Genomic DNA, 57,671 nt, shown 5'->3' with positions numbered 1-57,671 from the left:
GCCAGCTCGGCGGTGTATTCGGTCTGGTGCATCGCGATGCGAAACACGCGCTGCACCTGTTCGCTTTCAGCCATCACGCGCAGCGGGGCCACGGCCATCTCGTGCAACTGCGCCAGCGGGTTGTCGCCAGCGATCCGCAGCGCGTGTTCGGCCGCACCTTCGCAGGGCAGCAGCGCGCGTTCCATCATCGCGTTGAACAGCTCGGCCTTGTCCTGGAAATGCCAGTAGATCGCCCCGCGTGTCACGCCGGCCGCGGCCGCCACGTCTTGCAGGCGGGTGTGGGCCACGCCGCGGGCCAGGAACTCGGCCTCGGCGGCGTCGAGGATCTGGTGGCGGGTGGCCAGCGCGTCGGCCTTGGTGCGGCGAACCATAAATGATGAATTATCGAATAGCCCTAGACAAGCGAGGAAATTGATTGCCTAGGCATATTTCGCCCTGGCAGGGAATGCCGGTGGTCGAAGCGGGGCAGGGTATCAACATACATTCATGATTGTATGTATACTGCGCCGCCTCTGACCCGGGTACTTGCCCGTGCCCCTGTTGGCGGCGCGGGCACCGTGATCACCACCCCTGCGCATGCGGATGGCGAAGGGGCTGTCGAACCCGGCCAGCCCTGTTCGTCGTTCCCCGGCAAACACATCGATCCCGGCCCGTCGCCCCAGGACCCAAGGAATTTCATGGACCTCGCCAAGCAGCTCGTTTCCTCAGCCACCTCTGGACGCTTGCCAGCCTTGCTGGCCCTGGCCTCGGCCGCCACCCTGGCCGCTTGCGGCAACGCAGAGGGGCAGGGCGGGCCCGGGGGCGGCCAGATGCCGCCGACGCAGGTCGGCGTGGTCACCGTGCAACCGGCCGGCGTGACGCTGACCACCGAGCTGCCGGGCCGGCTCGAGGCCTGGCGCACGGCGCAGGTGCGTGCGCGGGTGACCGGCGTGGTCAAGAAGCGCGTGTTCGAGGAGGGCGCCCTCGTCAAGCAGGGCCAAAGCCTGTTCCAGATCGACGACTCGGCCTACCGCGCCGCGCTCGACAGCGCGCTGGCCACCCAGGCCAAGGCCGAAGCCGGCTTGGCGCAGGCCAGCGCCCTGCTGGAGCGCAACCGCCCGCTGGCCGAGGCCCGCGCGATCAGCCAGCAAGACTGGGTCGCCACGCAGGCCGCGCACAAGCAGGCGCTGGCCGACACCGCCGCCGCCAAGGCCGCCGTCACGCAGGCCCGGCTGAACGTCAACTACGCGGCGGTGCAAGCGCCGATCAGCGGCCGCATCGGCCGCGCGCTGGTCACCGAAGGCGCACTGGTCAGCCAGGCCGAGGCGACGCTGTTGGCCACCATCCAGCAGACCGACAAGCTCTACGTCAACATCACCCAGTCGGCGACCGACGCGCTGCGCCTGAAGCGCGCCTTCGAGGCCGGCAAGCTGCAATCGGCGCAAGGCGCCCAGGCCCACCTGGTGATGGACGATGGCACCGAGTATGCGCAGCCGGCCAAGCTGCTGTTCTCGGACCTGAGCGTCGACCCGACCAGTGGCCAGGTGACGCTGCGGGCCGAGGTGCCTAACCCCAAGGGTGAACTGCTGCCCGGCCTGTACGTCAAGGTCAAGCTCGACCAGGCCAAGAGCAGCGGCGCGATGCTGCTGCCGCAGCAGGCGGTGACCCGCGGTGCGGCCGGCGACACGGTGCTGGTGGTCGGTGCCGACCACCAGGTCGCGCCGCGCCCGGTGCAGCTGGGCGGCACGCAAGGCAGCCAATGGGTGGTGCTGGGTGGGCTGAAGGCCGGCGAGCAGGTGGTGGTCGACGGCTTCCAGAAGATCCGGCCGAAGGCGCCGGTGGCACCGGTGCCCTGGGCGCCGTCGGGCGCCGCACCGGCCGCTGCCTCGGCCCCCGCCGCACCGGCCCCCGCGTCGGCGGCCAGCCGCTGATGCCGGAGGCTGACACCCCATGAACTCACGTTTCTTCATCGACCGGCCGATCTTTGCCTGGGTCATCGCGCTGTTCATCGTCGTCATCGGCGCGGCGGCGATCACCCGGCTGCCGATCGCGCAGTACCCGAGCGTCGCGCCGCCGGCGATCGTCATCTCCACGGCCTACCCGGGCGCTTCGGCCAAGGTGCTCGAAGACTCGGTGCTGTCGGTCATCGAGCAAGAGCTCAACGGCGCGCCGAACCTGATCTACATGGAGTCGAGCGCCGACGCCACCGGCACCGGCAACATCACCGCCACCTTCGAGCCCGGCACCGATGTGTCGATCGCGCAGACCGAGGTGCAGAACCGCCTGTCGCGGGCGGCGCCCCGGCTGCCCGCCGCGGTGACGCAGCAGGGCGTGCGCATCGACAAGGCGCGTTCGAACTTCCTGCTGTTCGTGATGGTCACCTCGACCAACCCGGCGTACGACCCGGTGGCGCTGGGTGACTACTCGGCCCGCAACATCGTGCCCGAGCTGCTGCGCGTGCCCGGTGTCGGCCAGGCCATCTTGTTCGGCACCGAAAAGGCGATGCGCGTCTGGGTCGACCCGGCCAAGCTCGTGGGCTACGGCCTGTCGACGGCCGACGTCAACGCCGCCATCCGCGCGCAGAACCTGCAGGTCTCGGCCGGCACCATCGGGGGCCTGCCGGCCGCCGCGGGCCAGACGATGTACGCCACGATCACCGTCAACGGCCAGCTCGGCAGCATCGAGCAGTTCGGCAACATCCTGCTGCGCACCAACACCGATGGCTCCAGCGTGCGGCTGAAAGACGTTGCCCGCATCGAGCTCGGCGGCCAGGCCTACTCGAGCGCAGCGCGGCTGAACGGCGTCACCGCCAACGGCATCGGCGTGCAGCTGTCGCCCACCGGCAATGCGCTGGCCACGGCCACCGCGATCAAGAAGCGCATGGCCGAGCTGCAGGCCTACATGCCCGAGGGCATGAGCTACGACATCCCGTACGACAGCTCGAAGTTCGTCCGCATCTCGATCGAAGAAGTGGTCAAGACGCTGGTCGAGGCGATCGCGCTGGTGTTCGTGGTGATGCTGGTGTTCCTGCAGAACATCCGCTACACGCTGATCCCGACCATCGTCGTGCCGGTCGCGCTGACCGGCACCTTCGCGGTGATGCTGGCGATGGGCTTCTCGATCAACGTGCTGACGTTGTTCGGCATGGTGCTGGCGATCGGCATCCTGGTCGACGATGCGATCGTGGTGGTCGAGAACGTCGAGCGCATCATGGCCGAAGAGGGCCTGAGCCCGCGCGACGCGACGATCAAGGCGATGGGCCAGATCACCGGCGCGATCATCGGCATCACCGTGGTGCTGGTGTCGGTGTTCGTGCCGATGGCCTTCTTCAGCGGCTCGGTCGGCAATATCTACCGCCAGTTCTCGCTGGCGATGGTGTCGTCGATGCTGCTGTCGGCCTTCATGGCGCTGTCGCTGACACCGGCGCTGTGCGCCACGCTGCTCAAGCCCGTGCCGGCCGACCACCACGAGAAGCGCGGCTTCTTCGGTTGGTTCAACCGCAGCTTCAAGCGCACCGCCAAGGGCTACGAGTCGGTGGTGGCGCGCATCCTGCCGCGCGCGGCCTGGTTCCTCGGTCTGTACGGCGTGATCATCGCGGCGGTGGTGCTGATGTACAACCGCCTGCCGACCTCGTTCCTGCCGAACGAAGACCAGGGCTACCTGATCGTCAACGTGCAGCTGCCACCGGGCGCGTCGCAGACCCGCACCGAAGCGGTGATGAGCCAGGTCGAGAAGTTCTTCCTCGCGCAGCCCGAGGTCGACAAGGTCGTCGGCGTGCTCGGCTTCTCGTTCTCGGGCTCGGGCCAGAACGCCGGCCTGGCCTTCGTGCCGCTCAAACCCTGGGAAGAGCGCAAGGGCAAGGAGCACAGCGCGCAGACGCTGGCTGGCAAGGCCTTCGGGGCACTGATGGGCATCCGCGATGCGTTCATCTTCCCGCTGTCGCCGCCGCCGATCCCCGAGCTGGGCACCGCGACCGGCTTCAACTTCCGCCTGCAAGACCGCGGCGGCCTGGGCCACGCCGCGCTGCTGGCCGCGCGCAACCAGATGCTGGGCATGGCCTCGCAGAGCAAGCTGCTGCAAGGGGTGCGGCCCGACGGGCTGGAAGACGCACCGCAGCTGCAGCTGGACATCGACCGTGAACGCGCCGCTGCGCTGGGGGTGGGCTTCGACACGATCGGCTCGGTGTTGTCGACGGCGCTGGGCTCGACCTATGTCAACGACTTCCCGAACGCCGGCCGCCTGCAGCGCGTGATCGTGCAGGCCGAGGCCACGACGCGCATGCAGCCCGAAGACATCCTGAAACTCTATGCGCCGAACAACAAGGGCCAGCAGGTGCCGCTGTCGGCGTTCGCGTCGACGCGCTGGGTCGAAGGCCCGCTGCAGACCGTGCGCTACAACGGCTACCCGGCGATGAAGATCGCGGGCGACGCGGCGCAAGGCGTGTCGACCGGCGAGGCGATGGCCGAGATGGAAAAGCTCGCCGGCCAGCTGCCGCCCGGCTTCGGCTTCGAGTGGACCGGCCAGTCGCGCGAAGAAAAGCTCTCGGGCGCGCAGGCCACGATCCTGCTGGCGTTCTCGATGCTGGCGGTGTTCTTGTGCCTGTCGGCGCTGTACGAGAGCTGGAGCATCCCGGTGGCCGTGCTGCTGGTGGTGCCGCTGGGCGTGGTCGGCTCGCTGGCCGGTGTGTGGCTGCGCGGCATGCCCAACGACGTGTACTTCAAGGTCGGCCTGATCACCATCATCGGCCTGTCGGCGAAGAACGCGATCCTGATCATCGAGTTCGCGAAAGACCTGCAGGCCGAAGGCAAGAGCCTGCTGGTGGCCACGCTCGAGGCCTGCCATCTGCGGTTCAGGCCGATCCTGATGACCTCGTTCGCGTTCATCCTCGGCGTGCTGCCGCTGGCGATCGCGTCGGGCGCCGGCTCGGCCAGCCAGCGTGCGATCGGCACCGGCGTGATGGGCGGGATGATGACCGCCACGCTGCTGGCGGTGCTGCTGGTGCCGGTGTTCTTCGTCGTGATCCGGCGCCTGTTCCCGGGCGGCCATGTGCTGCACCCCGCCACCGCCATCTCGTCGGCCCAGACCGACGCGGCCGCCGAAGCCGCGATGCACCAGAAGAAGGAGGGCCAGTGATGAACCGCCACCTGTTCGCCCGGCGCGCGGCCGTGGCCGGCCCGCTGCTGTTGTCGGCGGCCCTGTTGACCGGTTGCATCAACCTCGCGCCGGACTACGAGCGCCCCGGCCTGCCGGTGCCGGGCGCCCTGCCCGCGGGGGCAGCGGCGGCGAGCGACGCCCCGCTGGCCACCAACGAGCTGCTGCGCGACGAGCGCCTGCGCAAGGTCGTCCAGCAGGCGCTGGCCAACAACCGCGACCTGCGGGTGGCGATGTTGAACATCGAGCGCAGCCGCGCCCAGCTGCGCCTGGCCGACGCCGACCGCTGGCCCACCCTGGCAGCAGCCGTCAACGCCACGCGCGCACCGAGCACGGCGACCGGCGACCAGGTCAACGCGTTCCAGGCCGGCTTGCAGGTCACCAGCTACGAGCTGGACCTGTTCGGCCGCGTGCGCAACGTCAGCAACGCGGCCGCGGCCAGCCTGCTGGCCACCGAGGCCGGCAGCCGCACCGCGCGGCTGGCGCTGGTGACGCAGGTCGTGTCGACCTGGTTCACGCTGGCCGCCGACCAGGAGCAGCTCGCGCTGGCGAAGCAGACGCTGGCCGGCCGCGAGCAGACGCTGAAGCTGACCGAGCTGCGGGCCCGGGTTGGCGCCGCGTCCGATGTCGAGCTGTACGGCACGCGAGGCCTGCTGGCGCAAGCCCAGGCCAGCGTCGCGCAGCTCGAACGCCAGGCCGCGCAGGACGCCAACGCACTGGCCCTGCTGGTGGGCCAGCCGGTGGCCGCCGAGGCCTTGCCGAGCGCCGACGCACCGCTGAACAGCGACGCGCTCGCCGCGGTGCCGGCGGGGGCGCAGTCCGACCTGCTGCTGCGCCGGCCCGATGTGATCCAGGCCGAGCAGACGCTGATCGCCGCCAACGCCAACATCGGTGCGGCGCGCGCCGCGATGTTCCCCCGCATCGCCTTGAGCGGCAGCGCCGGCGTCGTCAGCGACACGTTGTCGGGCTTGGTGAACTCGGGCACCTTCGCGTGGACGCTGGCCGGCAATGCCGCGCTGGCGATCTTCGACGCCGGCCGCAACCAGGCCAACGTCAAGGTGGCCGAGGTCAACCGCGACATCGCGGTGGCGCAGTACGAAAAGGCGATCCAGTCGGCCTTCCGCGAGACGGCCGACGCGCTGGTTGCGCAGGCCACCTGGCGCGACCAGGTCAGCGCGCAGCAGGCGTTGCAGACCGGCGAGCGCGAGCGGCTGCGCCTGACGCGCATGCGCTACGAGGCCGGCGCCGCGAACCTGGTCGAGCTGCTGGACAGCGAGCGTTCGCTGGCCGCTGCCGACCAGGCGCTGGTGCTGGCGAGATTGGGTGAACTGCTGAACCGGCTGGCGCTGTACAAGGCGCTCGGCGGCGAGGAGCGTGCTGCGTCCTGATGGGCATGCGCAGGGAGAAGAAGAAAGGACAAGAAGATGGGGTCACGCTGCGGTACCGCCGGCCGTTGCCCGGGCCGATCCGATGACAAGCCACCCAGTTGGCTGGATGTCTGGGGCCACCAACACACGCTGATCGCCGCGCTGGTGCTGGCGCTGGTCGGCATCACCGTCTTGCGCGCCTGGGTGGTTGTGCATGTGAACGCCGGCCTGCATGTCGACGAGGCCCAGTACTGGGCCTGGTCGAAGGCGCTGGACTGGGGCTACTACTCGAAGCCGCCGATGATCGCCGCGCTGATCGCGCTGTCGACCCAGGTGCTGGGCGACGGCCTGTTGGGCGTCAAGGCGCTGGCGATGCTGTGTTACCCGCTGACAGCCTGGGTGCTGTTCCGCTGGGTCAGCGAGGTGCTGGCCGATGTGTCGACCCACGCCTGCGCCCGGCCCGAGCGCGGCGGGGCCCTGGCAGCCCTGTTGTTCATCGCGTCGCCGGTGGCGGGCCTGCTGGGCATGGCCGCGACCACCGATGCGCCGCTGCTGCTGGCCTGGGCGCTGGCGTCTGCCGCGCTGTGGCGCGCCTGGCGCGACGGCCGCCGGCGCGACTGGCTGATGCTGGGCCTGTGGGTGGGCCTGGGCCTGATGTCCAAATACACGATGGCGGCCTTCGCCGTCTCGGCGCTGGGCCTGTTGTGGACCGTGCCGCGCGCAATGCCGCGTGAAGTGCCGCTGGCGCGTGGCTTGCCGCTCGCGGTGGCCGTGGCCTTGCTGTGCATCGCGCCGAACCTGGCCTGGAACGCGGCGCACGACTGGCCGACGCTGCGCCACACGGCCGAGATCACGGTCGGTGCGCGCGCGACGCCGATGTGGTCGACGCTCGGGCTCTACCTGGGGGGCCTGGCACTGCTGCTGGGGCCAGTCGTGGCGCCCTGGGCGCTGGCGTGGCGCTGGCGCGAGGCCAGGCTGCGTGTTGCCTCGGCGAGCTCGCCGGGGCAGCCTGGCCGTGCCACGCGCCGCGAGGCCTGGCTGGCGGCCGCCTGGTTGAGCGGGCCGCTGCTGTTGATCGGCGCGGTGCAGTCGCTGCATGCTCGCGCGCAGCTCAATTGGACCGCGCCCGTGCTGATCGGTGCGGTGCTTGCGGTTGCGCTGTGGCTGCGGGCCGAGCAGGTGTCGCAGCGGCTGCGTGGCTGGTATGGGGCGCTGGCCGCGCAGGTGCTGCTGATCGGGCTGCTGACGCTGGCCAGCGACGTGGCGCAGGTGCTGCACCGGCCGTTGCCGCGGCAGTTCGACGTCTGGGCCCGCATGCGCGGTTGGGACGACGCCTTCAACCAGCTGCGCCCGGCGGCCGAGAGCTTCTGGCGCCAGCTGCAAGCCGAAGCCGGGGCCGACGCCACGACACCGATGGTGCTGGGCAGCGACCGCGCGGTGCTGGCCAACGGCAGCTACGCCTGGCGCAAGCGGCCCCCGCGCTGGCTGGCCTGGCGCGACGCGGGTGAGCCGGCGCACAACCACTTCGAGCTGACGGCGCCGGTGCAGGCCGCCGACCGCCCGCTGCCGCTGCTGATCGTCAGCGAAGGCCCGCCCGATGTCGCGCTGCGCGCGGCGCTGGACGGCCCGCCGCAGCGGCTGGCGGTGGCCGATGTCAAGCAGTCACCCGGGCGCTCGCTGCACCTGGAGCTGTGGCAGGGCGAGCTGGCGGCGCAGCCGGTGATGGCGCAGGCCGCGGGCCGCGCACCGGCACAGGCGCCGGCACGCTAGCGGGTTAGGCGACGCTGAATAAGTCTCCGCGAGGCTGCGCGCCCTGGTTTGGGATGGGCTGCAAGGCGCAAACCACAGCCATAGCTCGTGCTATGGCGAGGATTTGCAACGCAGCAGACCGCCCAAAGCAGGGATGCGCGGCCCGCGTGGGACTTGTTCAGCGTTGCCTTAGGCTCAGAACAGCTGCTGGGCCAGGAAAGCCAGGCTGCGGCCGTGGGCCAGCGCGGCCGCGGCCGGGTCATAGCTGGCGCGCGCCCAGCAGTTGAAGCCGTGCGGCGCGCCGGCGTAGACGTGGATCTCGGCGTCCTTGTCGAGCACCGCCTGGCGCACCGCCTCGACCGCGCTGGGCGGGATGTGGTCGTCGCGCTCGCCGTAGTGGAACTGGATCGGGCAGTTGATCTGCGCGGCCAGGTGCAACTGGTCTTGTATGCGGCCGCCGTAGTAGGCCACCGCGGCGTCGACCCCGCACAGAGCCGCCGCCGTGTAGGCCAGCCGGCCGCCCATGCAATAACCGATCGCACCGACCTTGGCGCCGCACTCGGGCCGCGCGCGCAACGTGGCCAGCGTGGCCTGCATGTCGCGCACCACCGCTTCGGTCTGGATCGTGCTCATCAGCAGCTCGGCGCGCTGGCGGTCGTCGCCTTCGTAGCCCAGCTCGATGCGCTCGCCCTTGCGCCAGAACAGGTCAGGCGCGATCACCACGAAACCGGCCAGCGCGTACTGCTCGGCCACGCCACGGATGTGCGCATTGACGCCGAAGATCTCTTGCAACAGCAGCAAGCCCGGGCCTCGCCGGGCCGGCGGCAGCGCCAGGTAGGCGCCGAAGCCGCCGTCGCTGCTGGGCACGTCGATCCATTGGGTGGTTACCGGCGACGTTGTCATCTCATCTCCTTGGCTTCAGGTGGCGCTCCGAAGGAGTCGCCGCCCTTCAAGTGGCGTGCGCGGAGCCGGCTCGGCCGGTCCGCTGCGCGAGCCCCCGCGGGGGCCGAGGCTGGACATGAACAGTCCTGAGGACTGTTCTTGCCTGCCGAGGGGCCGAGCCTCTGGCTCGGCGCGGCCTGCAAGGCAGCCCCCGGCAGGGGGCGTGGGGGCTCCATTCAATACGTCCTGCCTTTGCGGAACTGGGCGTGGGTGCGCCGGTTCAGCGCGGTGGCCTGCGCCATCGCGGCGAACGAGCCGCCGGCGTGGGCGTGGGTGATCGCCAGGCCCAGCGCGTCGGCTGCGTCCTTGCCGGGCAGGCCGGGCAGGTTCAGCAGGCGCATCACCATTTCCTGGATCTGCGACTTGGCCGCATGGCCGTGGCCGACGACCGACTTCTTCATCTGCAGCGCGGTGTATTCGGCCACCGGCAGGCCGGCGGTGACCAGCGCGGTCAGCGCCGCACCGCGCGCCTGGCCCAGCAGCAGCGTGCTCTGCGGGTTGACGTTGACGAACACGATCTCGACCGACGCGTTGCTGGGCTGGTAGCGCTCGGCCACCTCGCGCACGCCGTCGAAGATGATCTTCAGCCGCGCCGGCAGGTCGCCCTGCGCGATGCCGGCCCCGGTGGTGCGGATCGTGCCGCTGGCCACGTAGTGCAGCTTGTTGCCTTCTTGCTCGACCACGCCGAAGCCGGTGCATTGCAAGCCGGGGTCGATGCCAAGGACTCTGGTCACGGAGAGAGTTTGAAGTACCAGCGCACCGAGTGGAAGAACACCGGCGCTGCAAACGCCAGCGGCGCGACACGGTCGAGCAGGCCGACCGCGCCGGTGACGGCGGCCTGGTTGCCCCAGTAGGCCACGCCGGCATCCTTTTTCAGCGCCTTCATCACGAACTCGCCCAGCGTGCCGGCGCCGCCGGCGATCAAGGCCATCGCGATCGCCTGCGGCAGCTTGAAGGGCGTGATCCAGAACAGCAGGCCGCCGGCCAGGCCGCCGGTGGCGGTGCCCAGCGCCCAGGCCCGGGCCGAGAACGAGCGGCTGATCTGGCGCGCCAGCGGGCGGTGCCGCAGCCAGCGGCTGAAGGCCTCTTGCGTGATCTGCGCGACCGCGGCCACCATCACCAAAAAGAAGACCAGGAAGGCGCCGCGGCCCGCCTCGACATGCGGAAAGTTCAGCAGCAGCAGCGCCGGCGCATGCGACAGGCCGTAGACGCAGACCATGATGCCCCACTGGATCGTCGCGTTGCGCTCCAGGAAGCGCTCGGGGTCGCCGGCCAGCGCGCTGATCACGGGGATCGCCAGGAACACATAGACCGGGATGAAGACCGAGAACAGGTCGAAGTTCTGGTTGCCCACCAGCACATACTGCACCGGCAGCACGACGAAGAAAGCCAGCAGCAGGCTGCGGTGGTCGCTGCGCCGCGTCGGGCTCAGCGTGATGAACTCGCGCAGCGCCAGGAACGAGAAAATGCCGAACAGCAGCGTGGCGCCGACCGGCCCCGAGATCCACGCCAGCCAGAACACCACCGCGCCGACCCACACCGCGCGCAGGTCGCGCTTGAAGCGTTCGTAGCGCTTGATCCAGACCGACGGGCGGTCCTGCAGCGTGACCAGCAGCGCGCTGACGGTGACCGCCAGCAGCACGCCGAACAAGATGATGAACAGCAGACCGATCTGGTCTTCGCTGCTGAGTTCGCGCAAGGTCTTCAGCATGCTCGGCTCACAGCACCAGCGGGCGCAGCGCGATCACCGCGTCGCGCGCCCGGGCCAGGAATTCGCGCTTGTCCTCGCCGGGCTTCAAGGCCAGCGGCGCACCGAACGTGACGGTGCACAAGATCGGCACCGGCACGACCTCGCCCTTGGGCATCACCCGCTGCACGTTGTCGATCCAGGCCGGCACCAGCTGCACCTGTGGGAACTGCTCGGCCAGGTGGTACAGGCCGCTCTTGAAGGCCTGCGGCTCGCCGCGGTGGCTGCGCGTGCCTTCGGGAAAGATGACCAGCGAATCGCCGGCCTGCAGCGCCTGCACCAGGGGCTCCAGCGGGTCCTGGTCGTCGGTGCGCTGGCGGTTCACGTAGACCGCGTTGAAGACCTCGCGCGTCAGCCAATGCTTGAAGGGGGACGCGGTCCAGTAGTCTTTCGCGGCGATCGGCCGGGTGTGGGCACGCAATTCGCCCGGCAGGGCCGCCCAGATCAGCACCCAGTCGAGGTGGCTCTGGTGGTTGGCAAAGTAGATGCGCTGAAGCGCTTCGGGCGGGCAGCCTTTCCAGTGCCCCTGCGCCCCGGTGATCAGGCGCGCGACGAAGGCCAGCAGCCGGCCCATCAAATCGGCACGGGTCATGGTGGGAATGGTAGCTGCTTTGTAAATGACGCCATCTGGCCGCTATTGCGACATTTGAAGAAAATGGCTCTGTACTTGGATTACGAGGATGCTTCTTCTATATAGGTATGGCGGGGTTCGTTCGCTTGCGGCGACAATGTAGTTTTGCTACCTTGCCATTTTTCAAGATTCTGCGTTGGTGAAAGCCCCGGCTCGGGGTGCTCGCCAAGCTGCCCAACCGGCGGGACCCTCACACGTGCACACAAGCTTTTTCCCCGGCGCCAACGCCTGCGCCCAGATGTCTTCGATCGAACCGGCGCCGGTGACGCGCCAGCCGGCTGCTGGGTGGTGGGCGTGAGCGGCGCGGTCTCGCTGCCGGACGCCGCGTCGTCCTACCCGCGCCTGGTGGCCGACATCGGTGGCACCAACGCCCGCTTCGGCTGGCTGGCGGCGCCCGGCGCCAGTGCCGCCCACGTGAAGAAGCTGGCCGTGCCCGCGTACCCGGCGCCGGCCGATGCGGCGCGCGCCTACCTGGCCGGGCTGGCGGCGGAGCTGGGGGCGGGTTACCAGCCGCCGCGGCAGGCGGCGATCGCGGTGGCCACCGCGGTGAGCGGTGACCGCGTGTCGTTCACCAACAGCCACTGGACCTTTTCGCGCCAGGCGCTGCAAGACGATCTGGGCGTGCAAGGCTTGCAGGTGCTGAACGATTTCGAGGCGCTTGCGCTCTCGTTGCCGCGCCTGGGCGCGGGCCAGCTGCGCCCGCATGGCGCGCTGCCGCAACCACACGGCACGCTGGCCGTGATCGGCCCGGGCACCGGCCTGGGCGTCGGCGGCGTGGTGCAGACGCCGCAGGGTTGGCAGGCGCTGGCCGGCGAGGGTGGGCACAGCACGCTGGCGCCGGGCGACGACTTCGAGTCCGAGATCCTGCGCGTGGTGCGCAAGGACTTCGACCACGTGTCGGCCGAGCGGCTGCTGTCGGGCATCGGGCTGCCGGTGCTGCACCGTGCGGTGGCCGAGGTGCTGGGCCAGCCGGTGGCCGAGCCGTGGGCTGCCGAGCAGATCATGGACCGGGGCCTGGCGCGCAGCGACGAAGCGGCCAGCCGCAGCCTCGATGCGTTTTGCTCGTTTCTCGGTGGTTTTGCCGGCAGCGTGGCCTTGGTGCTCGGCGCGCGTGGCGGTATCTACATCGGCGGCGGTATCGTGCCGCGCATGGAAGAACGTTTCTTTGCCTCGGCATTCCGCGCGCGCTTCGAAGCCAAGGGCCGCTTCCGCGGCTACCTCGAGGCCATCCCCACCGCGCTGATCACCGACACGCTGGTGGCGCTGATCGGCGCTGCCGCGGCGATCGAGCAGCAGACGGGCTGCTGATAATGCGCGGCTGCCGTCGCTGCGTGCTTTCGTCGGCCGCTCGGGGCTGACGGGGGTTCACCGTGCCGCGGCACCTGACGGCTGCGCTGAAGGACCGCTTCGCCGACTGGCGCGAGCGTCTGCTGGGGGTCGACGACCCGTATGCGGCGTGGTCGAGTGCCGCGCCCGATGCGGGCGGGCGCTTCGAGTGCTTCGGGGCCTGGCCCTCGCGGCACGTGGCGCCACGGCGCGTCGATGTCTGGCTGCCGCCGGGCTACAACGAGCCCGACGCGAGCCCGCACGCGGTGCTCTACATGCACGACGGCCAGCACCTGTTCGACCCGGCCACCGCCACGGCCGGGCACCCGTGGGCCGTGGGCCACCATGTGACGCTGCAGATGCTGGCCGGCCGGATGCGGCCGACGATCGTGGTCGGCATCTGGAGCAACGACAAGCGCTACGCCGAGTACGCGCCTTCGGCCGCGCTGCGGCGCCTGCCGGCCCCGCTGTACCAGGCGGCGACGGGTGGGGCGCACGCGCCGCGGGCGCCGTTCGAGGTGCTGTCCGACGACTACCTGCGCTTTTTGGTCGAGGAGCTGAAGCCCGGCATCGACGCGCGCTACCGCACCCGCCGCGGCGCCGCAGACACCGCGGTGATGGGGTCGAGCATGGGTGCGCTGGCGTCGCTGAACGCCCTGGTGACCTACCCCGGGGTCTTCGGCGCCGCGGGTTGCTTGTCGACCCACTGGCCCCTGTCGGTCAACCCGGCGCTGCTGCGGCGCGGCGGCGACGCCCGGCTGCAGGCGATTGCCGAAGCGGGCCGCGACTGGCTGGCCGAAGCGCTGCCGCCAGCGGGCCTGCACCGCTTGTATTTCGACCATGGCGATCGCCATCTCGATCGCCTGTACGCGCCGCACCAGCGGGCCGTCGATGCGCTGGCCGCGGCGCGCGGCTACCGGCGCGGTGTCGACCTGCAAAGCCTGGTCTTTGCGGGCGCCGACCACCACGAGCGCGCCTGGCGGGCCCGCCTGGGCCCGGCGCTGGCCTGGCTGCTGCCGGCCTGACTTCCCCCCGAACTTTCTCCCAGCTCCTGCCGCGTTGACTTGGCAAGCGCTGAAAGCGCTCGTCAGGGAAAGCCCGCGCCTTGTTTGTGGCTAAAACCGCAATATGTAGTCACACTACAAGAGACGTCATCACCAAGTACGCCCCATGTTTGGGCATTTTGATGAGTTGTTCATGCGGCTGGAGAGGCTTTCTCCCCTGTAGGCGTGAACTCTTGCGGGGCGCCGTTGCACCACTAAGGGATTGCCTGAGGTGTTCGGTAATCTAGTTTTAGTACAGAATTCCTTACAAGCTGCAAATCAGGCGCTTCTGTCTGCGAGGGAAGAACCGTCGGGTTGGGCTGTGGTGTGTGTTCCAAGAGCTTGAGGAGTCCCCCCATGACAATGACCAACAAGAAGCGCCAGGCGAGCCATCAGGGCTACGCGCCGCGCAGCGCCTTCCAGATCAACCCCGTTGCCGCGGCATGCTCGGCGTTGATCTTTGCAAGCGGCATGGCCTACGCGCAGGCTGAGCCCGCCAAAGAGGCCGACAAGAAAGACAAGGCGACCGAAGAGGTCCAGACCGTCACGGTGACGGGCATTCGCCGCGGCATCGAGGCGGCGATCGCGATCAAGAAGAACTCCGACTCGATCGTTGAAGCGATCTCGGCCGAAGACATCGGCAAGCTGCCCGACGTCAGCGTCGCCGAGTCGATCTCGCGCCTGCCGGGCGTGACCACGCAGCGCAGCACCGTCACCGGCCGCGCGCAGCAGATCAGCGTGCGCGGCATGGCGCCCGACTTCAACGGCGGCCTGCTGAACGGCCGCGAGCAGGCCTCCACCGGCTCCAGCCGCAGCGTCGAGTTCGACCAGTACCCGGCCGAGCTGCTGGGCAGCATCGTCGTCTACAAGACGCCCGACGCGTCGCTGATGGGCCAGGGCCTGTCATCGACCACCGACATGCAGACCGTGCGCCCGCTGAACTTCGGCGACCGCGCGATCGTTGTCAACTACAAGCACGAGTCGACCAGCAAGGCCGAGAACAAGCCCGGCTTCAGCACCGGCAGCGGCGACCGCGTCTCGCTGTCCTACATCGACCAGTTCGCCGACCGCAAGCTGGGTGTCGCCCTGGGCTACACCCACCACGAGAACAAGGGCGGCGGCCGGCCGAACTTCAACACCTGGGGCGGCTGGGTGGCCGATTCCTGCCCGGCGGCGCCCAACCCCGATGGCTCCTGCCCGGTGGCGACCGTGAAAACCCCGGGCGGCTTCACCACCGACATCGAGACCACCGACTTCAGCCGTGACGCGGCGTTGGCCGTGCTGCAGTTCAAGCCCAGCAAGGAGTTCGAGTCGACGCTCGACGTGCTGTACTCGAAGGGCAAGTTCTCGGTCATGAAGCGCGGCCTCGAAGGCCCGGTCGGTGGCCTGTCTGCCGGCGCCAACGACACCGGCGGCCGGCTGATCGACGCCACCATCGTCGACGGCGTGGCGACCTCGGGCACCTTCACCAACTGGAAGGGCGTGATCCGCAACCACAACGAGGACTACACCGACGAGCTGACGTCCATCGGCTGGGGCAACACCTTCAAGGCCGGCGACTGGAAGCTCAACTTCGACCTGTCGCACTCGAAGGTCACCAAGGTCTCCGAGCGGTTCGAGACGACGGCCGGCATCCCGGGCAACGGCACCCGTGACGACGACACGATCACCTTCAGCGGGTTCGACGGCAGCAACCTGGCCGACGTGCACTACACGAGCGGCCTGAACTACGCCGACCCGAACCTGATCAAGCTGACCGACGTGCAGGGCTGGGCCGGCGCCAATGGCGTGCAGGACGGCTACTACGCCAACCCGACCACGACCGACAAGATCGACGCGCTGAAGTTCGCGGCCGGCCACGACGTGGCCTGGGGCCCGATCATCTCGGTCACCGGCGGCCTGAACGTCTCGACCCGCACCAAGGACCGCGTCACGCGTGAAGGCGCGCTGGTGCTGCCGGGCGCGCTCGACGCCGACGGCAACGTGATCGATCGCCTGGTCTATGCCGACATGCCCGGCGCCACACCCGGCGTCGGCGGCCTGACCGGCATTCCGACGCTGAACTGGAACCCGGCCGGCTCGCTGGGCTCGGTCTACCAGCTCAACCCCTGGTCCGACCACGACATCGTCGGCAAGACTTGGGGCGTGAAGGAGAACGTCAACACCCTGTTTCTGAAGGGCGATATCGACAGCGAAGTGGCAGGCATCGCGCTGCGCGGCAATGTCGGCGTGCAGATGATCGGCACGCGGCAATCGACGACCGGCTTCCGCATCGATCAGTTGAGTTGCGACGGCGGTGCCCACCGTTGCGACTACACCGCGGTCTCGTCTAGCCACAGCTTCACCGACGTGTTGCCCAGCTTGAATCTGGCCGCCGACCTCGGTGGCGAGAACATCGTTCGCCTGGGCTTGGGCCGCGTGCTCGCACGGCCGAACATGGAAGACATGAAGCCGACCATCGACTTCACCATCAAGCGGGATGGGGTGAACCCCGACAAGACACAGCGGGACCCGTACTTCAACGGCACCGCGGGCAACCCAAACCTGGAGCCGTTCCGCGCCAACGCCCTGGATCTGTCGTACGAGAAGTACTTCGGCAAGAAGGGCTACGTCTCGGTCGCCGGTTTCTACAAAGACCTGGACACTTACATCCTCAAAGTGACCGGCCGCGACGCCTACAACTATGCCGATCTGCTAACGCCTGGCAATGAGATCCCACCGTCTGGCACGGTGGGCGACATCACGCTGCCGGTCAACGGCAAGGGTGGCACGATCAGCGGCGTCGAGCTGGCGGTGAACGTTCCGTTCTCGCTCGTCAGCAACTGGCTCGACGGCTTCGGCGTGATGGCCAACTACTCGAACACCGACAGCTCGGTCAAGCTGCCGTCCTCGGGCTTCTCGGGCCAGAACGTCAACACGCCGAACATCCCGCTGCCAGGCCTGTCGAAGGAAGTGACCAACCTGCGCCTGTACTTCGAGAAGTACGGTCTCCAGGTGGCGGTGGCCCGCCGCGATCGCTCGGCCTACCTGGGCTCGATCTCCGACTACCAGGACAAGACCCAGCTGGTCTATGTGAAGGCCGAATCGCAGCTCGACTTGCAGGCCGCCTACGACTTCGACTGGGGCTTCTTGAAGGGCTTCTCGATCCTGGCGCAGGCCAACAACCTGACGAACTCGGAGTATGCGGAATACGATGCCACCAACGGCAACGTCACCAACCGCAAGAAGTTCGGCAAGTCGTACCTCGTGGGCCTGAACTACAAGTTCTGACCCATTGGGCTCGGTGGGTGGTGTGGGCCGCAATGCCAGCCCACCCGCGCGGTGATCGCCGGGGGCCACGAGGCCCCCGTTTCGTTTCTGGTTGACTTTCCATGGCAAGGCGCACGATGCAGACCGACCTGTTGAAAACCATCGTCATCGTGGGCGGCGGCACCGCCGGCTGGATGACCGCCGCGGCCTTCGCCACGGCGCTCAAGGGCCGCTACCGGATCCGCCTGGTCGAGTCGGACGAGATCGGCATCGTCGGCGTCGGCGAGGCGACGATCCCGATGATCCAGATCTTCAACAAGATCGTTGGCATCGACGAGGCCGAGTTCATCCAGGCCACGCAAGGCACGTTCAAGCTCGGCATCGAGTTCGTCAACTGGGGCAAGCTGGGCGACCGCTACATGCACGGCTTCGGCAAGATCGGCCAAGACCTGTGGACCGTGCGCTTCGACCAGTACTGGCAGAAGATGAACGCGCTGGGCCGCGCGAAGCCGCTGGAGCACTACTGCATCACCCGCATGGCCAGCAAGGCCGACAAGTTCCTGCCGCCGCAGCCGAACGTGCCGAACTCGCCGCTGAACGACATCGCCTACGCCTACCACTTCGATGCCAGTCTCTACGCGCGCTTCCTGCGCCGGCTCTCCGAGGCCAGGGGCGTGCAGCGCACCGAGGGGCGCATCGACCATGTCTCGCAGCGCGAAAGCGATGGCCACGTCGACGCGGTGGTGCTGGCCAGCGGCGAGCGCGTCGAAGGGGAGTTTTTCATCGACTGCTCGGGCTTTCGCGGCCTGCTGATCGAGCAGACGCTGAAGACCGGCTACGAAGACTGGACGCACTGGCTGCCCTGCGACCGCGCCCTGGCCGTGCCCTGCGACTCGGCGCCGAAGCTGACGCCCTACACCCGCTCGACTGCGCACCGTGCCGGCTGGCAGTGGCGCATCCCGCTGCAGCACCGCATCGGCAACGGCCACGTCTACTGCAGCCAATTCGTCAGCGACGACGAAGCGGCGGCGACGCTGTTGTCCAACCTCGACGGCAAGCCGCAGGCCGATCCGCGGCCGATCCGCTTCACCACCGGCATGCGCAAGCAGGCCTGGAACAAGAACGTCGTCTCGGTCGGCCTGGCCAGCGGCTTCATGGAGCCGCTGGAGTCGACCAGCATCCACATGATCCAGTCGTCGATCCAGCGCCTGATCGACTACTTCCCCGACCAGGGCTTCAACCCGGTCGACGTCGCCGAATACAACCGCCAGTCGCGCTTCGAGTACGAGCGCATCCGCGACTTCATCGTCCTGCACTACAAGCTGAACCAGCGCGACGACTCGCCGTTCTGGCGCGCCTGCGCCGACATGCCGATCCCCGACTCGCTGGCGCACAAGATCGAGCTGTACAAGGCGCACGGCCGCATGGTGCGCACCGACAACGAGCTGTTCACCGAGTTCAGCTGGCTGCAGGTGTTCGAGGGCCAGAACCTGGTGCCCCAGGCCTACCACCCCCTGGTCGACCTGCAATCCGAGGCGTCGATCGCCGAATACCTCGAGAGCGTGCGCCAGGTCATCGTCAAGTGCGTGGAGGTAATGCCCGACCACCAGGCCTACATTGACCAGCATTGCAGGGCGCCGGCGCCGAAGCCGGCGATGGTATGAGAGCCTGAGCCGCCCGCGCCACGGGGCGGGCAACCGTCAGGCGCTGGCCTGCGCCGCCCGCAACCGCCGCCGCACCGCCCGCGCATGCGGCAGCCAGCCCAGCGTGGCCCAGCGGCGCCACATCAGCAGGCCGCGGATCCACTCGTCGGCGGCGTAGGCGACCCACAGGCCGGGCAGGCCCCAACCGAAGTGGATGCCGAGCAGCCAGCTGCCGCCGGCCAGCACGACCAGCATCGAGAGGGAGCCCACGGCGACCGGGTAGCGGGCGTCGCCGGCGGCGCGCAGTGCGTTGATCACGACCAGGTTGAAGGTGCGGCCGGGCTCGAGCACGATGGTGATCCACAGCAGCAGCTGGCCCGAGGCGATGATCTGCGGGTCGTGCGTGAACAGGCGCAGCAGCCACGGTGAGGTGAGCGCCACGACGCTGGCCACCGCGACGCTGACGATCAGCCCGCGCGCCATCGCGCGGCGCACCAGCTTGTGGGCGTCGTGCCAGTGCCCGGCGCCGATCAGGTGGCCGACCAGGATCTCGACGCCCAGGCCGGTGGCCAGGCCGAACAGCAGCACGCCGTACATCAGCTGCGAGGCATAGGCCTGCGTGGCCAGCGCCTGCGCGCCCAGGTGCGCGGCGACCGAGACGCTGACCATGAAGGCCAGCCGGTAGGCGATGTTCTCGGCCGCGCCGGGCAGGCCGATGTGCAGCATGGCGGCCAGCTCGCGCCGCGGGGCGTGCCACCAGTCGCGCCCGTGCGGAACCAGGCTCAGGCGCAACCGCCAGAGCCAGAGATGCAGGCCGACGCCGAACACGCGGCTGAGGCCGAAGGCCATCGCATAGCCCGGCAGGCCGAGCGCAGGCAGCGGGCCGGCGCCGGTCATCAGCGGGATCGCCAGCGCCAGGTGGCTGGCGTGCATCGCGATGATCACGGCCAGCGTGTCGCGGGTGCGCAGGTGCGCGCGCATCACGCCGGCCATCGCGGCGTTCCAGGCGTCGAGCAGCAAGGCCGGTGCGAGCAGGGTGAGAAAGGGCACCGCCAGCGGCATCACCTCGGCCGGCGCACTCATCAGCCGCAGCATCGGCGCGGCGCTGAAGAACAGCAGCACAGCCGTCGTGCCGCCCATCCAGCTGCTGGCGCCCAGCGCCGCACGGGCCACGTGGTCGGCGCCTTCGCGGTGGCCGCCGCCCAGGTTCTGCGTGATCACCACGCCGATGCCGGCGCCGATGATGCGAAAGACGATGAACAGCGTCGCGAAGATCTGGTTCGACAGCGCGAAGGCGGCGCCGGCCGCGTCCGACGTGCGGGCCGCGAGGGCCGTGCCGGCGATGCTGACCCCGATGCCGAGCAGGAACTCGACGAACAGCGGCCAGGTGAGCGTGAACAGCCGCGGCCGCGGCGGGGCAGGGGTCATTCAGTTGACGATAGCAGCACGGCGCCACCGAGTGCGGGCAGCTGCAGCGTCAGGTGCCGGTTATTCGCAATCGTGGTCGGGTGCTGATCGGCGCTCAAGGCATTGGACCAGCGCGCCGGCGCACCCGCCGGCAGCGTGACCGTGACGGTCTTCGCCGCGTCGGCATTGTTGGTGGCGGTGATCGCCCACCGTGTGCCCAGGCGACGGGCCAGCACGATCACATGCGCATCGGTGAACAAGGGCGCGTCGAGGCTGCCGCGGCGCAGCACCGGCTCGGCGTGGCGCAGGGCGATCAACCGCTTGAACTCGGCCAGCATCGCCTCGTCGGGCTGGCCGCCTTCGTCGGCCCAGGGGTAGGTCGCGCGGTTGTAGGGGTCGTCGCCGCCGGTCACGCCGACCTCGTCGCCGTAGTACACCGCCGGTGCGCCGGGGAAGGTCATCTGGAACAGCAGCGCCATCCGGTAGCGGCGCTTGGCCAGCGCGATCGCCTCGGGCGTTGCGTCGTTCGTCCAACCGAGCACGTGCAGCGAGCGCGCCTGGTCGTGCGTCGACAGCAGGTTCATCAGCGCATAGAAGGCCTGCGGCGGGTAGGCCTCGCGGATCGCCTCGATGTTGCGGTAGAGCAGGCTCGCATCGCCGCCCGCTGCGTATTCGAGCAGCGTGTTGCGGAAGATGTAGTTCATCGTCGAGTCGAAAGCGTCGCCGAGGAAGTACTTCGAGCTGTCGAACCAGGTTTCGGCGATGGTGATCGCATCGGGCCGGTGGGCCTTGATCGCGGCGCGCCATTCGCGCCAGAAGTCGTCGGGCACCCAGGGCGCCACGTCCATGCGCCAGCCGGCTGCGCCGCGGTCGAGCCAGGTCTTCATCACCGAGTTCCGGTCGCCGTAGGCAAAGGCGCGCCAGGCCGGTGAGGCCTTGTCGAGCTCGGGCAGGTCGCGCACGCCGACCCAGCCCTTGAATTGCTTGTCGGGGTCGGCCTGCTTTGCGTCGAGCGTGAACCAGCTGGCGTAGGGCGAGGCCGGGTTGATGCGGCCGTCCTGGAACGCGCCCTGGTCGCCGTGGTTGCCGTAGCGGTTGAAGTAGACCGAGTCGCTGCCGACGTGGTTCAGCGACGCGTCGGGGATGACGCGGATGCCGCGCTTGGCGGCCTCGCGGCACAGGCGCTCGAAGTCGTCGTTCGTGCCGAAGGCGGGGTCGACGCGGTGGTAATCCGCGGTGTCGTACTTGTGGTTGCTGGCCGCCTGGAAGATCGGCGTCATGTAGATCGCGTTGGCGCCGAGCTCGCGGATGTAGTCGAGCTTGTCGATGATGCCGGCCAGGTCGCCACCGAAGAAGTCGTTGTTGTAGACCGCGTCAGAGCCGTCGCCGGTGCCGGGCTTCCACGGCTTGTCGTTCCAGTTCTTGTGCAGCTCGACGGTCTGGTCCTGGTAGCGGTCTTGGCCCGGCTTGGGGTCGTTGCGCTTGTCGCCGTTGCGAAAGCGCTCGGGGAAGATGTAGTAGTAGACGAGGTCGGGTGCGTAGTCGGGCACCTTGAAGCCGGCGTCGTAGACGGTCTGGCGAAAGCGGCGGATGGCGCTGGTGCGCGTGGGCAGCGGCGCGACCGAGCCGGCGCCGTGGCTGCCTTTCTCACGCGTCCAGAAGACAGCCTCGGCGTTGTTCTGCAGCACGAAGGCCTGGCCGTCGATCTCGGCTTCGAACCAGTAGCCGTAGACGGCCTTGGCGCCGAAGCGATGCTGCGCGGTCCAGCGTTCGTCGCCGTTGCTGGTGGCTTCGCGCACCATGGGGACGCGGGCAAGCGGCAGGTAGGCCAGCACCTCTTGGTTGCCTTCGAGCTGGCGCTGCTCGACGACCAGGGTCAGCTTGGTGACACCCGGGCGGGCCTCGACGCTGAACTGCACCGGCGTGTGCTCGACGATGGCGCCGAAGGGCGACTTGTGGGCGAGCGAGCGCGAATCGAAGCGCAGGCTTTGCGCCACCGGGTGCTCGACCGGGCGCGCGTTCGGGTCGGCAAAGGTCTTCGGGCCCAGGCTGATCAGCGGCCGCTCGGCGACGATCACCGCGCGCAGCGTCTGCTCGCCGTCGAATTCGAGCGTCTGCCCTTCCGAGGTCAGCGATGGTGTCCACGCGGCATCGGCCAGCTTGAACTCGTGCCTGCCTTTGAGCCGGGTGTTCAGGTAGTAGGCGTCGCAGCTGTACTGCAGCGCGTATTCATCGAGCGCGGCCCAGTTGTTCATCGAGCCGCGCAGGTACAGCACGGTGTCACCGAACGGCGGTGCCGCGCTGGGGCAGTCTTCGACGCTCAGGGTCGGGGTGGCGAGGGTGTCGGTGCTCATCGTCAGCGTGATGCGGTGGGTGCCGTGGAAACGGCGCGTGAGGTCGGGGCCCTGGCGCTGCAGCTGTGCGCCGCGGCCCTGGCCGAAGTCGGCATCGGGCGACCAGGGTTCGTCGCCGATCTTGAATCGCTGGTCACCGCTGAGGCGGGTGACCAGCACGTAGCGGTCGCAGGCCCAGCGCAGGCGGTGGGGCTCGTCGGCGGCCCAGGCGTTGAAGCTGCCGCGCAGGTACAGCGGGCGGCCGGCCAGCGGGTCGGCCGAGCAGGTGGGCGCGGGCGCGGCACTGGCCTGCGCCGCGAACAGCCCGAGCGCCATGCCGACGACGTGGACCAGGCGGTGCCGCGCGCCACCCGTCATTGCACCCGCTTGTAGTTGGTGTAGCCGCCGGGTGGCGCGACATCGGGCTTGAGCACCAGGAACGAGCCGGCCGGCACGGTGACCTGCAGCAGCGCCGAGTTCACGCGCAGCGGCTCGGCCGGCTTGGCCGTGTCTTGGGGCGCGCCCAGCAGGTCGACCAGGCGCGTGTTGTCCATGATCTTCGAGTCGGGGATCAGCACCGTGTCGGTGACGTCGGCGTTGCCCGGGTTGACCAGCACGAACACGGCGTCGCAGGCCCGGTCGGTGTAGCGTTCGAACGCGAACAGGCGCTGGCTTTCGAGCAGGCGGAAGTTGCCGACCCTCAGCGCGCGCTCGCCGCGGTGCATCCTGACGAGCTGCTGCGTCCAGGCCAGCGCGGCGTTGTCGGGCGCGGCCAGGTCCCAGCGCATCGGCGCGCGCATCTCGGGGTCTTCGCCGCCCAGCATACCGAGCTCGTCGCCGTAGTACAGGTTGGGCGAGCCGGGCAGCGTGAACTGCAGCACCTGCGCGAGGCGTCGCTGGCGCTCGTCGGGCAGCGTGGTGGCCAGGCGCGCGGTGTCGTGGTTGCCCAGGTACACCCAGCTTTTCAGCATCGGCTCGACACCGGTCTCTTCGACCATGCGGTGGACCATGCGCGCCGCGGTGGGGGCATCGAGCTGGCCACTGGCGGTGCGCAGGATCAGCTGGCGCAGCGTGAAGCCCAGCAGGCCATCGACGGCCGGGAACCACTCTTTCGGGTAGTTGGCGATCTCGCCGATGACCAGCGAGCCGGGCTTCTCGCGGTGTGCGGCCTGGGTCAGTTCATTCAGAAAGTCAGGGCCGATGTCGAAGGCCACGTCGAGCCGCCAGCCGTCGATGCCGTCGCGCAGGTAGCCGCGCACCACCGAGTCGGGCTTGGCGTAGAGGTGGTCGCGAACCTCGGGGTTCTCGAGGTTCAGCTCGGGCAGGTTCTGCGCCAGCGCCCAGGTGCGGGCGCCGCCCTCGTACTGCGGGCCGAAGACGAACCACTGGCGGTACGGGTTGTCGACGCTCGCTTCGGCCTGCTTGAACAGCAGCGAGTTGCGGCCCATGTGGTTGAACACGCCGTCCAGCACCAGCTTCATGTGGCGGCCGTGCAGGTTGGCGGCCAGGGCTTTCACGTCGTCGCGCGTGCCGTATTCGGGCGAGACGATCTTGTAGTCGAGCGCGTCGTACTTGTGGTTGGTGTAGGCCAGGTGGATCGGGTTCAGGTACAGCACGTCGGCGCCCAGCTGCTGCACATGGTCCAGCTTGCTGCCCAGGCTGGCCAGGTCGCCGCCCCAGAAGTCGATCTCGTGGCTCCAGACCTTGGCCTCGGGCAGGTACTTGCCGGCGCGCGGCAACTCGTCCCAGCCGCGCAGCACCTTGGGCGCGGGGTAGAGGTAGCGCTTGGCATCGAGGTTCGCGCTCGGCGCGAAGCGGTCGACCAGCACCTGGTAGACCACGGCACCGTTGCGCCAGTCTTTCTCGCGCGCCTCGAAGGTGCCGGCCAGGGCTGCGTCGAAACGGTTGGCCTGGGGGCTGGCCTTTGGCGCCGCGGGGGCGGCCAAGGCCGTCACGGCGACCGTCACGGCGACCAGCGCAAACCCGGCGCGGAGCAGGCGCCGGGTCATCCCTTGACCCCACCCGAGGTCAGGCCCGAGACGATCCAGCGCTGCGCGGCCAGGAAGACCAGCGTGATCGGCAGGCCGCTCAACACCGCGGCGGCGGCGAAGTCGCCCCACAGGAACTTCTGGTCGTAGAGGTAGAACTTGGAGCCGACCGCCAACGTGAGGTTGGGCTCTTCGCGCAGCAGCACCGAGGCGACCGGGTACTCGATGATCGTGCCGATGAAGGCCAGCACGAACACCACCATCAGGATCGGCACCGCCATCGGCAGCAGCACCAGGCGGAAGGCTTGCCAGTGCGTCGCGCCGTCGACCTTGGCGTTCTCTTCGATGTCGACCGGGATGGTGTCGAAGTAGCCCTTGATGGTCCACACGTGGGTGGCCACGCCGCCGAGGTAGGCCACGATCAGCCCGGTGTGCGTTTCGATGCCCAGCCACGGCAGGTGGTTGCCGATGCCTTCGAAGATCGCGTAGATCGCCACCAGCGCCACCGCGACCGGGAACATCTGCAGCAGCAGCATGCTGTTGAGCAGGCTGCGCTTGCCGGCGAACTTGAGCCGCGCGAACGCATAGGCCGCGGTGGTCGAGATAGCGACGATCAGCAGCGCCGAGAGGGTGGCGATCTTGATCGAGTTCCACAGCCACAGCAGCACCGGGAACGGCGGCTCGATGCGCACGCCGTCGGCGCCGACATGGGCGATGCCAAGCGCGAGCTTCCAGTGCTCGAGGCTGATCTGGGTGGGGATCAGCGAGCCGGTGGCGAAGTTGCCGGGCCGCAGCGAGATCGAGACGACCGCGAGCAGCGGGAACAGCGTGATGGCGATCAGCGCCCACAGGCCCGCGTGGGCCGCAAGAAGGCGCCAGCGTTGGCGCTTGCCGGTGACGATGGCCATGTCAGTTCTTTCCCGCTTTCGCGTCGCCGGTCAGTTTCAGGTTCACCAGCGACATCAGCGCGACGACGACGAAGATCAGGGTCGAGATCGCGGCGGCCAAACCGAAGTTCGCGCCGGCGTCGGTGAAGGCGATGCGGTAGGTGTAGCTGACCAGGATGTCGGTGGTGCCGGCCGGCAGCTTGGTGTTCAGGTAGTCGGGCCGGCCGTCGGTCAACAACGCGATCAGCACGAAGTTGTTGAAGTTGAACGCGAAGGCCGAGATCAGCAGCGGCGTCAACGGCCGCGCGATCAGCGGTGCGGTGATCTTGAAGAAGTTGGTCAGTGGACCGGCACCGGCGATTGCTGAAGCCTCGTACAGGTCTGCGGGGATGGCCTTCAACAGCCCGGTGCACAACACCATCACATACGGGTAGCCGAGCCAGGTGTTGACGATCAACAGCATCGCGCGGGCCAGCGTCGGGTCGGCGAACCAGGCCGGGCGCACGCCGAAGAGGGCATCGAGGATCGCGTTGATCTCGCCGAAGTTCTGGTTGAACAGGCCCTTGAAGACCAGGATCGAGATGAAGCCCGGCACCGCATAGGGCAAGAACAGCAGCGTGCGGTACAGCGTGCGGTACTTCAGCGCCTCCCAGTTCAGCAGCACCGCGAGCGTCATGCCGATCATGGTGGCGAACAGCACGGTCAGCGCCGAGAAGACGACCGTCCAGCCGAAGATCGAGACGAACGGGCCGCGGAAGTCCGCGTCGAACATCATCCGCGTGTAGTTGGCCCAGCCGATGCCTACCTTGAAGCCGGGCTGGATGTGCTCGCCGCGCTCGTTCTCGAAGTAGCCGCTGTCGCGGTTGGGCCGGTAGACGGTGCCCGAGGGCTGCTGGATCAGCGCACCGTTGTCGCCGGCTTTCCACAGCGGCTTCAGCGGGCCGTATTCGCGCACGCCGGTGTAGTGCAGCGTGGTGCCGTCGGGGCGTTGCAGCACCAACTCGCGCAGCGTGTCGCGCCGGGCCAGCACCTCGCGCAGTGACAGCGGCGCGCTCAGGTCTTGCGCGGCCGGGCTCAGCATCACCGGGGTCTTGGGCGCGGCGCCCTGCGGCAGCGGCGGCGTCGTGAGCACCTCGCCGCCGTCGGCGCTGGTCAGCTTGATGCGCAGCGCCGAGCCGTCGGCATACAGCGTGCTGGCCATCGCGTGCGCTTCATCGACATCGCTCTGGTCGAGCAGGTAGGCGCGGGCGCGGTCTTCGCTCAGCAAATGGGCCGACGAATAGTTCGTGAAGCCGATCTGCATCGTGTACAGCAGCGGGAACGCCACGAACAACAGCATGCCCGCCACACCGGGAAACAGGTAGCGCCACGCCAGCGTCTTGGCCGACGCGTAGGTGTAGACGCCCGACATGCCGAGCGCGAGCGCGGCGGTGCCGACCAGCAGTTGGCCCGTGGATGCCAGGCGCCAGGTCAGCCACAGCACGGCAACCGTCGCGAAGGCGGCGATGGCGTAGGTGATGTAGCGCTTGTCGCTGGGGCGCGGCTGCACCGGATTCGGAAGGGTGAGGGTGCTCATGGTTCTAGCGCCTGCGCGATGGTGGAGCGGGCCGGGAGCCGGTACCCGCCCGGGCTCATGTGTCCGCGCCCTCGGCTGCGCCGAGGGTCCCCTGCGATGCTCGAGCATGTGGCCGCTGTCGAACTCGCTTCGCTCACTGCGTTCGCTGCGCTCAGACAGTCGCCAGCGAGCTTGTCAACGAAGCTCGCTGCGCTCGCCGCCACATGCCCTGCGCTTCTCGGCGCAGCCAAAATCGCCCGAGCGGGCACCGGCCCCCGGCCTGTCACGGTGATGGGCGCGCCGTGGGGTTCGTTTGGCGCAGCACCCACGGTGGAATCGGCCGAAGGCTGGTGGGTGATGGGGCGAATTGGCAGCGCCGAAGCGCGCAGGCTTGGTGGCCGCGAGCGCAGCGAGCTTCGTGAACTGATTCGCTGGCGCTTGTTTGAACGCAGCGAACGCAGTGAGCGATGTGAGTTCGACAGCGGCCACGAAGGCGAGCACTGCAGGGCACCCGAGCCGCAGGCGAGGGCGCGGACACCTGAGGCCCGCCGCCCACCGGCCTTCGGCCGCCGCGCCAACCCTTTGGTCGTGAATAGCGCCATCTCTAGTTCACCACCATGCGTGCAGCCGCGCCGTCCAAGGCGTCCTTCGGTGACTGGCGGCCGTTGGTGATCGCCTCCAGCGCCGCGTCCATCGCCGGGAAGAAGCGCTGCGTCTCGGGGATGTTCGGGATCGGCTCGCCGGCGCGGGCGTTCTCCATCGTCGTGCGGATCGACGCGTCGCCCGACAGCTCGGCGAAGTAGGCCTTGTTGGCGGGCGTGCCCAGCGAGACATCGGCCGAGATGGTCTTCAGGCTCTCGACCGTCAACAGATGGTTCTCGATGAACTCGCGCGCCACGTCCTTGACTGCGCTGGGCGCCGTGACCATGCAGCCGAGCACGCCGACGAAAGGCTTGGCGGCGTGACCGGCCACACCCGGCACCGGCGCCACGCCGTAGTCGATGCCGGCCTTCTTCGCGTTGTCCCAGGCCCAGGGGCCGGTGATCATCATCGCGACTTCGCCGCGAGCGAAGCTGGCTTCCATTTCTGAATAGCGCGCGCCCTTGGGCATGTGGCCGTCCTTGATCAGGCGGTCCAGCATCTCGGCGCCCTTCAAGGCGCCGGCGGTGTTGACGCCGACGGCCTTGGGGTCGTAGTCGCCGCTGGCCGTGCGGCCGAAGACGAAGCCGCCCGGGCCGGCCAGCATCGGCCAGGTGAAGAAAGACTTGTTGTAGTCCCACAGCACCGCGTGCTTGCCGTTCTTCTGCAGCTGCTTGTCGAGCGTGATCAGCTCTTCAAAGGTCGCCGGCGGCGTCTTCACCAGCGCCTTGTTGTAGACCAGCCCGATCGCCTCGATCGCCAGCGGATAGCCCCAGGTCTTGCCCTGGTAGGTGAAGGCTGCCCAAGCCGAATCTTCGATCTCGTCGCGTACCCGTTTCGGCGGATGCACCGGCACGATCAGGCCGGACTTGGCCCACTCGCCGACACGGTCGTGCGGCCAGCAGAAGATGTCGGGCCCTTTGCCAGCAGCGGCGGCGGCCTGGAACTTGTCCGGCGCGCCCTCGGGGTGCTGCACGGTGACCTGCACGCCGGTGGCCGCGGCAAACGCATCGCCCACCTTCTGCAAGCCGTTGTAGCCCTTGTCGCCGTTGATCCAGACGAGCAGCTTCAGCGGCGCATCGTTGCCGGCGCCATGCGGCGCACAGCCCGCTAGCGTGGCGAGCGCGGCCAGCGCCAGGGCGCGCAGCCGCTTCATGCGCGGCCCGCCGGGGTCACGCGATCGAAGGCCAGGCCCTGCGCGTCGAACAGGTAGGCGCGGTCCTCGGGCACCGTCAGCGTCAGCATCTGGCCGGGCTGCGGGTGCGAATGCCCATCGAGCTCGCAGGTCAGCGTGTCTTCGGCGCCCGGGTAGTCGCCATAGGCGTAGGTGGTGCCGCCGAGCGATTCGACGAAGGTGACCTTCGCATCGATCGTGTTGCTCTGGCCGCCTTCTTTCAGATGCTCGGGGCGGATGCCCAGCTTGACCGGGGCGCCGGGCTGCGCGCGGGTCGCATCGACCGCGCAGCGCAACGCGGTGCCGCTGGCCAGCTTCACCGTCGCGCCCAGCGCATCGGCCGAGACCAGCGTGGCGTCGAGGATGTTCATCTCGGGCGAGCCGATGAACTTGGCGACGAAGAGGTTGCACGGGTGCTCGTACAGCGCCATCGGCGCGCCGACCTGCTCGATCTTGCCGGCCGACAGCACGACGATGCGGTCGGCCAGCGTCATCGCCTCGACCTGGTCGTGTGTCACGTAGACCATCGTCGTCTTCAGCTCTTCGTGCAGCTTGGCGAACTCGTAGCGCATGCGCACGCGCAAGGCGGTGTCCAGGTTCGACAGCGGCTCGTCGAACAAGAAGACCTCGGGCTTGCGCACGATCGCGCGGCCGATCGCCACGCGCTGGCGCTGGCCGCCCGAGAGATCTTTCGGCTTGCGCTCCAGCAGGTGCTCGATGTTCAGGATCTTGGCCGCCTGGCGCACCGAGCGCTCGACCTCGTCCTTCGGCATCTTGGCCAGCTTCAGGCCGAACGCCATGTTGTCGAACAGGTTCATGTGCGGGTACAGCGCGTAGCTTTGAAACACCATCGCGATGCCACGCTCGGCCGGCGGCACATCGTTGACGACCTTGCCGCCGATCGACAGCGTGCCGCCGGTGATGTCTTCGAGCCCCGCGATCACGCGCAGCAGCGTGGACTTGCCGCAGCCCGACGGGCCGACGAAGACCATGAACTCGCCGTTGCGGATCTCCAGGTCGACCCCGTGCAGGATCTTGGTGGCGCCATAGGCCTTGGCCACGCCTTGCAGCTTCACATCCGCCACTTCGTACCTCCGCACCGTGCGGCCGCTTCGGGCCTGCCGGGCTTGTCTCGCATCACGCCGTTGTTGCTTGCGGGCGACCCACCGTTGCGGGCGGGCGCCACCCATCCGCCAGCGGTGTCGACAGCCGGCAAGAATGTAGAGAATATACATTCATGACTACAGCAACACAATCTGACTTTCATTGTTGACGCTCGGTTGTAATCAATGAAATCAAGCACTTATGATTGAGTGCGGGTTTTCCATATGTAGTCAAACTACAATCGACTCGCCGAATCTTGGATACTTCCGTTGCGTTCACGTGCCGCCTTGGCCGCGCGTGGGCGTTCCGGGCCTGGCAACGGGCTCTTGAGGCCGCCGGCCCCGCATGGGCGAGCGGGCCCCCAACACGGAACAACGCTTCACTGTGAACACCACCATGACCGCCCCGAACCGCCCCACCACTGCCGCCGACGACGGCGCGCTGCGCGCTGCGTTCCGGGCTGCCTTCGAGCGTGAGATCGGCCTGGCCACGCAGGGCGCGAGCGCCGAGGCCGCCTTGCGCGCGGCCGCCGCCGCTTGCCGCGAGCTGCTGGCCCAGCGCTGGGCGCGCACCCAGGCCGAAGACGCCGGCCCCGACGGGCAGCGAGTGTCGCGCCGGGTCCATTACCTGTCGATGGAATTCCTGATGGGCCGCGCGCTCGGCAACGCGCTGGCCGCGCTCGGCCTGGAGGGTGAGCTGCGCGACCAGCTCGCCAAGCTGGGCCATTCACTGCCCGACGTGCTCGAGCGCGAGAGCGATGCCGCGCTGGGCAACGGTGGCCTGGGCCGTCTGGCGGCCTGCTTTCTCGACGCTTTCGCCGAGCAGGGCCTGCCCGCGTTCGGCTATGGCCTGCGCTACCGCTACGGCATGTTCGCGCAGGGCATCGAAGGCGGCCGCCAGGTCGAGCGGCCCGATGACTGGATGAAGCTCGGTGAGCCGTGGGAGCTGCCGCGCCCCGAGCTGCGCTACCCGGTCGGCTTTGGTGGCCGTGTGGCCATCGGCGCCGACCTGCGCCACCACTGGGAGCCGGCCGAGCGCCTGGTCGCCTCGGCCTTCGACTTCATCGTGCCGGCGCACCACAGCGAGCGTGTCGCCACGCTGCGCCAGTGGCAGGCCAGCGCGGCCGACCCGATCGACTTCAACGCCTTCTGCCATGGCGACTACGCCGCCGCCTCGCGCCACCAGCTGGCGGCCGACACGCTGAACTGGGTGCTCTACCCCGACGACTCCACCGCCGCCGGCCGCGCGCTGCGCCTGAAGCAAGAGGCCTTCCTCGTCAGCGCCTCGCTGCAAGACCTGATCACCCGCCACCTGCGCGAAGGCCAGCCGCTGGCCACGCTGGGCCGGCGCAACGCGATCCACCTGAACGACACCCACCCCGCGCTGGCGCCGGCCGAGCTGATGCGCCTGCTGCTCGACGAGCACCACCTGCCGTGGCACCAGGCCTGGGCGATCACCTCGCAGGCGGTTTCGTACACCAACCACACGCTGATGCCCGAGGCGTTGGAGACCTGGCCCGTCTCGCTGTTCGAAGAGCTGCTGCCGCGGCACATGGGCATCATCTACGAGATCAACCACCGCTTCCTCGACGAGGTGCGCAAGCGTTTCCCGCACGACCACGCGCGCGTCGCCCGCATGTCGCTGATCGACGAGGGCGGCGACCACAGCGAGCGCCGGGTGCGCATGGCGGCGCTGGCGATCGTCGCGTCGCACAAGGTCAACGGCGTCTCGGCGCTGCACAGCGAGCTGATGGTGCAGACCATCTTCGCCGACTACGCCGCGCTGTGGCCCGAGCGTTTTCATAACGTGACCAATGGGGTGACGCCCAGGCGCTGGCTGGCGCAGGCCAACCCCGGCCTGGCCGGCCTGCTGGACACGCGCATCGGCACCGCCTGGCGCAAAGACCTGGGCCAACTGGCCGCATTGAAGCCACTGGCCGCCGACCCCGCGCTGGGCCGCGAGTTCATGGCCGTCAAGCGCGCGAACAAGCAGCGCCTGGCCGAGCGCATCGGGCGCGAGCTGGGCCTGGTCGTCGACGTCGACAGCCTGTTCGACGTGCAGATCAAGCGCATCCACGAATACAAGCGCCAGCTGCTGAACCTGCTGCACGTGGTGGCGCGCTACCAGGCGATCGTCGACAACCCGCAGGCCCCAGATGGGAGTGATTGGGTGCCGCGCACCGTGGTGATCGCCGGCAAGGCGGCCTCGGCCTACCAGGCGGCCAAGCTGATCATTCGGCTGGCGCACGACATCGCGGGCACGATCAACCACGACCCGCGCGTGGCCGGCCGCCTGAAGCTCGCCTTCTTGCCGAACTACAGCGTCAGCCTGGCCGAGACCATCCTGCCGGCGGCCGATTTGTCCGAGCAGATCTCGACCGCCGGCACCGAAGCCTCGGGCACCGGCAACATGAAGTTCGCGCTCAACGGCGCGGTCACGATCGGCACCTGGGACGGTGCCAACATCGAGATGGCTTCGGGCATGGGTGTCGAGAACATGTTCGTCTTCGGCCTGCGCACCGAAGAGGTCGCGCAGCTGGTGGCCAAGGGTTACCAGCCGGCGCGCTACGAGCGCGAGAACGTGCAGCTGCAGCGGGTGCTGAACGCGATCGACAACGGCCTGTTCTCGCCCACCGAACCCGAGCGCTACCGCCCGCTGATCGACCACCTGCTGGGCATCGACCGCTACCTCCTGCTGGCCGACTTCGCCGACTACGTGGCCACGCAGGCCAAGGTCGACGCGCTGTACCGCGACCCGGCGGCCTGGGCCGAGCGCGCGATCCGCAACGTCGCCGGCATGGGTTGGTTCTCGGCCGACCGCACGATCCGCGACTATGTCGAGCGGGTCTGGGTGGCCCCGGAGGTCGGTGTAAGCTGATCGGCTGTCTCCTAGAAAGCGAAGAAGATGCTCGGTGACTCGCACGTCCAGGCCCTGCTCGCGGCGCGCCACCCCGACCCGTTCTCGGTGCTGGGCCTGCACCCGGAGGAAGACGGCCAGATGTGGCTGCGCGTCGTCTGGCCCAGCGTGGCCGCGATCGACGTGCTCGACGCCAAGACCGAGCGCAAGCTGACGACCTTGGCGCACCGCGACCCGGACGGTTTTTTCGAAGGCCCGATCCCGCGTCGCAAGCTGCGTTTTGCCTACCGCCTGAAGTTGTATGACCCGCAGGGCCTGGTGCTCGGCGAGGTGGCCGATGCCTACGCCTTCGGCCCGCAGCTGCCCGAGAGCGACCTGCTGGCGCTGAAGGCCGGCCGCCACCCGCGGCCCTACACCGTGCTGGGCGCCCACGCGGTGGTGCAGCAGGGTGTGGCCGGCGTGCGCTTCGCGGTCTGGGCGCCGATGGCGCGGCGCGTCAGCGTCGTCGGCGATTTCAACCAGTGGGATGGTCGCCGCCACCCGATGCGCTACCGCCACGAGGCGGGGGTGTGGGAGATCTTCGTCCCGCACGTGATCGAGGGTGATCTCTACAAGTTCGAGCTGCTGGCGCGTGACGGCACGCTGCTGCCGCTGAAGGCCGACCCCTACGCGCGCGCCGCGCAGCTGCGGCCCGACACCGCCAGCAAGGTGGCGCCGCTGCCGCCGGTGCGCGCGCTGCCCGAGGGCCGCGCAGCCGCCAACCGGCGCGACGCGCCGATCTCGATCTACGAAGTGCACGCGCCCTCGTGGCGGCGCCTGGGCAGCGGCCCGTTCCCGAGCTGGGACGACCTGGCCGAGGCGCTGCCCGAGTACGTGGCCGACATGGGCTTCACCCACATCGAGCTGCTGCCGATCACCGAGCACCCGTACGACGGCTCGTGGGGCTACCAGACGCTGGGCCAGTACGCTGCCAGCGCGCGCTTCGGTGCGCCCGAAGGGCTGGCCCGCTTCGTCGCGGCCTGCCACGCGCGTGGCCTGGGCGTGCTGCTCGACTGGGTGCCCGCGCACTTTCCGAGCGACGCGCACGGCCTGGCGCAGTTCGACGGCACGGCGTTGTACGAATACGCCGACCCGCGCGAGGGCGTGCACCGCGACTGGAACACGCTGATCCCGAACTTCGGCCGCTACGAGGTGCGCGAGTTCCTGGCCGGCAGCGCGCTGTACTGGCTCGAGCGCTACGCGGTCGATGGCCTGCGCGTCGACGCGGTGGCCTCGATGCTGTACCGCGACTACTCGCGCCCCGCCGGCGAGTGGGTGCCCAACGTGCACGGCGGGCGCGAGAACCTCGAGGCGATCGCGCTGTTGCAGCAGGTCAACCGCGTGCTGGGCACCGAGGCGCCGGGCGCGGTGACGATCGCCGAAGAGTCGACCGCCTTTCCCAAGGTCTCCGCGCCCACCGATGTCGGCGGCCTGGGCTTCCACTACAAGTGGAACATGGGCTGGATGAACGACACGCTGGCCTACATGCGTGAGGACCCGGTGCACCGCCGCTGGCACCACGAGAAGATGAGCTTCGGCCTGGTCTACGCCTTCAGCGAGAACTACGTGCTGCCGATCTCGCACGACGAGGTGGTGCACGGCAAGGGCTCGATGATCGCCAAGATGCCGGGCGACGACTGGCAGCGCTTTGCCAACCTGCGCGCCTACTACGGCTTCATGTGGGGTCACCCGGGCAAGAAGCTGCTCTTCATGGGCCAGGAGTTTGCGCAGCCCGACGAATGGCACCACGACGCGCACCTGCCCTGGCGCCGGCTCGACGACCCGCGCCACGCCGGCGTGCAGAGCCTGGTGCGTGACCTGAACCGCCTGTACCGCACGCAGCCCGCGATGCACCGGCTCGATTGCGAGCCCGAGGGCTTCGAGTGGATCAGCCACGACGACGCCGAAGCCTCGGTCTTCGCCTGGCTGCGGCGCGACAGCGCGGGCCACGCGGTGATCGTCGTCAGCAACTTCACACCGGTGCCGCGCGAGGGCTACCGCCTGGGCGTGCCGGCGGGGGCTGGCGGCAGTGCCGGTGCATGGCGCGAGGCGCTGAACACCGATTCGGCGCATTACGGCGGCAGCAACATGGGCAACAAGGACGCGAGCCTGCCCGTCGAGCCGCTGCCCGCCCACGGGCGTGACCACTCGATCGTGCTGACCCTGCCGCCGCTGGCCACGATCTTCCTGATCCCGGCTTGACCCTCTACCGTGCCGATGCATCACAGCCTGCCCCTGCAGCTGCTCGAAGGCCGCCATGAGCCGATGGGGGCCCACCCCCGCGACGGCGGCGTCAATTTCGCCGTCTTCTCCGAACACGCGCAGCGCATCGAGCTGTGTGTGTTCGACGGCTCCGGCTCACGCGAACTCAAGCGTTATGCGCTGAGCGGCCCGCACGACGGTGTCTTCCACGGCTTTCTGCCCGGCGTCGGGCCCGGCCTGGTTTACGGCTTGCGCGCGCATGGCCCGTACCGGCCGGAAGACGGCCACCGCTTCAACCCGCACAAGCTGCTGCTCGACCCCTGCGCGCGCGAGATCGTCGGCCGCTTCGCCTGGGCGCCCGAGCACCACGGCTACGAGCTCGGCCACCCGGAAGGCCCCCGTTCGTTCGACACGCGCGACAACGCGGCGCGGGCCCTGAAGGCGCGGGTCGCCGAGCCGCTGGGCGAGGCACCGGGACGCCGCAACGCGCCGCGCCACGCCCCGGCCGAGGTCGTGCTGTACGAGGTCCACGTCAAGGGCTTCTCGAAGATGCACCCCGGCATCCCCGAGGCCTTGCGCGGCAGCTACGCCGCGCTGGCGCACCCGGCGGCGATCGCGCACTTCAAGGCGCTGGGCGTGACCACCTTGTCGCTGCTGCCGGTGCAGTACGCGGTCGACGAGCCGCACTTGGCCGACAAGGGCCTGACCAACTACTGGGGCTACAACACGCTGGGCTTCTTCTGTCCCGACCCGCGGCTGGCGACGCAGCGCGACGACCCGGCCGCGGTGACGGCCGAGTTCCGCGAGATGGTTGCCGCGCTGCATGCGCATGGGCTCGAGGTGGTGCTCGACGTGGTCTACAACCACACGCCCGAAGGCAACGAATTCGGCCCGACGCTGAGCTTTCGAGGGCTCGACAACCGCAGCTGGTACCGCCTGGTGCCCGACGACAGGGGCCGCAACGAGAACCTGACCGGCTGCGGCAACACGTTGCAGGTGGCACACCCGCGGGTCGCGCAGTTCGTGCTCGATTCGCTGCGCTACTGGGTCCACGAGATGGGGGTCGACGGCTTCCGCTTCGACCTGGCGCCGGTGCTGGGTCGCACGAACCACGGCTTCGAGCCGAACGCCGCGTTCTTCGCCGCGCTGCGGCAAGACCCGCTGCTGGCCCAGGTGCATTTGATCGCCGAGCCGTGGGACGCCGGCCACGAGGGCTACCAGGTCGGCCGCTTCCCCGGTCGCTTTCTCGAGTGGAACGACAAGTTCCGCGACGCGGTGCGAGGCTACTGGCTCGGCCGCGAGGCCAACGCCCAGGTCAGCCGCGGCGAGTTCGCGCGCCGCTTCACCGCGTCGAGCGACTTGTTCCACCACGGCCAGCGCTCGCCCAGCGCGTCGGTCAACTTCGTGGCGGTGCACGACGGCTACACGCTGAACGATGTGGTCAGCTTCGGCCACAAGCACAACCACGCGAACGGCGAGCACAACCGCGATGGCCGCGACGGTGAGCTGAGCGCCAACTTCGGGGTCGAAGGCGAGACCCGCGACCCCGCCATCCGCGACACGCGCGAGCGCGTGCGCCGCGCGATGCTGGCCACCTTGGTGCTGGCCCAGGGCACGCCGATGCTGAACGCCGGCGACGAGCTGGGCAACAGCCAGGGCGGCAACAACAACGCCTACTGCCAGGACAACGCGACCGGCTGGCTCGACTGGGCCGGCGCCGATGCCGGCCTGACGCGCTTTGTCAGCGCGTTGACGGCGCTGCGGCGCGAAGAGCCGCTGCTGCACCACGACCGCTGGTTCTGCCAGCCGCCGGGCGGGCCGGGCGATGCGTTCCTGACCTGGCTGACACCGGTCGGCAGCGAGATGCACGTGCACGACTGGCACGAGGCCGGTTGCCTGGCGTTCGCCTGCCGCATCCGCGCGCACGACCCGCGCGTGTCGTCGCTGCTGCTGCTGTTCAACCCCGACGTGGCGCCGCAGCCCTTCACGCTGCCGCCCGGCCATTGGCAACTGAGGCTGGACAGCAGCGGCAGCCTGCCACCCAACCACGCCACCGCCGCCAGCGGCCACCTGACCGCCCCCGCAAGAAGCCTGCTCGTCCTGCGCAGCACCTGAAGATCACAAGAGGAGTCCCATGGACCTGACCCAGCGCAGCGCCGGCGTGCTGCTGCACATCACCTCGTTGCCCGGCCCGCACGGCATCGGCGATTTCGGCCCCGATGCGTTCCGCTTCGTCGACTGGCTGCAGTCGGCCGGCCAGCGCCTGTGGCAATGGCTGCCGAGCACGCCGATCGGCCCGGGCGATTCGCCGTACCAGGGCGTCAGCGCCTTTGCCGGCAGCCAGTGGATGGTGGCGCTGGAGCCGTTGGTCGAGCGCGGCTGGCTGGCCGCGCCGAGCGTGCCCGACGGCGGCTTCGACGCCGCCTGCGTCGACTACGGGCGGGTGCTGCCGTGGCGCGAAACGCAGTTGCGCGCGGCCGCCGCTGGCTTCGCCGCCAAGGCGACCAAGGCCGACCAGGCCGTGCACAACGCCTGGTGCGACGCCCAGGCCGGCTGGCTCGACGACTACGCCTTGTTCATGGCGATCCGCTCGCCCCGCGGCGGCCAGCCCTGGTGGCAATGGCCGGCGCCGCTGGCCCGGCGCGAGAAGGCGGCCCTGGCCGCCGCGCGCAACGAGCACGCCCAGGAGATCGCGTTCTGGAAGTTCGTGCAGTGGTGTTTCGACACCCAGTGCGCAGCACTGAAAAGTTATGCCAACGAGCGCGGCGTGTCGCTGATGGGCGATTTGCCGATCTTCGTCGCCCACGACTCGGCCGACTGCTGGTCGCGGCCCGACCTGTACCTGCTCGACGAGAACTTCCAGACCACGGTGGTCGCCGGCGTGCCACCCGACGACCTGGGGCCGCTCGGCCAGCGCTGGGGCAACCCGCTGTACCGCTGGGACAAGATGGCCGACGAGAACTACGCCTGGTGGACGGCGCGGGTGAAGCGCGCGCTGACCAGCGCCAACGTGTTCCGCATCGACCACTTCCGCGGCTTCGCCGGCTACTACGAGATCCCGGCCGACAGCCCGGATGCCAAGCGCGGCCGCTGGCTCGCCGGCCCGGGCAAGCCGCTGTTCGACGCGATCGAGCAGGCGCTCGGCAAGCTGCCGATCGTCGCCGAAGACCTGGGCTACATCACGCCCGACGTGCACGCGCTGCGCGACGGCTGCGGCTTCCCCGGCATGAAGATCCTGCAGTTCGCGTTCGGCGGCGACGGCACGCACGAGTTTCTGCCGCACATGTGGACGCCCAACAGCGTGGCCTACACCGGCACCCACGACAACGACACCGTGCGCGGCTGGTGGGACCACGCCAGCCCGCGCGAACGCGCCTTTGCCGGCAGCTACCTCGCCTGCGGCGAGCACGACGTGCACTGGGCGATGATCCGCGCCTGCTGCAACTCGGTCGCCAACACCGCGGTGTTCCCGCTGCAAGACGTGCTGGGCCTGCCCAGCAGCCACCGCATGAACATCCCCGGCGTGCTGGGCGGCAACTGGGGCTGGCGTTTCCGCTGGCCGATGATCGACGCCGAGACCACCCGCGTGCTGGGCCTGATCACCGCCGCCAGCGGCCGCGGGCCGTTCGAGCTGTTGAAACTGCCTTGCTGATGAAGGCACCCACCACGGAGTGGCCACCATGCCTTGCCGCCGTTTGTCCCGACCCGCGGTCTTGCTGGCGGCTTGCCTGAGCCTTGCCATGCCTGCTGCCGCCCAAGCCACCGATGCCCTGCCGCCCGACAACGTGACGCATGCGCCCTGGTCACGCCAGGCCGTGATCTACGAGGTCAACCTGCGCCAGTACACGCCCGAGGGCACGATCAAGGCCTTTGCCGCGCACCTGCCACGGCTGAAGGCGATGGGGGTCGACATCCTGTGGCTGATGCCGGTGCACCCGATCGGCCTGATGCAGCGCAAGGGCACGCTTGGCAGCTACTACGCGGTGCGCGACTACCTGGGCGTGAACCCCGAGTTCGGCACGATGGACGATCTGCGAGCGCTGGTGCAGCAGGCGCACGCGATGGGCATGAAGCTGATCCTCGACTGGGTGCCCAACCACACCGCCTGGGACAACCCCTGGGTCGGCCAGCATCCCGACTGGTACAAGAAGAACGCCAAGGGTGAGATCTACCCGGTCACCTTCGGCGAAGGCGAGCACAAGGAAGAGTGGACCGACGTGGTCGCGCTCGACTACACCCAGCCCGGGCTGCGCCAGGCGATGATCGAGGCGATGTCGTTCTGGGTCCGCGAGGTCGACGTCGACGGTTTCCGCTGCGACGTAGCCGGCCTGGTGCCGATGCCGTTCTGGCGCGAGGCCCGGGCGGCGCTGGACAAGATCAAGCCGGTCTTCATGCTGGCCGAGTGGGACGCGCCGACGATGCACGACGGCGCGTTCGACATGACCTACGACCTCGGGCTGTACGACGTGTTCAAGGCGGTGGCCAAGGGCCATGCGGGCAAGTCGGTGCTGGTGCAGTTTCTGATGCAGCCCAAGCAGGCCTTCCCGGCGGACGCCTACCGCATGCGCTACACCGCCAACCACGACAGCAACTCGTGGCAGGCCAGCGATGCCGAGGCCTTCGGCCCGTCGCTGCAGGCCTTTGCGGTGTTGGCCGCCACGCTGCCCGGCATGCCGCTGCTGTATGGCGGCCAGGAGGGTGGGCTGGACAAGCGGCTGCAGTTCTTCGAGAAAGACCCGATCGCCTGGAAGAACTACCCGCTGGGCGACTTCTACACCCGCCTGTTCAAGCTCAAGCACGAGCACCCGGCGCTGGTCAACGGCGCGCTCGGCGGCCCGTTGCAGATCGTCGAACTGGGCCACCCCACGCTGTTCGCCTTCCAGCGCACCCGCGACGAAGACCAGGTCACCGTGGTCGTCAACCTGTCGCCCACCCCGCAGTCCCTGTCCGCCCACCCGGTGCTGGGGGATGTGAAGCTGGACGGCTGGGGCTGGCGCATCACGACGAAGGACGGGGTGAGGCTGCCCTGACCCAGGCGCGGCACGCGGCCTCGTCGGCCGCGCCGGGCCGGGTGGTGACGAAGGGCAGGTGATCGCTCGAGCCATCCACCGGCTTGAAGCGCAGGGTCTGCGGCGGGCCGTCGGTCGTTTCGATGGCGAGCTCGACGTCGCGCGAAACGTCGCCGCCGTAGATCGACCAGCTCGACAGCCGCGCGCCGTTGCGCAACCCTGCGCGGTGCGCCGGGCCGTCGGGCTGCACACCGCGCACCTGTCGATCGGCGAACGAGTCGGTCGAGAAGCCGAGCACCCAGCGCGGCTCGTCGCGCCAGCCGAGCGTGAAACAGGGGCCCGCCAGGCCTGCGTCGTCGAGCGGCAGGTCGAGGCCCTCGTCGATGAAGTCGTGCACGTCGCGGCGGGGCTGCTCGCCCAGCCAGGGTGTCAGCCCGTCCAGCACGTGGTCGCTGGCCAGCGGGCGGTTCGCCGCGTCGCCGGGCGCGATCAGCAGGGATTTCAACGCGGTGTCCAGGCCGTCATGCTGCTTGCGGCGCAATATCCTGTCCCAGCGCATCGCCAGCAGTTCGCCGCGCGCATAGAGCTGCTGGCCGGCGTCGCGGTCGCTGAAGAAGCGCGGCGCGATGCTGGCGACCGTGGCGTTGCGCGCGGGCGAGCGCCAATAGCGCTGCAACACCTCGGTCAATTCATCGGCGTAGCGTGGCAGTGACCACAGCGCGCTGGCCAGCAGCAACCGGTGGGTGTAGTAGTTGGTGAAGCCTTCCGAGAACCAGTAGTCGCTGACTTGCTGCGCGGGGCCCTCGGCCAGCGAGCCGAAGCGATGGGGGATCCACTGGTGCAGGTTCTCGTGCCCGACCAGCGATTCGAAGGCGCTGTTGCCAGGGCCGAAATCGGCGCCAGCGTGCAGCACGGCAGCGTGGTCCACCAGCGTGCCACCAAAGTCGCCGGCGCTGAAGTTGGGCGTCAGCACCACCCATTGAGGTGCGGCCTGCTCGTCACCCCAGAACCGGCGATGTGCGTCCAGCAGGCTCGCCACTTCGTCGGCGAATCGCCCGTCTTCGACCTGGAACTTGTGGCGCACCGCGGTGTGGACCGGGCCGCTGGCCAGGCGGCGTTCGGCGAGGCGCCAGCCCGGGCCGCCGGCGTAGAACGCGTGGCGCAGCCGCTCGGGCGAGGCCTGCAGCGCCCACTCGGTCGCCGGCCCCTGGCCTGTACCCAGGCTGCTGAACGCAGGGGCACCAGGCTGGCCCGGCTGCAGCACGGTCACGCATTGGCGTGGGGTGGTGCGGTCGCCCCATGGCTCGACGCTGGGCAGCACGCCGTAGCCGAAGAACTGGAACCAATCGGCACCGATCTGTGTGCGGTACATCTGCGCCTGGTCCTGCGGCCGGCCGTCGTCCGGGTCGGGCAGGGCCGCGCGAGCGCTGTAGGCCACCCGAACCGTGCCGCCTGCGGGGTGGTCGACGCGCCAACGGTTCGGCAACTCGGCCTGGGCCACCGTGACGCCGGGCCCCACCCCGTGCCAGCCGGTCAGGGCCGCGGCGAAGTCGTCCACGCCGGCCCACGACGGCATCACGCGGATGAAGGTTTCACGCCGGTCGTCGGCGGGGAACTCGAGCTCCACCTCGAGCGCGCGAGGCGAGCGCTCGTAGTGCGGCGTGATGCGGTAGTGCAGCACGCAGGTGGGCGAGGCAGGCTCGGCCGCCTGTGCGGCCGGGGTGGACAACACCGTGGCCGCAACGGTCAGGCCGATCAGGACGTGAATTTTTCGCATGCGTGGCAGTTGATGACGGCCCATGGGAGTCACGTCCCACAAGCAGGGGATGGGCGTCCCGCGGGATGGGGATGCCAATGGAGGCTGTTCAGGCGTCAGATACGCCCAAGGGCCGCAGGCTTCGGCCAGGCCCCGCGTGGATGATGTCCAAGGAGGGCTGACCATGAAAACCGATCTCCGCTTGCAGTTTCCCGACCGCCGGCACTACGAGCTGCGATTCCAGTCGCTGTTCGACGCCGGTCGCGCCTACGCTTTCGAGTGCGACGCCGAAGGCTGCGTCAACCTCGACAGCCTCAGCGCCCGCGCCAAACTGAATTACCTGTACGCCCGATCGGTGATCGGGCGCGAGTTCTCGGTGCCCGAGGTCAAGCGGCGGCACCATTAGTTGGCCCCCACGCCCCCTCCGGGGGCTGCCTTGCAGGCCGCGCCGAGCCAGAGGCTCGGCCCTTCGCTAGGCACGAACAGTCCTCAGGACTGTTCATGTCCGAGTGAAGCCCCCGAGGGGGCTCGCGCAGCGGACTGGCGAAGCCAGATCCGCGCACGCCACTTGATGCGCGGCGACGCTTCGCGCACCTTTGACAAGCACGAACGGGGATGAACGCGCCACCCTTTCAATCCAAGCAGGTCTGGCGGAAGGTGGCACTCGGTGCTGTGCAGGTGATGCCCAGCAGGTGCATCGGCCCGACGGGCGAGTTCTGGTGGTCGAAGCGCAGCAGCAGGCCCAGGCCGCCGGTGCGCGCCGCTTCGATGACCATGCAGTTCTCGGCCGTGCAGGTGAGCGTGCGGCGGTTGAACAGCTGGTAGGTGGTGTCATTGACCTTGGTGATCGACGACGGCTCGGTGACCGAGATGTCGAAGGTCTCGGCGCGCGGCACGGCGGTCTTGGCCAAGACGTCGATCAGTTCGGTTTTTTCGCTGGAGCCGTCGATCGGCGGTGGGCTGACCTCTGTGATTCGGACCTTCACCTGGTAGCGGTAGCCCATCTCGTAGCTGAAGCCACGGATGCCGGCGTACTGAAACTCCCACGCGCTGCTGGCGCTGGAGCGGGTCTGCAGGCACAGCGTGGGCATGTAGCTGTAGCACTCCTGCTCGCTGCTGTGCACCTCCCAGGTTTCTTCACGTGATTCTTCGCCCCCGCCGCAAGAGGCGACGGTGACAGCCGCCAGCAGCATGGCCGCGGCTCGGTAGATGGTTTGTTGCATGGACGCTCCCTCGAAAACGTCCATGCTAGTGCAGTGTTCGACGCTATGCGGAACATAAGACCGCGCCTTTGGCCGCCTTGCGTCGTTGCAAATCCTCGCGATGCCACCGGGCATCGCTGTGGTTTGCGCCTAGCCAGACGACCAAATCCATCGGTCTTCTTGCGTTCCGCCTAGCATCAAACACTGCACTGGCTTAGGCCTAACAGCTCACTGGCGCGACACGTCGATCACCAGCGCCGAGCGCGGCGGCACGACCAACTCATGGCCCAGGTCGACCATGGCGTCGCTGAACAACTCGCGCCCCTTGGCGTTGGCGGGCAGCAGTTCGGCGAAGCGGCGGGTGTCGAGCTTGACCTCGGTGGTGGCCTTGCTCAACACCACCATCACCTTGGCGCCTGTCCGCTCGTCGTGGCGAAAGTAGGTGTAGGTGCCGCGATCGGGCGCGTAGTGAACCAGCCGGCCACGCTGCACCGCGGCCGAGGTCTTGCGCCAGTTGAACAAGCGCCTGACGAAGGCCTGGGTCTCGCGCTGGGCGGTGCTCAGGCCCTGGCCGGTGAACGCGTTCACCGGGTCGCCAGCCCAGCCGCCGGGAAAGTCGCTGCGCACGATGCCGTCGTTGCGCTCGATCGGGCTTGTCATCAGGATCTCGCTGCCATAGAACATCTGCGGCGTGCGCGCGATCGTCGCGATGTAGGCCAGCGCCAGCCGGTTCAGCGCCAGGTCTTCACCCAGCGCCGAGAAGACGCGGTTGGTGTCGTGGTTGCCTTCGAACAGCACCAGCTTTGACGGCTCGGGGTACTGCATGTCGTCGACCAGCGCCTCGTACAAGCGGCCGAGGCCCACGCCGTAGCCCTGGCCCTCGGGCTCGACCAGCGCCTGGCGCAGCGCACCATGCAGCGGAAAGTCCATCATGCTGGGCATCGGCGAGACGTAGCCGTCGTGGTTGCGGTGGCCGCGCAGCCAGTAGGCGACCATCGCCGGGTGGTCGGTCATCTCTTCGCCGACGATCGACAGGTGCGGGTACTCGGCCATGATCGCGCCCGACCAGCGGGCGAGGAAGGCCTTGTCCGAGTACGGGTAGGTGTCGGCGCGAATGCCCGACAGCCCGGCGTACTCGATCCACCAGATCGCGTTCTGCACCAGGTAGGTGGCCAGCAGCGGCTGGCGCTGGTTCAGGTCGGGCATGGTCGGCACGAACCAGCCGTCGGTCATGCCGGCCTTGTCGCTGGCCGCTGCGTAGCGGTCCTGCACGGTCACATGGCGGTGGTTGGTCTCGACGTAGTGGTCGGGGTGGTTCAACCAGTCTGTCGCCGGCAGGTCTTGCATCCACCGGTGGCCCGAGCCGATGTGGTTGGGCGCCAGGTCCATGATCACGCCCAGCCCCTTGGCGCGGGCCTGGTCGACGAGCTGCCGATAGTCCTCGTTGCTGCCGAAGCGCGGGTCGATGCGGTACAGGTCGGTGGCCGAGTAGCCGTGGTACGAGTGTTTCGCCTGCTTGTTCTCGACGATCGGCGTGGGCCACAGCTGCGTGAAGCCGAGGCCGGCGATGTAGTCCAGGTGCTGGGCGATGCCCTGCAGGTCGCCGCCGTGGCGCCCGCCGGGGTCGGCGCGGTCGACCGGGTCGCCCAGCGCGTCGGCGTTGTCGTTGGCCGGGTCACCGTTGGCAAAGCGGTCGGGCACGACGAGGTAGATCGCGTCGGCCGGGCCAAAGCCCTGGCGCTGGGCCGAGCCCGGCGCGCGGGCGCGCAGCGTGTAGGGCTGGCGCAGCGCCACGGTGTGGCCGCGCAGGAAATCGATCGTGATCGTGCCGGCCTTCGCGCCGGGGGCGATGTCGAGGTCGATGAACAGGTAGTTCGGATTGCCGGCCGAACGGCTGGTGAGCAGCTTGACGCCCGGAGCTTTCACCCGCGGCTGCAACTCGGCGATGCGCTCGCCATGCACCATCAGCTGCAGCGGGCGGTGGTGCATGCCCACCCACCAGAACGGCGGCTCGACGCGGTCCGGCGCCTGGGGGGCGCTGGCGGCCGACGCCACATGGGGCAGGGCAAACAGGGCGGCGCACAGCCAGGCGGCCAGGCATCGTTTCATGTCGTGATCTCGGATGGTGGGTGTTGGCCATGGGGGCCGAGCTGGCGATGCTCGGCCAGCCGGCGCTTGGCGGCGTAGTCGGCGCGCAGCGCGTCGTGGCTCTTGTGTTCGTCGCCCCAGAACAGCGCCTGTTGCGCCCGCAACGCGTCGGCATGGTGGGTGAGCGCGTGCAGCAGCCAGTCGGCGCGCCGCAGCGTCGTCGGGGTGCAGCTGTGGCCGCGCAGGTCATCGTCCAGATCGAGCACGTGCGAGCGCCATTGCTCGGCCCAGTACAGCGCTTCGGCGCTGCCGCCGAGGGCGTCGGCCCAGCGCCGCACGATGCCGTCCAGCCAGGCGAGCACGGTGGCGCTCGCGCCGCGCTCGGCGATGGTGGCGCGCATCCAGCGGTAGGTCTCGAGCGCGATGGTCTTTTCGAGCCGGAAGGCCGCCAGCGCGGCGGCCTCGCCGCGCGTGTCGGCCAGCGCCAGCAGGTGGCCCGAGTGGTTGCGCGTCTCGAATCGCTCGGCCGGGTGGAACAAGGGCACGTCGGTGCCGCAGCCGGCCGTGTTGAAGTGGCGCCGCGGGTCGAAGCGGTACATGTAGCCGAAGTCGAACAGGCGCAGCTGCCGCCCATCGTCGAGGATGTTGCCGCTGCACCAGTCCCACTCGAAGAAGCCTTCGGTCCACAGCGCGCACGCGGTGTACAGGATCTGGGCGAGCCGGCGCTCGTCCCAGTCGGCCACCGGCTGGCCCTCGATCCACGGCGACAGGATCACACCGTGGCGGTACGAGGCGTAGCGGGTGTCGACGATCGCCGCCCAGCGCGCCGGGCCGGCGGGGTCGCGTTGCTTCAGCGCGGCCAGGTCGATGCGGCGCTGCACCTCGTTGAGGAACGAGGTCTGGCCGTCGATGTTCTTCACCAGCGCCTGCGGGCGGGCGCGCTTGAGCGCCCAGTCGCGAGGCTGCGCACGCAGGCGAAAGACCTTCGCCGTCAGGCCCGAGTCGAACCGCTCGACGACCGGCAACTGGCCGGGCGCACCGGCCGCCAGCGTGTCGACCGGCCACGGCAGGCCTTGCGGCTCGCCGAACGCCAGCTCGGCGCCGCTGGCTTCGAACGCGAGCTGCTCGGCCTGGCGCTCGGCTTCGAGCGTGGGCGTGGGCACAGGCGGTGTCATCGGATGTCGAACACCCGGATCGATTGCGGCGGCAGCGTCAGCGTGTCGCCAGGCGCGCTGTCGGCGCCCGCCGGGTACAGCGCCGCGAGCCGGTCGCCAGGCCCCAGCGCCGGCACACGCAGCTGGGCGGCCTGCGTGCCGTAGTTGATCAGCACCAGCGTGCGCTCGTTGCCCAGGCGGCGCTGGAAGCCCAGCACCAGGCCCTCGGCGAAGCTCTGGTCGAAGCTGCCGCGGGCGATCGATGGCCGGCTGTTGCGCAGGCCCAGCAGGGCTTGGTAGAAGGCGTGCAGCGAGCTTGGGTCCTTGGCTTCGGCGGCGGCGTTGAAGGCGGCGGCGTTGGGGGCGATCGGGCGGAACGGCGTGCCGCTGGTGAAACCCTGGGGGCCCGAGGGGGCCGACCAGCTCATCGGCGAGCGCAAGGGCATGTCGCCGTCGAGCTGCGTCACACCGGCCTGGCCGATCTCTTCGCCGTAGTAGACGAAGGGCGTGCCGGGCTGCAACAGGTAGCCGGCCGCGGCAACGCGGTAACGCGCCAGGTCGCCGCCGACCTGGTCCCACAGGCGCTGGCCGGCGAAGATGTCGTGGTTGGAGACGAAGGTCGCCATCGTCGGCGACGCCGTGCGGTAGAACTCGGCCAGCTTCTGCACCGACTCGGGCCGGCCGCGCGCCGCTTCGACAAAGTGCTGCGTGTAGCCGAACGCGAACGCACCGCCGCAGACGGCGGGGTCGCCGTAGGCCGCGGGCTCGGCGGTGGCTTCGCAGACCACGTAGCGCTGCGGGTACTGCTTGATCAGGTCCTGCAGCTGCTTGGTCAGGCGGCGGCTTTCGGGCTGGTCGTTCCAGTGCACCGCGTCGTTCTCGATCATGTGCGGCACCGCGTCGAGGCGGTAGCCGTCGAGCCCACGGTTGAGCCAGAAGCGCAGGCTGTCCAGGTGGTAGGCCAGCACGGTCGGGTTGCGCAGGTTGAAGTCGGGCATGTGCGGGCCGAAGGTGCCGAAGTAGAAGCCCTTGGCGCCCGGCGGGGGCTTCGGCAGGTCCTTCGGGTGGCCCTTGAACAGCCAGGGCTGCGAAGCGGCGTGGTACCAGGGGTAGTTGCCCCAGATGTCCCAGCCCGCGGGCGCCGTGTCGCTCCAGATGAACCAGTCGCGGTACGGGTTCGACGGCCCCTTCAGCGCCTCGACGAACAGCGGGTGCTGGGCGGCGCTGTGGTTGATCACGTAGTCCATCACCACGCCGATGCCGCGCGCATGGGCCTGCTGGATCAGCTCGTCGAAGTCGGCCAGCGTGCCGTACTCGGGCGCGACGCTGCGGAACTCGCTGGTCGCGTAGCCGTGGTCACCGTCGGCGTTGCGCTGGATCGGCATCAGCCACAGGCCCTTGATGCCGAGGTCTTTCAGGTAGTCCAGGCGCGAGGTCAGGCCGCGCAGATCGCCGATGCCGTCGCCGTCGCTGTCTTGGTAGGCGCGAACGAAGATCTCCATGAACGCGCCGTGCTGCCAGCCTTCGGGCAAGGCGCTGGGCGTCGGCTGGAACGGGACCGGGCTCAGGTCGACCGGCTGGGCCTGGGCGGCCGCCGCAGCGGCCAGCAAGGCGGCGAGCCCGGCGCGGCCAAGACGAAGAATCGGGTTCATGGGGTGCTGAAGAAGGCACGCGCCGGGCCCGGCGAGGATCGGCGCGATGTAGTAAAGATACGAGGTATGCGACGGCAATCGAGAGGCCAGGATAGAGGATTCTTCATGGCAGTGGAATCCATGAGTGCACCAATGATGTAGTTTTGTTACTGTGCAAACTGCCGTCGCGCGACGGCGCCGCGTGGCATGGAGCAAGCACTTTGACGACCCGACGACGCGCGCCGATCCGGCGTGCCACCTTGATCTGTTGGATGGCCGGCCTGGCGCTCGCGCCGGCGTGGGCCACCGGCGCCTCGCCCATGAACGCCGTGCAAGCCGACTGCGACGTGGCCGATGGGCAGACGGTGCTGCAACCTTCGGCCGGCCCGGCGGATGCCCGCGCGGTGTGGCTCGATCGGCAGCAGCTGCAATGGCCGGGGGCCGACGCCGGCGCCGTTGCCGGCAGCCGCTTCCGGCTTGTCCACAGTGCCGGCGGTCGGCTGGTGCTGGCCAAGGGGCAGGCGGTGCAGGGTGCCGATGCGGCGTTCGTGCTCGGCGCCACCCAGGCGGCCGAGCCGGCCCCACGCTTCAAGCACCTGGCCGCCGGCGCGCGGCTGCGGCTGGCGGCCGACGATGCAGCCCAGCTGCCGGCGTTGATCGGCGGCCAGTGGGCCCTGGTGCACGAAGCCGCCGATGCAACGGTGCTCGATGCGACATCGGTTCAGCTGCCGGCCCTGCTGGACGATCTGTACGCGCCGGCGCAGCAATTGGCGCAGCTCGGCGTGACGGTGCAAGCCCAGGCGACGCGCTTCGAGCTGTGGGCGCCGACCGCGCGGGCCGTCACGCTGTGCGTCTACCCGCGCGGCAGCGGCCACGCCGAGGCCGCACGCATGCTGCAACGTGACGACGCGACCGGTGCCTGGCGCCACACCGAGGCCACCGACTGGCGCGGCCGCTACTACCGCTACCTGGTCGACGTGTTCGTGCCCGGCACCGGCTGGGTGCGCAACCGCGTGACCGACCCCTACGCCGTCAGCCTGACGACCGACTCGCAGCGCGCCTACATCGCCAACCTCAACGATGCGCGCCTGAAACCGGCGGGCTGGGACGCACACCGTGCACCGGACAAGGTGCAGGCCAACACCGACATGGTGGTCTACGAGCTGCATGTGCGCGACTTCTCGGCCAGCGATGCCAGCGTGCCGCCTGCGCACCGCGGCAAGTACCTGGCCTTCACCGACACCGCGTCGCGCGGCATGCGGCACCTGCGCGCGCTGGCCCAGGCGGGCCTGACCGACATCCACCTGCTGCCGGTGTTCGACCTGGCCACGGTGCCCGAGCGGGGCTGCGTGGTCCCGCGGGTGCCGAGCGCCGCGCCCGACAGCCCGGCCCAGCAGGCCTCCGTGATGGCCGATGCGGCGCGCGACTGCTTCAACTGGGGCTACGACCCGTTCCACTACAGCGCGCCCGAGGGCAGCTACGCCACCGACCCGGCCGATGGTGCGGTGCGCATCCGCGAGTTCCGCGCGATGGTGATGGCGCTGCACCGCGCCGGCCTGCGCGTCGGCATGGACGTGGTCTACAACCACACCGCCGCGGCCGGGCAGCACGCCAAGGCGGTGCTCGACCGCATCGTGCCGGGCTACTACCACCGGCTCGACGCGAACGGCGTGGTCGAGCGCTCGACCTGCTGCGACAACACCGCGACCGAGCACGCGATGATGGCCAAGCTGATGACCGATTCGGTCAAGCTCTGGGCCACGCAGTACCGAATCGACTCGTTCCGCTTCGACCTGATGGCGCACCAGCCGCGCGCGGCGATGCAGGCGCTGCAGCGCGAGGTGAACGCCGCCACCGGCCGCCACGTGAACCTGATCGGCGAGGGCTGGAACTTCGGCGAGGTGGCCGATGGCCGACGCTTCGTGCAGGCCTCGCAGCTGTCGCTCAATGGCAGCGGCATCGGCACCTTCAGCGACCGCGGCCGCGACGCCGTGCGTGGAGGCTCGGCCGGCGACGAGGGCGAAGCGCTGGTGACGCGCAAGGGCTATGTCAACGGGGCGGCCGAGGGCCCGCGCGACGAGGCGATGCGCCTGGCCGACCAGGTGCGCATCGGCCTGGCCGGCACCTTGCGCGACTACGAGATGCTCACCTGGCAGGGCCAGGCCCGGCGGCTCGAGCAGATCGACTATGCCGGCCAACCGGCGGGTTATGCCAGCGAGCCGGGCGAGGTGGTCAACTATGTCGAGAACCACGACAACCAGACGCTGTTCGACAACAACGCGCTGAAGCTGCCGCACGACACCACCGGCGCCGAGCGGGCGCGGGTGCAGATGCTGGCCGCGGCGATCAACCTGTTCAGCCAGGGCGTGGCCTACTTCCATGCCGGCATCGACACGCTGCGCAGCAAGTCGCTCGACCGCAACAGCTACGACTCGGGCGACTGGTTCAACCGCCTCGACTGGTCGTACCAGACCAACCACTTCGGCACCGGCCTGCCGCCGCAGCGTGACAACCAGAGCAGCTGGCCGGTCTTTCAGCCGCTGCTGGCCGACAAGACGCTGCCGCCCAAGCCGCGCGACATCGCCTGGGCGCGAGACGCGTTTCGTGACCTGCTCGCGGTGCGTGCCAGCACGCCGCTGTTTCGTTTGCGCGACGCGGCCGAGGTGCGGCAACGCCTGAGCTTTCCGAACAGCGGTCCGCAGCAGAACCCGGCCGTGCTGGTGGGCCGGCTCGACGGGGCGGGCCGCGCCGACGCGCGCTTCGGCGAGCTGCTGTACTTCGTCAACGTGGCCGAGACGGCGCAGACGCTGATGCTGCCGGAGCTGGCGAAGGGCGCGGCCTGGCGACTGCACCCGGCCCAGGCACGGCGTGGCGCGGCGGACTTGCGTGCCCGCGAAGCCCGTGTCGACGCCGCGTCAGGCGGCTTCACGATCCCGCCGCGCACCGCGGTGGTTTTCGTGCGCGGGTAGCACCGAGCGAGGCTGGCCATGAAGCGCTCGATAATGGCCCACCTCACGCCAGGCGCACCGCGCAAATCGTCCCCCATGGCATCGTTCGACAGCCCCCGGCTGATTGCCGACATCGGCGGCACCTACGCCCGCTTCGCGCTCGAGGTGGCCCAGGGCGAGTTCACGCAGATCGCCTCGTTGCGCTGCGCGGACCACGCCGACTTCCACGCCACCGTCAGCGCCTACGTCGCCACCTTGCCGGCCGGCACGCAGATCCAGCACGCCGCGGTGGCGATCGCCAACCCGGTCGAAGGCGACCAGGTGCGGATGACCAACTACCACTGGCAGTTCTCGATCGAGCAGATGCGCCAGCGCCTGGGGTTGGAAACGCTGGTCGTGCTGAACGACTTCACCGCGCTGGCAATGGCGCTGCCGCGGCTGGGGCCGAAAGACCTGCGCCAAGTGGGCGGCGGCAATGCCCGCAAGCAGAACGTGATCGGGCTGCTCGGCTCGGGCAGCGGCCTGGGCGTGTCGGGCCTGATCCCGGCCGGCGATGGCTGGATCTCGCTCGGCTCCGAGGGTGGCCACACCAGCTTCTCGCCGCGCGACGAGCGCGAGATCGCGATCCTGCGCCATGCCTGGAAACAGTACGACCATGTGTCGTTCGAGCGCCTGCTGTCGGGCCCCGGGCTGGAGTTGATGCACAAGGCGCTGGCCGACCACGCCGGTGAAAAGGCCGACAACCTGAGCGCGCCCGAGATCACGCAGCGTGCGCTCGACGGCACCGACAAGCTGTGCGTCGACACGCTGGAGGTCTTCTGCGCGCTGCTCGGCACTGCGGCGGCCAACCTGGCGGTCACGCTGGGGGCGCTGGGTGGCATCTACATCGGCGGCAGCATCGTGCCGCGCCTGGGCTCGTATTTCGACCGCTCGCCGTTTCGCGACCGGTTCGAAGACAAGGGCCGCTTCAGCCGCTACCTGTCAGACATCCCGACCTTCGTGATCACGGCCGAGCACGCGACCTTCATCGGCGCGTCGGCCATTCTCGAAGCGCAGCTGCGCACGATCAGCAGCGCGCCGGCCTCGGCGGTGCTGACGCAAATCCGCCGTGCGCGCGGCGAGCTGACGCCGGCCGAGCTGCGCGTGGCCGACCATGTGCTGGCGCACCCGCGCTCGGTGCTGAACGACCCGATCGCCGAGATCGCCAAGGCCGCGCAGGTGAGCCAGCCGACGGTGATCCGCTTCTGCCGCTCGCTCGGTTGCGAAGGCCTGTCGGACTTCAAGTTGCGGCTGGCGAGCAGCCTGACCGGCACGGTGCCGATCACGCACACCCAGGTCACCACCGACGACTCGATGCTGGAGCTCGGCAGCAAGGTGCTGGGCAACACCGCGTCGGCGATCCTGCAGGTGCGCAGCCAGCTGAACCGCGAAATGATCAACCGCGCGATCGAGACGCTGCTCGATGCGCAGCGCATCGATTTCTACGCGCTCGGCCACTACGGCGTGGTGGCGATGGACGCGCAGTTCAAGTTCCTGCGCTTTGGCCTGCCGAGCATGGCCTACACCGACCCGCGGCTGCAGATGCTGGCCGCCGGCGTGCTGAAGCCGAAAGACGTGGTGGTCGTGATCAGCGCGAGCGGCCGTTTGCCCGAGCTGCTGGAGGTGGTCGAAAAAGCCAAGTCACGCGGCGCCGCGGTGATCGCCATCACCGCCAGCCAGTCACCGCTGGCCAAGCGCGCCGACGTGGCGCTGATCATCGACTACCCCGAAGACGTGACCACCCATTTGCCGATGGTCACCCGCATCCTGCACCTGCTGGTGATCGACATCCTGGCGGTGGGCGTGGCGATGCGGCGCCAGGTGCTCGACGACGACCAATTGCTGGTCACGTCGAATGGCGAAGGCGCTGTCGAGGCCGAGGCCGACGCCGCCGTGGATGGCGACAAGGCGCGCATCGGATCACCAAGCGCCGGCGCGTCGTCGTCGCTGGCGAAACTGACGTCGCACAGCCGCTGACGAGCACGGCGCGCAGCTCAGCTGCTGCGCAGCTGCGCCAAGTCGTCGACCCACCGGCGCCACGCTGACGCCTGCCGCTCGGCCGGCATGCGCAGCAGCGCGGCGGGGTGCCAGGTCACCAGCACCGGGCGGCCGTCGGCTCGCCGCCGCCATTGGCCGCGTTCACGTTCGATCGCGACGCGCTTGCCCAGCAGGGCCTGGGCCGCCGTGGCGCCCAGCGCCACCAGGCGGTCCGGCGCCACCGCGTCGATCTCGTGCTGCAGCCAGCCGTTGCAGGCGAGGATCTCTTGCTGGCCCGGCGTCTTGTGCATTCGCCGGCGGCCACGCAGTTCGAAGCCGAAATGCTTGACCGCGTTGGTGAGATACAGGCCCGCGCGGTCGACGCCGGCTTCGGCCAGCGCCCGCGCCAGCAGCTCGCCGGCCGGGCCGACGAATGGCCGGCCCTGCAGATCTTCCTGGTCGCCCGGTTGCTCGCCCACCACCATCACGCGGGCCTGCCGCGGGCCTTCGCCCCACACCAGCTGGGTGGCCTGCAGGCCGTGGGCGCAGGCCTTGCAGCTTGAGGCGGCGGCCCGGGCCGTGGTCAGTGCATCTGCCGGGTTGGCATCGGCGGCGACGATGGGCGGCAAAGCCTGCGCGGGACGATGGCGGCGCGGCGCGGTGGCGGGCCGGTCGACCATCGCCTGGGTGCGCTGCGCGGCGGCCATGGCCAAGGGGCCGATCAGGCTGGCCTCGGGCAGGTTGTGCCAGTAGCGGCGCGGCATCTCGCCGGCCATCGTCTGCAGCTTCAGGCGGGCCGGGTTGAAGATGCTGGCGTAGTAGGCCAGCCACAGCGCCTGCTTGTCGTCGTCGAGCGGGATGTCCGCCCGCCGCGCCGGGCCGCCGTGGTGCAGCCGTTCGCCGTCCCACGAGATGCTGGCGCGTGGCGTGAAGATGGCCCAGCGCATGCTGGCGAAGCGGCGCCGGAAGAAGTCGGCCTGCGACGCGACGATGTGGTGCCGCGGCTCGAACCAGGCCACGAACTGCGGGCCGTCGGGCGTGGCCCGCTCATGAAATCGCACGAAGGCGCGCATCTTGTGCTGCTCGTGGCGCACCGGGCGCGCCAGGGCGGCGGCGGCCATCCAGTCGGCATCCAGCGGGTCGTTGCGCAAGGCGGGTTCCTGCTGCAAGCGCCAGAGCAGGCGGTAGAGCAGGCCGAAGCGTTGCGGGTCGTAGTGCAGCAAGGCCGCGTCGGCCAGCTCGATGAATGCGGGCGGTACGCGCGGCGTGTCGATCGGGCGGGCCGGCGTTGCAGGGGTGGCGACGCCGGCGGGCGCTTCGTCGAAGAGTCCGGCCGGCGGGCGCCAGGTGTCGGCCGTGCGGTACTTGCCCGTGTCTGCATCGAAGTGCGATTCGGCCGCCCCGAGGGTGCCGCCAGGCGCTGCGGGCCGCACCTGCCAGTCGACCTGCTCGGGCGGCACGCCGGCGCGCAGCAGCGCGCGGGCCTCGCGCCGCCAGCCGTCCACGTCGGCGTCATCGTGCAGCAGGATGGTCTGCATCGGGCTTGCGGGGCCTCAGGCGTCGAACAGCGACGGCTGGGCGGGCACCGGCGCCAACCGGTGGGCCAATGCGGGGTCGTCCAGTTGCCGGCGCGGGGTGTGGTCGGCCGTCACCACGAAGGGCAGCACCTTTTTCAGCGACACGCGCAGGCGCTTCAGGTCTTCGTTGCGCAGCCGGCGCACGCGACGGCTTTGCAGGATTCGCTCGACCGTCTGCACGCCCAGGCCAGGCACCCGCAGCAGCAGCTCGCGCGGCGCGCGGTTGATGTCGACGGGGAAGCGCTCGCGATGCGCCAGCGCCCAGGCGAGCTTCGGGTCGACCTCGAGCGCCAGCAGGCCGCTCGATGCGGGCACGATCTCGTCGGCGTCGAAGCCGTAGAAGCGCATCAGCCAGTCGGCCTGGTAGAGCCGGTGTTCGCGCACCAGCGGCGGGGCTTGAAGCGGCAGCTGCTTCGACGCGTCCGGTATCGGGCTGAAGGCCGAGTAGTACACGCGCTTCAGGCCGTAGCTGGCGTACATCGTGTGGCTGGTCGCCAGGATGGTGCGGTCATCGGCCGCGTCGGCGCCGACGATCATCTGGGTGCTCTGGCCCGCCGGGGCGAAACGTGGCGGTGCGACCCGAGCCGGCTTCAACGATGCGCCGGCTCGGGGCGCCAAAGGCGCGGCGGCCTGCTTCGCATCTTCGATCAGCAGATGCATGCGCGCCATCGAGCGGCGGATGCCGGTGGCGTCTTTCTCCGGCGCGAGGGCTTGCAGGCCGGCCGGGGTGGGCAGCTCGAGGTTGATGCTGAGCCGGTCGGCATGGCGGCCTGCGCGCGCGAGCAGTTCAGGCGCCGCATCGGGGATCGTCTTCAGGTGGATGTAGCCGCGAAAAGCATGGTCCTCCCGCAGCGAGCGGGCCACCTCGACCAACTGCTCCATCGTGTAGTCGGGGCTGCGGATGATGCCGCTGGACAGGAACAAACCTTCGATCAGGTTGCGGCGGTAGAAATCGAGCGTCAGCTGCACGACTTCGTCGGGGCGGAAGCGGGCGCGCGGCACGTTGCTGCTGACGCGGTTGACGCAGTACAGGCAGTCGTACTGGCAATGGTTGGTCAGCAGCAGCTTGAGCAGTGAGACGCAGCGGCCGTCGGGCGTGAAGCTGTGGCAGATGCCCATGCCATCGGTCGAGCCCAGGCCTTGGCCATCGCTCGAATCGCGCTTGACGCTGCCGCTGGACGCGCAGGACGCGTCATATTTGGCCGCATCGGCCAGCACGGCGAGTTTGTCCAGCAGCTCCATGACAATACTGTACATAAATACAGTATCTGCGCTGCGGCCGTGGGCATCAGGCCCATGAAAAAACGCCGCACGGTGGCGGCGTTTGGCGGCGGGCCCGAAGGCGCGATCAGTGCCGGAAGTGGCGGGTGCCGGTGAGCACCATCGCGATGCCGCGCTCGTCGGCGGCGGCGATCACTTCGTCGTCACGCATCGAGCCGCCCGGGTGGATCACGCAGCTCGCGCCCGCGTCGACCACCACGTCCAGCCCATCACGGAACGGGAAGAAGGCGTCGCTGGCCACGGCGGTGTCTTGCAGCGTCAGGCCCGCGTGACCGGCCTTGATGCTGGCGATGCGGGCGGAGTCGAGGCGGCTCATCTGGCCGGCGCCGACACCCATCGTCATACCGTCCTTGCAGAAGACGATCGCGTTGCTCTTGACGAAGCGCGCGACGGTCCAGGCGAAGCGCAGGTCGGCCAGTTGCTGCGGCGTGGGCTGCTTCTTGGTGACGACCTTGAGCTCGCCGACGATGTCGATGTTGTCGGCCGATTGCAGCAGCATGCCGCCCCCCACCCGTTTGAAATCGAGCGGGTTCGACTGCTGGCTGATCGGCACTTCGAGCAGGCGCACGTTGGTCTTGCTCGCGTAGGCCGTGCGCGCGGCCGGCGTGATCGCCGGTGCGATCGCGACCTCGACGAAATGCTTGCGCGCGTTGATCGCTTCGACCACGTCGGCATCGAGCGGGCGGTTGAAGGCGATGATGCCGCCGAAGGCCGAGGTCGGGTCGGTCTTGAAGGCCTTCTCGTAGGCTTCGAGCAGCGTCGCGCCCACGGCCACGCCGCAAGGGTTGGCGTGCTTGACGATCACGCAGGCCGGTTGGTCGAAGGCCTTCACGCATTCCCACGCCGCATCGGCGTCGGCGATGTTGTTGAAGCTGAGTTCCTTGCCCTGGATCTGCGTCCACTGCGCCAGCGTGCCGGCGGCCGGCTTGGCTTCGCGGTAGAACGCGGCCGATTGGTGCGGGTTCTCGCCGTAGCGCATGCCCTGCACCTTGTGCAGCTGGAGGTTGAAGACCTGCGGGTACTCGGCCTTGGTCGGCACCTCGGCGGTCTTGTCTTCCGAGCCGGCTTCGAGCGCGGTCAGGTAGTTGGTGATCATGCCGTCGTAGGCCGAGGTGTGCGCGAACACCTTCTTGGCCAGCATGAACTTGGTGGCGCGTTGCAGGCCACCGGCCTGCAGCTCGCCCAGCACCTGCGGGTAGTCGGTGGGATCGATCACCACGCCCACGTCCTGCCAGTTCTTCGCCGCGGCGCGCAGCATCGCCGGGCCGCCGATGTCGATGTTCTCGATCGCGTCGTCGAGCGTGCAGTCGGCCTTGGCCGTGGCTTGCGCGAACGGGTAGAGGTTGATGATCAGCAGATCGATCGTGCCGATGCCGTGCTCCTTCAGCGCGGCCATGTGGGCCGGCACGTCACGCCGCGCCAGCAGGCCACCGTGCACGCGCGGGTGCAGCGTCTTCACGCGGCCATCGAGCATCTCGGGAAAGCCGGTGATCTCGGAGACCTCGGTCACCGGCAAACCGTTGTCGGCCAACAGCTTGGCCGTGCCGCCGGTCGACAGCAGCTTGATGCCTTGCGCATGCAGCGCGCGGGCGAAGTCGACGATGCCGGTCTTGTCGGAGACCGAGAGCAGAGCGGTGAGGTCAGCCATGGTGGTGGGTGCGATCAATGGAAAGGAAATCGGTCACTTGATGAGCTTGTGCTCAACGAGTTTGCGGCGCAGTGTGTTGCGGTTGATGCCCAGCCATTCGGCGGCCTTGCTCTGGTTGCCCTCGGCCTGGCGCATCACGACGTCGAGCAGCGGCTTCTCGACGGTCAGGATGACCATGTCGTGCAGCGAGTGCGGCTCTTCACCGTTCAAGTCCTTGAAATACTGGTTCAGCGTCTCGCGGACGCAGTCTTCGATGTTCTTCTTGCTCATGAAAAAGGAAGGCCCGCCTCGCGGCGGGCTCCGGCAAAACGGCGCTCAGGCGAGCAGGGCGATCTGGTCCTGGTTGGCGG

Annotated in this window: 38 protein-coding genes (2 of these 38 cut by a window edge); 16 read left to right on the top strand and 22 right to left on the bottom strand. The window is 69.1% G+C overall.

Annotation, left to right across the window (positions count from 1 at the left end):
* Positions 1–371, bottom strand: the 5' portion of a protein-coding gene (locus ACE3SG_RS17650) for a TetR family transcriptional regulator (RefSeq protein WP_374567189.1). 337 nt of this gene lie to the left of the window's left edge; only the first 371 of its 708 coding nucleotides appear in the window; the start codon lies at positions 369–371; its stop codon lies off the left edge, out of view.
* 306 nt (positions 372–677) lie between these two features.
* Here ACE3SG_RS17650 and ACE3SG_RS17645 point away from each other — a divergent pair, with 306 nt between their 5' ends.
* Genes ACE3SG_RS17645 through ACE3SG_RS17630 form a run of 4 tightly spaced genes read left to right on the top strand, consistent with a single transcriptional unit; the run spans position 678 to position 8,267 of the window.
* Positions 678–1,910 carry an efflux RND transporter periplasmic adaptor subunit gene (locus ACE3SG_RS17645; RefSeq protein ID WP_374567187.1) on the top strand — a complete coding sequence of 411 codons (1,233 nt, stop codon included), beginning with the start codon at positions 678–680 and terminating at the stop codon, positions 1,908–1,910.
* Positions 1,911–1,929: 19 nt separating this feature from the next.
* Positions 1,930–5,112, top strand: coding sequence for an efflux RND transporter permease subunit (locus ACE3SG_RS17640; RefSeq protein ID WP_374567185.1), 3,183 nt, complete (start codon positions 1,930–1,932; stop codon positions 5,110–5,112).
* Complete coding sequence (locus ACE3SG_RS17635; RefSeq protein ID WP_374567183.1) at positions 5,112–6,518, top strand: efflux transporter outer membrane subunit; 1,407 nt, start codon at positions 5,112–5,114, stop codon at positions 6,516–6,518. The genes ACE3SG_RS17640 and ACE3SG_RS17635 overlap by 1 nt, the downstream gene beginning before the upstream one ends.
* Positions 6,519–6,554: 36 nt before the next feature.
* Positions 6,555–8,267 carry an ArnT family glycosyltransferase gene (locus ACE3SG_RS17630; protein ID WP_374567181.1) on the top strand — a complete coding sequence of 571 codons (1,713 nt, stop codon included), beginning with the start codon at positions 6,555–6,557 and terminating at the stop codon, positions 8,265–8,267.
* Between the two features lie 174 nt (positions 8,268–8,441).
* Here ACE3SG_RS17630 and ACE3SG_RS17625 read toward each other — a convergent pair whose 3' ends face one another.
* The 4 genes from ACE3SG_RS17625 to ACE3SG_RS17610 form a co-directional block, all read right to left on the bottom strand.
* Positions 8,442–9,149: a dienelactone hydrolase family protein gene (locus ACE3SG_RS17625; protein WP_374567179.1), complete on the bottom strand. Its 708-nt coding sequence runs from the start codon at positions 9,147–9,149 to the stop codon at positions 8,442–8,444.
* 215 nt (positions 9,150–9,364) lie between these two features.
* On the bottom strand, positions 9,365–9,922 hold the full coding sequence (ruvC, locus tag ACE3SG_RS17620) for a crossover junction endodeoxyribonuclease RuvC (RefSeq protein ID WP_374567177.1): 558 nt from the start codon (positions 9,920–9,922) through the stop codon (positions 9,365–9,367).
* Positions 9,919–10,899, bottom strand: coding sequence for a phosphatidate cytidylyltransferase (locus ACE3SG_RS17615; RefSeq protein WP_374567176.1), 981 nt, complete (start codon positions 10,897–10,899; stop codon positions 9,919–9,921). The genes ruvC and ACE3SG_RS17615 overlap by 4 nt, the downstream gene beginning before the upstream one ends.
* A 7-nt stretch (positions 10,900–10,906) precedes the next feature.
* A complete protein-coding gene (locus ACE3SG_RS17610) occupies positions 10,907–11,527 on the bottom strand; it encodes a lysophospholipid acyltransferase family protein (RefSeq protein ID WP_374567174.1) in 621 nt (206 codons plus the stop codon).
* A 333-nt stretch (positions 11,528–11,860) separates the two neighbouring features.
* Between ACE3SG_RS17610 and glk the strand changes: the two genes are divergently transcribed.
* The 4 genes from glk to ACE3SG_RS17590 all read left to right on the top strand — a co-directional run bounded on the left by glk (position 11,861) and on the right by ACE3SG_RS17590 (position 18,848).
* A complete protein-coding gene (gene glk, locus ACE3SG_RS17605; protein ID WP_374567173.1) occupies positions 11,861–12,874 on the top strand; it encodes a glucokinase in 1,014 nt (337 codons plus the stop codon).
* Positions 12,875–12,936: 62 nt separating this feature from the next.
* Positions 12,937–13,917, top strand: a complete 981-nt coding sequence (locus ACE3SG_RS17600) for an alpha/beta hydrolase (RefSeq protein ID WP_374567171.1) — start codon at positions 12,937–12,939, stop codon at positions 13,915–13,917.
* Between the two features lie 375 nt (positions 13,918–14,292).
* Positions 14,293–17,205: a TonB-dependent receptor gene (locus ACE3SG_RS17595; RefSeq protein ID WP_374567169.1), complete on the top strand. Its 2,913-nt coding sequence runs from the start codon at positions 14,293–14,295 to the stop codon at positions 17,203–17,205.
* Between the two features lie 116 nt (positions 17,206–17,321).
* Entirely contained in the window at positions 17,322–18,848 is a 1,527-nt protein-coding gene (locus tag ACE3SG_RS17590) for a tryptophan halogenase family protein (RefSeq protein WP_374567352.1), read from the top strand.
* Positions 18,849–18,884: 36 nt separating this feature from the next.
* On the opposite strand, the gene ACE3SG_RS17585 is transcribed toward ACE3SG_RS17590, so the two are convergent.
* The 7 genes from ACE3SG_RS17585 to ACE3SG_RS17555 form a co-directional block, all read right to left on the bottom strand.
* Positions 18,885–20,255: an MATE family efflux transporter gene (locus ACE3SG_RS17585; protein ID WP_374567167.1), complete on the bottom strand. Its 1,371-nt coding sequence runs from the start codon at positions 20,253–20,255 to the stop codon at positions 18,885–18,887.
* Positions 20,252–22,945, bottom strand: coding sequence for a glycoside hydrolase family 13 protein (locus ACE3SG_RS17580; protein ID WP_374567165.1), 2,694 nt, complete (start codon positions 22,943–22,945; stop codon positions 20,252–20,254). Before ACE3SG_RS17580 ends, ACE3SG_RS17585 begins: the two co-directional genes overlap by 4 nt.
* Entirely contained in the window at positions 22,942–24,576 is a 1,635-nt protein-coding gene (locus ACE3SG_RS17575; RefSeq protein WP_374567163.1) for an alpha-amylase family glycosyl hydrolase, read from the bottom strand. Before ACE3SG_RS17575 ends, ACE3SG_RS17580 begins: the two co-directional genes overlap by 4 nt.
* Positions 24,573–25,463: a maltose ABC transporter permease MalG gene (malG, locus tag ACE3SG_RS17570; RefSeq protein ID WP_374567161.1), complete on the bottom strand. Its 891-nt coding sequence runs from the start codon at positions 25,461–25,463 to the stop codon at positions 24,573–24,575. Before malG ends, ACE3SG_RS17575 begins: the two co-directional genes overlap by 4 nt.
* Position 25,464: 1 nt before the next feature.
* Positions 25,465–27,018, bottom strand: a complete 1,554-nt coding sequence (gene malF, locus ACE3SG_RS17565; protein ID WP_374567159.1) for a maltose ABC transporter permease MalF — start codon at positions 27,016–27,018, stop codon at positions 25,465–25,467.
* A 583-nt stretch (positions 27,019–27,601) separates the two neighbouring features.
* Positions 27,602–28,792: a maltose/maltodextrin ABC transporter substrate-binding protein MalE gene (gene malE, locus ACE3SG_RS17560; protein WP_374567157.1), complete on the bottom strand. Its 1,191-nt coding sequence runs from the start codon at positions 28,790–28,792 to the stop codon at positions 27,602–27,604.
* The gene (locus tag ACE3SG_RS17555; protein WP_374567350.1) at positions 28,789–29,895 is read right to left on the bottom strand and encodes an ABC transporter ATP-binding protein; all 1,107 of its coding nucleotides are present in this window, start codon (positions 29,893–29,895) and stop codon (positions 28,789–28,791) included. The genes malE and ACE3SG_RS17555 overlap by 4 nt, the downstream gene beginning before the upstream one ends.
* Before the next feature lie 415 nt (positions 29,896–30,310).
* Between ACE3SG_RS17555 and ACE3SG_RS17550 the strand changes: the two genes are divergently transcribed.
* From ACE3SG_RS17550 to ACE3SG_RS17530, 5 genes are all read left to right on the top strand, one after another.
* Positions 30,311–32,791 (top strand): glycogen/starch/alpha-glucan phosphorylase, encoded by a 2,481-nt coding sequence (locus ACE3SG_RS17550; protein ID WP_374567155.1) that lies wholly within the window; start codon positions 30,311–30,313, stop codon positions 32,789–32,791.
* Positions 32,792–32,818: 27 nt separating this feature from the next.
* Positions 32,819–35,011 carry a 1,4-alpha-glucan branching protein GlgB gene (gene glgB, locus ACE3SG_RS17545; protein WP_374567154.1) on the top strand — a complete coding sequence of 731 codons (2,193 nt, stop codon included), beginning with the start codon at positions 32,819–32,821 and terminating at the stop codon, positions 35,009–35,011.
* A 15-nt stretch (positions 35,012–35,026) separates the two neighbouring features.
* Positions 35,027–37,126: a glycogen debranching protein GlgX gene (gene glgX / locus ACE3SG_RS17540; RefSeq protein WP_374567152.1), complete on the top strand. Its 2,100-nt coding sequence runs from the start codon at positions 35,027–35,029 to the stop codon at positions 37,124–37,126.
* 19 nt (positions 37,127–37,145) lie between these two features.
* A complete protein-coding gene (malQ, locus tag ACE3SG_RS17535) occupies positions 37,146–38,663 on the top strand; it encodes a 4-alpha-glucanotransferase (protein ID WP_374567151.1) in 1,518 nt (505 codons plus the stop codon).
* Between the two features lie 88 nt (positions 38,664–38,751).
* Positions 38,752–40,041 carry an alpha-amylase family glycosyl hydrolase gene (locus tag ACE3SG_RS17530; protein WP_374567149.1) on the top strand — a complete coding sequence of 430 codons (1,290 nt, stop codon included), beginning with the start codon at positions 38,752–38,754 and terminating at the stop codon, positions 40,039–40,041.
* On the opposite strand, the gene ACE3SG_RS17525 is transcribed toward ACE3SG_RS17530, so the two are convergent.
* A complete protein-coding gene (locus tag ACE3SG_RS17525; RefSeq protein ID WP_374567147.1) occupies positions 40,010–41,797 on the bottom strand; it encodes a hypothetical protein in 1,788 nt (595 codons plus the stop codon). The two genes, ACE3SG_RS17530 and ACE3SG_RS17525, sit on opposite strands and share 32 nt — an antisense overlap.
* A 163-nt stretch (positions 41,798–41,960) precedes the next feature.
* Between ACE3SG_RS17525 and ACE3SG_RS17520 the strand changes: the two genes are divergently transcribed.
* The gene (locus ACE3SG_RS17520) at positions 41,961–42,182 is read left to right on the top strand and encodes a hypothetical protein (protein ID WP_374567146.1); all 222 of its coding nucleotides are present in this window, start codon (positions 41,961–41,963) and stop codon (positions 42,180–42,182) included.
* A gap of 226 nt (positions 42,183–42,408) precedes the next feature.
* Here the strand turns inward: ACE3SG_RS17520 and ACE3SG_RS17515 are convergent, their stop codons facing one another.
* From ACE3SG_RS17515 to ACE3SG_RS17500, 4 genes are all read right to left on the bottom strand, one after another.
* Positions 42,409–42,999: a DUF4377 domain-containing protein gene (locus ACE3SG_RS17515; protein WP_374567144.1), complete on the bottom strand. Its 591-nt coding sequence runs from the start codon at positions 42,997–42,999 to the stop codon at positions 42,409–42,411.
* A gap of 207 nt (positions 43,000–43,206) precedes the next feature.
* Positions 43,207–45,087: a glycoside hydrolase family 13 protein gene (locus ACE3SG_RS17510; protein ID WP_374567142.1), complete on the bottom strand. Its 1,881-nt coding sequence runs from the start codon at positions 45,085–45,087 to the stop codon at positions 43,207–43,209.
* Positions 45,084–46,241, bottom strand: a complete 1,158-nt coding sequence (locus tag ACE3SG_RS17505) for a hypothetical protein (protein WP_374567141.1) — start codon at positions 46,239–46,241, stop codon at positions 45,084–45,086. The genes ACE3SG_RS17510 and ACE3SG_RS17505 overlap by 4 nt, the downstream gene beginning before the upstream one ends.
* Entirely contained in the window at positions 46,238–47,872 is a 1,635-nt protein-coding gene (locus tag ACE3SG_RS17500) for an alpha-amylase family glycosyl hydrolase (RefSeq protein ID WP_374567139.1), read from the bottom strand. The genes ACE3SG_RS17505 and ACE3SG_RS17500 overlap by 4 nt, the downstream gene beginning before the upstream one ends.
* Positions 47,873–48,171: 299 nt before the next feature.
* Between ACE3SG_RS17500 and ACE3SG_RS17495 the strand changes: the two genes are divergently transcribed.
* The gene (locus ACE3SG_RS17495) at positions 48,172–50,820 is read left to right on the top strand and encodes an alpha-1,6-glucosidase domain-containing protein (RefSeq protein WP_374567137.1); all 2,649 of its coding nucleotides are present in this window, start codon (positions 48,172–48,174) and stop codon (positions 50,818–50,820) included.
* Positions 50,821–50,895: 75 nt separating this feature from the next.
* The gene (locus ACE3SG_RS17490) at positions 50,896–52,815 is read left to right on the top strand and encodes a glucokinase (protein ID WP_374567135.1); all 1,920 of its coding nucleotides are present in this window, start codon (positions 50,896–50,898) and stop codon (positions 52,813–52,815) included.
* Positions 52,816–52,832: 17 nt separating this feature from the next.
* On the opposite strand, the gene ACE3SG_RS17485 is transcribed toward ACE3SG_RS17490, so the two are convergent.
* The 5 genes from ACE3SG_RS17485 to dusB all read right to left on the bottom strand — a co-directional run.
* Positions 52,833–54,353 carry a UdgX family uracil-DNA binding protein gene (locus tag ACE3SG_RS17485; RefSeq protein WP_374567133.1) on the bottom strand — a complete coding sequence of 507 codons (1,521 nt, stop codon included), beginning with the start codon at positions 54,351–54,353 and terminating at the stop codon, positions 52,833–52,835.
* A 15-nt stretch (positions 54,354–54,368) separates the two neighbouring features.
* On the bottom strand, positions 54,369–55,634 hold the full coding sequence (locus ACE3SG_RS17480) for a putative DNA modification/repair radical SAM protein (protein WP_374567348.1): 1,266 nt from the start codon (positions 55,632–55,634) through the stop codon (positions 54,369–54,371).
* A 106-nt stretch (positions 55,635–55,740) separates the two neighbouring features.
* Entirely contained in the window at positions 55,741–57,321 is a 1,581-nt protein-coding gene (gene purH, locus ACE3SG_RS17475) for a bifunctional phosphoribosylaminoimidazolecarboxamide formyltransferase/IMP cyclohydrolase (protein ID WP_374567131.1), read from the bottom strand.
* A gap of 33 nt (positions 57,322–57,354) precedes the next feature.
* Positions 57,355–57,591 carry a Fis family transcriptional regulator gene (locus ACE3SG_RS17470; RefSeq protein ID WP_374567130.1) on the bottom strand — a complete coding sequence of 79 codons (237 nt, stop codon included), beginning with the start codon at positions 57,589–57,591 and terminating at the stop codon, positions 57,355–57,357.
* 45 nt (positions 57,592–57,636) lie between these two features.
* On the bottom strand, positions 57,637–57,671 hold the end of the coding sequence (gene dusB, locus ACE3SG_RS17465) for a tRNA dihydrouridine synthase DusB (RefSeq protein WP_374567128.1). Its footprint extends 1,060 nt past the window's final position; 35 of the gene's 1,095 nt are visible here — the last part of the coding sequence; its start codon lies beyond the right edge, outside the window; the stop codon is at positions 57,637–57,639.

The organism is Ideonella sp., assembly GCF_041914305.1.
Classification (GTDB): domain Bacteria; phylum Pseudomonadota; class Gammaproteobacteria; order Burkholderiales; family Burkholderiaceae_C; genus Ideonella.
Note: the sequence above shows the minus strand (reverse complement) of the source record. Positions and strands in the feature narration are given on the sequence as shown.

What these genes read in the sequence shown, in the direction of transcription:
- ACE3SG_RS17645 (WP_374567187.1), top strand. Translation starts at nt 678, where the DNA reads ATGGACCTCGCCAAGCAGCTCGTTTCCTCAGCCACCTCTGGACGCTTG.
- ACE3SG_RS17640 (WP_374567185.1), top strand. Translation starts at nt 1,930, where the DNA reads ATGAACTCACGTTTCTTCATCGACCGGCCGATCTTTGCCTGGGTCATC.
- ACE3SG_RS17635 (WP_374567183.1), top strand. Translation starts at nt 5,112, where the DNA reads ATGAACCGCCACCTGTTCGCCCGGCGCGCGGCCGTGGCCGGCCCGCTG.
- ACE3SG_RS17630 (WP_374567181.1), top strand. Translation starts at nt 6,555, where the DNA reads ATGGGGTCACGCTGCGGTACCGCCGGCCGTTGCCCGGGCCGATCCGAT.
- ACE3SG_RS17625 (WP_374567179.1), bottom strand. Translation starts at nt 9,149, where the DNA reads ATGACAACGTCGCCGGTAACCACCCAATGGATCGACGTGCCCAGCAGC.
- ACE3SG_RS17615 (WP_374567176.1), bottom strand. Translation starts at nt 10,899, where the DNA reads ATGCTGAAGACCTTGCGCGAACTCAGCAGCGAAGACCAGATCGGTCTG.
- ACE3SG_RS17610 (WP_374567174.1), bottom strand. Translation starts at nt 11,527, where the DNA reads ATGACCCGTGCCGATTTGATGGGCCGGCTGCTGGCCTTCGTCGCGCGC.
- ACE3SG_RS17595 (WP_374567169.1), top strand. Translation starts at nt 14,293, where the DNA reads ATGACAATGACCAACAAGAAGCGCCAGGCGAGCCATCAGGGCTACGCG.
- ACE3SG_RS17590 (WP_374567352.1), top strand. Translation starts at nt 17,322, where the DNA reads ATGCAGACCGACCTGTTGAAAACCATCGTCATCGTGGGCGGCGGCACC.
- ACE3SG_RS17585 (WP_374567167.1), bottom strand. Translation starts at nt 20,255, where the DNA reads ATGACCCCTGCCCCGCCGCGGCCGCGGCTGTTCACGCTCACCTGGCCG.
- ACE3SG_RS17580 (WP_374567165.1), bottom strand. Translation starts at nt 22,945, where the DNA reads ATGACGGGTGGCGCGCGGCACCGCCTGGTCCACGTCGTCGGCATGGCG.
- ACE3SG_RS17575 (WP_374567163.1), bottom strand. Translation starts at nt 24,576, where the DNA reads ATGACCCGGCGCCTGCTCCGCGCCGGGTTTGCGCTGGTCGCCGTGACG.
- malG (WP_374567161.1), bottom strand. Translation starts at nt 25,463, where the DNA reads ATGGCCATCGTCACCGGCAAGCGCCAACGCTGGCGCCTTCTTGCGGCC.
- malF (WP_374567159.1), bottom strand. Translation starts at nt 27,018, where the DNA reads ATGAGCACCCTCACCCTTCCGAATCCGGTGCAGCCGCGCCCCAGCGAC.
- malE (WP_374567157.1), bottom strand. Translation starts at nt 28,792, where the DNA reads ATGAAGCGGCTGCGCGCCCTGGCGCTGGCCGCGCTCGCCACGCTAGCG.
- ACE3SG_RS17550 (WP_374567155.1), top strand. Translation starts at nt 30,311, where the DNA reads ATGACCGCCCCGAACCGCCCCACCACTGCCGCCGACGACGGCGCGCTG.
- glgB (WP_374567154.1), top strand. Translation starts at nt 32,819, where the DNA reads ATGCTCGGTGACTCGCACGTCCAGGCCCTGCTCGCGGCGCGCCACCCC.
- glgX (WP_374567152.1), top strand. Translation starts at nt 35,027, where the DNA reads ATGCATCACAGCCTGCCCCTGCAGCTGCTCGAAGGCCGCCATGAGCCG.
- malQ (WP_374567151.1), top strand. Translation starts at nt 37,146, where the DNA reads ATGGACCTGACCCAGCGCAGCGCCGGCGTGCTGCTGCACATCACCTCG.
- ACE3SG_RS17530 (WP_374567149.1), top strand. Translation starts at nt 38,752, where the DNA reads ATGCCTGCTGCCGCCCAAGCCACCGATGCCCTGCCGCCCGACAACGTG.
- ACE3SG_RS17525 (WP_374567147.1), bottom strand. Translation starts at nt 41,797, where the DNA reads ATGCGAAAAATTCACGTCCTGATCGGCCTGACCGTTGCGGCCACGGTG.
- ACE3SG_RS17520 (WP_374567146.1), top strand. Translation starts at nt 41,961, where the DNA reads ATGAAAACCGATCTCCGCTTGCAGTTTCCCGACCGCCGGCACTACGAG.
- ACE3SG_RS17515 (WP_374567144.1), bottom strand. Translation starts at nt 42,999, where the DNA reads ATGCAACAAACCATCTACCGAGCCGCGGCCATGCTGCTGGCGGCTGTC.
- ACE3SG_RS17510 (WP_374567142.1), bottom strand. Translation starts at nt 45,087, where the DNA reads ATGAAACGATGCCTGGCCGCCTGGCTGTGCGCCGCCCTGTTTGCCCTG.
- ACE3SG_RS17505 (WP_374567141.1), bottom strand. Translation starts at nt 46,241, where the DNA reads ATGACACCGCCTGTGCCCACGCCCACGCTCGAAGCCGAGCGCCAGGCC.
- ACE3SG_RS17500 (WP_374567139.1), bottom strand. Translation starts at nt 47,872, where the DNA reads ATGAACCCGATTCTTCGTCTTGGCCGCGCCGGGCTCGCCGCCTTGCTG.
- ACE3SG_RS17495 (WP_374567137.1), top strand. Translation starts at nt 48,172, where the DNA reads ATGAACGCCGTGCAAGCCGACTGCGACGTGGCCGATGGGCAGACGGTG.
- ACE3SG_RS17490 (WP_374567135.1), top strand. Translation starts at nt 50,896, where the DNA reads ATGGCATCGTTCGACAGCCCCCGGCTGATTGCCGACATCGGCGGCACC.
- ACE3SG_RS17485 (WP_374567133.1), bottom strand. Translation starts at nt 54,353, where the DNA reads ATGCAGACCATCCTGCTGCACGATGACGCCGACGTGGACGGCTGGCGG.
- ACE3SG_RS17480 (WP_374567348.1), bottom strand. Translation starts at nt 55,634, where the DNA reads ATGGAGCTGCTGGACAAACTCGCCGTGCTGGCCGATGCGGCCAAATAT.
- purH (WP_374567131.1), bottom strand. Translation starts at nt 57,321, where the DNA reads ATGGCTGACCTCACCGCTCTGCTCTCGGTCTCCGACAAGACCGGCATC.
- ACE3SG_RS17470 (WP_374567130.1), bottom strand. Translation starts at nt 57,591, where the DNA reads ATGAGCAAGAAGAACATCGAAGACTGCGTCCGCGAGACGCTGAACCAG.